This window comes from Bacteriovorax sp. HI3 (assembly GCF_059738875.1).
Genome location: NZ_AP026946.1, coordinates 1,026,411 through 1,080,119, shown reverse-complemented (window position 1 = coordinate 1,080,119; position 53,709 = coordinate 1,026,411). Strand labels below are relative to the sequence as shown.

Below are 53,709 nucleotides of genomic sequence, written 5' to 3'. Positions count from 1 at the left end.
AGAAGCGCCCTTGGTATGTTCCCTTGAGCGATTTTAAAACGGCCCAGTATGACGGGCCGTTAACAATACCTTTTTTTAGAAAAAACGAAATTCACATCAATGTGAAGCACATCCACTAGCGGTTGCCATTGACATCGTCGCGGTTTCCACCGCCCGTTCTTTGCACCTGAGCATTCTTTTGAACAGCGATCTTCATTGTCTCCCCATACTCTCTTCTGAACATCTGCTTAATCGAAGCATCGCTTTGAGCAGTTTGTCTGAATTTATCCAGGATATGCAATTGATCAGCACACTTTAAACAAATCCATTCAGCATCAGTCGTTGGGTTTCTGTGTTTATAGAACTCTACATCAGGGCGAACCTGGTTACAGTTTTCACAAAAGTTTCTTTGAACCTGGTGAGAAACAGATTCTGTAATATCTTTCTTCGCAACCTTCTCGCGGTCGTTTTGTTTTTTTACTGGCTCAGTGGCCTTCATTCCAGCTTTTAATAGTGCATCTTTTAAACTTGCCATAATCCCCTTCTCACAATGAAATTTACGCTATTATCATAGCTATTCCCTAAAAGTTGTTCAAGAGATGAACCAGCTATGCGTTAATTATTTTTGCCACATTACCTGACTAAATTGCCTCAAATGTTCCTTATTTTCCAGTAAAAATCTCCCAATTTATTGGCCTCGGCTTTGCTCTATCTAATGATTGGAGTCTTATGGAGGTCGTCATGAACCAAGAAAAAGTGACTCTCGACATTCCCTTCAGTGAGAAACTTAAAGGCATCCCAGGTTTTTTTGGGATCCGATTAGGTGAAGAGCCTTTCTATGAGGTGGTCTGTACTGAAGGAGACAAAGAAATCAGAAAATACAACTCCTTCATTCTCGCCTCGGTTACGATTAACGGTAACTTCGAAGAGGCCAAGAAGGAGGCTTTCGCATGCCTGGCTTCCTACATTTTTGGCCAAAACAAAGACCATAAGCACCTAAAGATGACCTCCCCAGTGCTTCAAGAAGAAACTAATGACTATATTCCCATGACCTCTCCTATTTATCAGGAGCCTAATTCAAATGGCTGGACCATGTCGTTTGTGCTTCCGCAAAAGTACAACCTGGCGACGGCGCCAACTCCTAAAGACAATAGAATCCTTTTACATAAAAGCCCTGAACGCATGGTGGCTTCGCTGCGCTACTCTGGGGTCAACGATCAGGAAAAGATCAAAAAGTTTTCTGCTGAATTGGTTCAATGGATTAGTAAAAGCGATCTCTTTTTCCCGGTTGGGGATATTCAGATTGCTCAATACGACGGCCCAACCACAATCCCTTTTTTAAGAAGAAATGAAGTCCACGTCGAAGTAAAACAGTTTTTTTAACAGGACTTAGTAAATGACTGATCCATATAAAGTTTTAGGTGTTGAAAAGACCGCGACTCTCGATAACATCAAAAAATCCTACCGCAAGCTCGCCAAAAAATATCATCCAGATTTAAACCCCGGCAATAAAGAGGCTGAAAAAAAGTTTAAAGAAATCTCTCATGCCTTTGATCTGATCGGAACAGAAGAAGCCAAGGCGAAATTTGATCGCGGAGAAACAGACGAACATCGCCAACACGAATATGAACAATACCGCACGAATCGTACAAACAATGGAAATCATCGCTACTCTTCTTCCTATAGTTCTGATTATGACCCGGAAAATCTCTTTGAGAGCCTTTTTGGAAACCGTAGAGGTCACGGGCGATTTACTTCTGAGGGCATGAACTTCGAAGGAGAAGATGTGCTTTATCAAATGGACGTCGACTTTGTAGAAGCGGCCCTGGGAGGAGAGAAAGTCATCACTCTTCCCAATGGTAAAAAACTACAGGTAAAAATCCCGGCAGGAATTGAAGAAGGTAAAAAATTAAAGTTTAAGGGCATGGGCTCTCCTGGAGTTGGCTCAGGTGTGCCCGGAGATGCTTACATTCAAATTTCAATAAAACCACTCGCTGGTTTTACTCGCGTAGAAAATGATATTCACTCCGAAGTTCCTATTAGTTTCTTTGAAGCTATTCATGGCGCGGAAGTTGAAGTCCCGACTATCGATGGAAGCGTCATGCTCAAAGTCCCGGCAGGAGTCTCCAGTGGCTCCAAGCTGAGAATCAAGCACAAAGGCGCCGGCCCCAAAGAAAATCGCGGCAATCAAATTGTCACTTTAAAAATTGTGATTCCGAAACATGTGCCACCGGAACTACAGGAGGCCATCGCTGAGTTAGAAAAAAAATACTCCTATAACCCGAGGACCCACGCATGAAGCTTCCCCTAAGAAGAAATCTCGATGATGTCTCTAGAATTTGTGGACTCGAAACTGATACAATTATCCATTTTATTCAGGAGGAGTGGATTTCCCCCATTGATATCGAACTCAAAATGCTTGATGAAGAAGATATTTGCCGGATTCTTCTCATTCACGACCTGCAGGAGAAGTTTGGAGTCAACGACGAGGCCATTCCTATTATTCTTCACCTGGTCGATCAACTCAATTATATCATTCACAATTCAGAAGGAGACTCCTTATAAAAAACAGGCCTTGAAAATCAAGGCCTGCTATAAGTCACTCACGTTTGAAATGGGTCATTACCCTGAGATGTCGGTAAAAATTGTGCTCCCGTGGAACTCGCCTTCTCTTAAGATGGGGTGAGAATTGATGGCGATGACAGGGTCGCAATGATGTTATCGGCACCTAGATTTTTATCCAAGTTCCAATTATCGTTTTTATCACAATCGTTGGGTCTTAAGAGACCTACGTATGGAGAGCTTGATAAAAATCCTGTTCTTCATTTTTACACTCAAGTTAATTTACTTCTCGATCAATTCAATCTCAAAAGATCGATCAGCACTCGCGCTCTTTACATCTCCTTTTTGAGAGCGAGCTCCCATACTTTATGGAGCATAACTCATGCCATTGTGCTTCCTCGAAAATGCGCTCCCTTAGACACTGTAGCAAAAAGCTTCATGAGGAAATTTGCCACTTAAAAGCACTACAAAAAAGTCGATTTTTAAGTCTTTAGAACGGCACTATTTTTGTAGGAGAAGCGGTAGAAAATAACCCAGGAGAAAAAGATGGAAACAGAAGTTAATGCCATTCCTAAAGGACTAAGAACAGTCACCCCTTATATCATTGTTAACGATCCTCAAAAGGCCTTGGATTTTTATGAAAAAGCACTCGGTGCAAAAGTCATCTCAAAAGTTGAAATCCAAAAAGGGCAAATCGCCCACGCTGAATTTAAAGTTGGTGACTCAATTATCATGATGGCCGGTGATGATCCAGGCATGCATCTTTCGCCGCAAACAGGAGAATACCGTTCAGTCAGTTTTATGGTTTATGTTCCTGATGTCGATGCCGCTGCTGAAAAAGCATTAGGCGCAGGAATGAAGATGGTCAAAGAAGTTCGCGATCAATTTTACGGTGACCGCACAGGTACATTCGAGGACCCATTTGGGCATATGTGGACACTCGGCACGCACATCGAAGATCTTACTCCCGAAGAAATCAAAGAGCGTGCACAAAGAGTTTACTCATAACAAAAGGCCCCCTTAGAGGGGCTTTTTTACAAAAGCGTAAGCTCTCGCCTTCCATCCATTTCTTTCATAAAATTTAATACCGCCAGAATTCTCCAGCACCGCACATAATCTCAGCCCGCCAGGACAATCCAACTCCTTTGCTTTTTCCTCTGCATAAGTCAAAAGCTTAGCTCCATGTCCTTTGGATTTTTCAACCGACACCAGGTCATCAATATAGAGATGCCTTCCGCGCACGAAATCACAAAGCACTCTATAACCCATGAGCCCCATGATCTTTTCATTTTCTACTAAGGCCACCAATTCATATTGATCGCAGGCGTGAGCTTCATGATAAATTTTCAAATACTCGTCAAAACTTAAATGCGGACGAAGCTCTTTAAGTACGGGAAAAAATAATTTTAAATCTTCTTCATTTTTAGCAGTTATAAATTTCATAAATATGAGGCTAACATCAAAAAATAAAAAAAATAAGCCCTAACCTTGACACCTAAAAAACCGCCTCCATCTTTTAGGTGTAACGAGATCCACAAGGAGGATTTATGAGAAATAGAGCATTAATCAATTTGTTACAACCTAACTACTCACCTTTTTTCTTTGACCAAATATTTGATGAGACTACTCAGAGCGCAGCCTACAGGAATTTCCGCGAAAACGAAGAAGCTTACTTTACAACAATTGATATGCCGGGGGTTAACTCGTCCGACATTGCCATTGATATGGAAGAGAATATCATCCGAGTAAGTGCAGAGAGAAAGGATGCTTTTGACAAAGAAACGGTCGTGCGCAAATACGACTACATCATCAACGTTCCTAAAAACGTAGACCGAGACAAAATTTCTGCGCATTATGAGAATGGCGTGTTGAATTTAGCGCTTCATAAAACCGTCCAAGACAAGGCCAAAAAGAAAATCACCATTTCAACTGGTGAAAAGCCAAAATCCTGGAGCGATTTTTTGAACTTCAAAAAACATGAAGCTGTTGACGGTCAAGAAGCAAAGACTGTTAATTAATCCCCCGATTCCAGGCCCTGCATTCGCGGGGCCTTTGTTTAACAATCAATCACCTCTTGCAACCTCGATAACATCTGATAATAATTCATGTCCAGGAAGAGCAACTTCATAAGTCAGTGCTGTCTCCCCGATTGGGTTATAGTTAATCCATAGCGTACAGTGTGCTACTTGATTATTTAATGGATGGCATTCGTTATTGATACGGGCCTTCGATGTAACAGCGTCTTTATAAATTGAAGCGACTGTCTCATATGAGTGAACATCACCCACCAAAGTCGTTCCTTTTGTATTTAAAAGTGCCTGTAGAGCATTCTCATTTAGACTGCCAGCGAAAGCTGAAGACGAAAGACCAAGGGCAAGTGTTAACGCAAAAAGTGTTTTCATAGTGTAAATCTCCATGTGTGAAAGCATTAGTAACACAGAAATGGGTTACCATTCGATAACCTGTAAACTTTACTTAAAGAATCCCGTTTACATTGGAAAATTCCCCTCATAATCTATTAAAACTATGAAATATGTAATCGAAACCCAAGACCTGATGAGGGTCTATAAAACTTACCAGAAGCCTGAAGGTCTGGTGAACTCTATCAAAGGGATCTGGGAGCGAAAGTACGACTCTAAGATCGCTTTAAATAAGACCTCAATTAAAATCGAATCGGGAAAGATCATCGGTCTGGTCGGTGCCAACGGGGCCGGGAAAACCACGCTTTTAAAGATCCTTTCCGGATTGGTTACACCAAGTTCCGGTGAAGCCACAGTTCTAGGGTATAGACCTTGGGAGCGCAAAAACGAATTCCTGAGCCAGATGAGTATTCTCTTAGGACAAAAAAACCAGTTGTGGTGGGATATCTCGCCAGTGGATTCATACGCCCTCTTAGCGCGCATTTACGATCTGGATATTGTTAAAACCAGAAAACGCGTAGATGAGCTGGCGACAATGCTTGATTGCAAGCATGTGTTAACAACTCAGTTAAGAAGACTCTCTCTTGGTGAAAGAATGAAGATGGAAATCATCGGAGCTCTTTTACATGAGCCTAAGATCCTCTTCTTGGATGAACCGACCATTGGTCTGGATATTGTTGCTCAGGAAAACATCAGAAACTTCCTTTCAAACTATGTGAAGGAAAAAGAGCCGACAGTTATTTTAACCAGCCACTACATGGACGATATCGCGACCCTGGCCGATAGCCTGCTTTTAATTTCTAAAGGCAATATCGTTTATCAGGGAACGGTTGAAGAATTTACTAATAATACTAACAGTGAACTCGCACACGACGAGAAGGTCGATTTTGAAGAAGTCATTCGCCGTTTTCTTGAAACGGAATCTCGCATTCGCTAATCTGGCCGTCGTCACCAATTTAGAATACCGTCTAAATTATTTTGTCGATGCGCTTGTTCAGCCCATTTTAACCACAGGGATTGAAATCCTTTTATGGATTGCTGTCTTTAAAGGTGCTCATACAGATATGATCGCCGGGTTTTCCCGCGAAAGTTATTTGAGTTATGCCCTATGGTCTGCCTTTTTTGCCAGAATCGCCACGAGCTGGATGTACGAATTCAGAATGATCGAAGAGATCAGTTCCGGGACGATTAACAGTTTAATTGTCCGCCCCATGAGTTTTTACGAATACTATCTTTCACAGTTGATGGGATATAAAATCGTCACGACCATTATCTCCCTTCTTGTTCCGATTGCCGGTGCTTATATTTTTGGTCTTCCAGCTATTTTATCAAGACTGCCGTTAGCGACATTACTTTGCTTTTATTATTTGATCCTGGTTCACACGATCAGTTTTATTATTTCTACCATGGCCTTCCACTTCACTAAGATTTCTTCAATCACTGTAGCGAAGAACTTATTTTTCTGGATTCTTATGGGAGAGCTCTTCCCACTAGATTTACTTCCTGAGCCTTTTAAAACGACGATTATCAGTCTGCCGTTTGCCAGCGGAGTGTTTGTTCCAGTTGGATACATCACAGGACGCGTAGGCATTGAAACTGTTTATACTGGTTTTATCTCGGTGACGATCGGACTTGTTGTTCTTAACCTGCTTGGTGCTTACCTTTGGAAAAAAGGCATGGACTCTTACGTAGGAACGGGGGCGTAATGTTTCACACTCTAAAAAAATACGCTTCACTTTATAAAGCGATGTTTAAGGCGAGCTTTATCGCCGACCTTGAATACCGCGCGAACTTCTTTACCCGTATCCTGACGGATGTTTTTTGGTATGCCGCTCAGATCTTAACTTTCGAAGTGCTTTATCAGCACACAGAAAAAATTGGAGACTGGGACGTTCACCAGATGCGCGTGTTTTTAGGACTCCTATTTGTGATTGATGCTTTCTACATGATTATCATTCATGAGAATTTAGAAAATATTACGGAGAAAGTAAGAAAGGGAGACCTGGATTTACTGTTGGCAAAACCAGTAAACTCACAGTTTATGCTGACGCTACAAAAGGCCAATACGGCCATCTTTGGAAACTTAATCCTGGGAAGTTCGTGGCTAATCTACTCTCTGTCTCAACTGCCAGACTTTAATTACTTCCGCCTTCTTTGGTTGATTCTTTTAATTCCATGCAGCCTTGCGGTTGTGTATTCGATGCGCTTTATGTTTTCTGCGACAGCAGTTATTTTCACGCGCTCAGAGAATTTACAGTTTTTATGGTGGCAGGTTTACCGCCTGGGGATGAGACCTGATTCAATGTACAACCCGTATATTAAATACGTGATCCTAACACTGATTCCAGTGGGAGTTATCGTCAGTATTCCGGCAAGAGCACTGCTTAATCCGCCTGACTTAAACTACCTTCTTTGGCCGGTGGTTTTAGTGCCCATTCTTATTTATGGGACTCACCGCTTTTGGAATTTCGCACTCAAGTTTTATTCGAGTGCGAGTTCGTAATTTTTTTAATCGTTAAATAAGTAAGTACCAGTTGTGCCATCGCAAGAGACTTCAATCCCTACGTAGCAGTCTGAACCAGCGTAACATGTCCACTTAGCTAAAACGCCAGTGACATACTTGCCTTCGTTTTCAGAAAATTGCATTCCCTGAATGTACTCACGTACTGTTTGGCGTGGAACCCAGAAAGATGATTTGTCTTTAAGTTCTTTGCGAAGAGACTCAAAGTTTGAATTTGCAGCGACAACTGCTTCTTCTTTAGTGATACAACGGAAAAAATCAGCGGCCTGAACGTTTGCTGTCGATACGAGAACTAATGCAGAAAGACCAAGAAATAGTTTCATAAGCACCTCACTTTAGTTGTTCTACTAATCTGTTTCGGCGCTCTTGTACCCTGAAAAAGGGAACTTTCATAGTTAGAATTTTGTTAATTTACTTCAGAATTTTTTTTCGTTTAGCCGTAAAATCCCACCATGGACGGGGTTTTCCCCCCTCCATAAAGTCCACCGCGGCCATTAAGGTGTCACAAACACATGGATCATGCCTTTGCCCCATGAGTTTTTCCAGCTGGCGGTATAAAGCAATAGGGTCTTTTCCTATGAGTTGTTGTGGTTTCGTGATGCCCAATAGGTTCAGGTCTTTGACAAAGGCCTTCCCAATATTCGGGATTTGCTCCAGAGTTATTGCTTCACTTGCTTTTTTTGCTTTCATCAATGCCTCGCTGTAAAAACTTTTCAACTCCCAATGCCTACTCTAAACTAATCACTCAACACTATCATTGGAAAAATGTGTGATCATTGCAAAATCTCTTAAAAAAACTTTCGGTGACTTCACTGCAGTCAACGGCATCGACCTTCACGTTAAAAAAGGCGAATGTTTCGGGCTTTTAGGCCCTAACGGCGCAGGGAAATCGACATTTATTGGCATGACTTATGGGACAGTCAGAAGAACAGGAGGAGAACTTTCTGTTTTTGGTTTTGACCCAAACACCCATTCACGTGAGATTAAAGGACGCTTAGGTGTTGTCACTCAAGACAATGCTCTTGATGAGAGTTTAACTGTTTTTGAAAACATGATGATCTATTGTGCTTTTATCGGTGTTCCAAGTAGTGAGCGCAAAAAGCGCATTAATGATTTACTTGAGTACATGAATCTTGCTCACAAAAGAGATGCTCTTATTCAAACGCTTTCAGGTGGGATGAAAAGACGCCTGGTTTTTGTTCGTGCTCTATTAGGAAAACCAGAACTCTTAATCCTCGATGAGCCAACAACTGGTCTCGATCCGGCCGTGCGCCATTTACTTTGGGGAAAAGTGCGTGAGCTTCACCAAAACGGAACGACTATTGTCCTGACAACTCACTACATGCATGAAGCAGAAGTGCTTTGCAATCGCCTGGTGATTATGAATCAAGGCCATGTCGCTTCAGAGGGCTCACCTCAAAGCATGATCAATCAACACACTCCTGGTTATGTAGGAATTTTTAAACTGGAAGATAAAAAGAAACTTGAAGACATCGCCAGCAAGGCCGGACACCTGGATTATCACGAGGACACTTCCGGGCTTTACTTAAGAACAAAGTCGCTTTCAGACTTAACCGCTTTCCATTCAGACCATGGGCTTTCTCCCCTGCAAATCAGACCTTCTAACCTTGAGGATGTTTTCTTAAAGTTAACTGGTCAGGAGTTATCATCAGATGCTTAGTACACTTCAATTATGTTTTCATATCACGAGAAGAAACTGGATCGTTTATAAAAAAGACCTGGTCGCCAACATTTCACCAACTGTGGCCGATCCTGCTTTAGTTTTAGTTTCACTAGGTCTTGGGCTTGGTTCTTTTATTACGAATGTGGAAGGAATGAGTTATATGCAATTCCTTGCTCCCGGCCTAACTGTCGCCACCGCACTCTTTACATCATTCTTTGAAAGCAGTTATGGATTTTATGTCCGCATGACTTACGAAAATGTTTACAAGGCAATGCTTACAACCCCTATTGGTGTCAAAGAAGTTGTTATCGGTGAAATGGTATGGGTGGGTTTAAAAGGAGCTGTCATGGCCGTTGGTGTAGCCATTGTCCTTGCCCTCTTTGGACTTATGACTAACCCGTGGCTGATCCCTGCTTTGGCCTCTGTTGGTTTTTTAGTGGCACTTCCCTGTGGGGCCATGGGGCTTTTATCTTCAGCAATGGTTAACAACATCAATCAATTTCAAACGTTCTATTCGTTTTTAATTGCTCCCCTTTATTTCCTCTCAGGAATCTTCTTTCCAATTTCGGAAATGCATCAGGCAGTCAGATGGGCAGCTGAGTTTTTCCCACTTATTCATGGAGTGAGACTAGCACAAGCGCTTTTTTGGGAGCGTGGAATTGGAGAGGCGTTTTTATACAGTGGAAGTATTCTGGTTATCCAGAGCGCGATTCTCTGCGCCCTGGCCTACTCACAGATTAAGAAGAAGCTGATTAACTAGTTATTCAACTTTGGTCGTGCGTTTAATGATATCTTTTAGGTCTCTATAACGTACGGCCGGAGCTGCTTTCTCATCAGATTTTTTTACATCTGCAGCTGAGTCTTGTTTTGCAACCTTTTTATCTTTTTCTTTCTTCACGTCAACTTTAAACTCTCCAACTTTTCCCTTAACGACTGTTTTATAAACAGGAGTCCCATCTTCATTAAGAAGAATTTTCCCATCAACGACTTCCGGGATGATTTGTTTAACCATTCCGTTTTCTTCGATATAAAAAGGTTTTCCAGATTCTGCATAAATCAGGTCTTTAATTGTCTGATTCATTTTCGCGTTAGTAACTCCATCCATTTTTGTCAGGACGATAGCATCGCTTCTGTCTCCATCATCAGAGCTGCCACGATTGATTGAAGATGGCCCTCTGCTCACACTTCCACCGCCCTCATCACCTCTTTCTGGTGAAGAATCACGACCGGCAACACTTCTTGAAGCTCCTGAAGATCTTGAAGCTGAAGCAGTCTGCGCTGAGCTTTCTCTTTCTCTATAATTTTCTCGAGATTCATCTGAGTAATATTCATCCTGCTCAGGACGATAATTACCTCCTCCTACGGTCTTTTGAGCTGCAACGGCTTTTGCTTCCTGGTCTTCCACTTTTTTCTTATTCATTTCAACCAGTGCATTGCGGGCGCTCTTTAATTCAGCAATTAAAGAGTTTTCGTTATCACCTGAAGAAGCAGATGCTGTTTCTTTTTTCTCTTCAGGGATTTTTTCCCCTTCTGAAGCACGTTTCTGTGCCTTGGCAAGTCTTTCTTCAAGATCCGAGATCTTTCCGATCATCTGGTTATATTGAGTTTTATTACTGTCCAATTCTTTAGCAGGCTCTGCTAATTTTCCAGAAGAGGCGATAAATCCATTAGGATCATTGATCACTTGTTGTGCCGGAATTTGCGCCCCTTGTGACTTAGCTCCGATCATCATATTAGATTTTTGGGCAAGTGAATAACTATCCATGGCAGATTTCAATGCTTCACTATCAGACGAGTGAGATGATGTGCGAACTCCAGAGTCCACGCTATCAGATTTGCTGGCAGAAGCTTTATGGCTTGAGCCATTTTCGCCATCAATGCCCTTTTTATACACTTCAGGCAAAGCTACATTTCGAGAAAAACTTCTGACTAAAAGAAGGTCATTTCCTTTTTCTTTTTCTCTACTCTCGCTAAAGCCTTTAGAAGAAATCAAATTAAGGTCTTTATCAGATTTTGTGACTGTCCCGTTACTATCGATCACAATAGTCTGTTTCTTATTACTCTTTAAAAGATCCTGCTTAAATGATGCTCCATTGGCATCAGTGAGTAAATCCTGCCCCATTGAAAGATCGATCTCTGTTTGAAGAATCCCTTCTTTAGAAGTGAAAAGATTAAACGTGTTACATCGGGCCACATTATTAGTCAGTTCTTCATAATTAATCAGCGCATTGTTGAAAGATGGTTTGCGAGAGAGCATTTTATCAAATTCTTTTTTCTCAACAGCAACGGTTGTACCAATAGAAATCTCATCTACTGCCTGACAAAGCTTTGCCATGGTGTTAATTTTTCCACACTTTTGCTCAAGAATAGATTTCGCTTCACTCTTTCTTAGGTTTTCCAAGTCCACAAGAATTTGCAGAGAGTTTTTATGCTCATTGTTCTTGATATAGCTTAGAAGACCTTCAGCAATCGGATCCTTACCTAAATTTGCCTTATTAATCACTGAGCGATCATAGTAGTTTCTTAACACCGGATCGGCAGACATATAGTTCGCATAGATATGATCCATAGTAAGAGCAACACGCTTTTCAGGCGTCAATGATGAATCTGCCAGGATCAGAGCAATTTTATTCAGAATGTCGGTGTCTCTAATCATCGTATCGCCAGCTCGCTGATGACTTAAATCGATGATGTAACCTTTTAACTGGCTATTTGATGGGGCCTCACTTCGCGGAGTCTTCTTAACATACTCGAGGTATTCAAAATTACACCCCATCTCCGGGATACGACATGAGTTCTGAGCTAGTGCATACCCTTCATCAATAACCTGGGTATTACATTTTTTGCCGTCTGATTCAGGGATATCCAGGACATCCTGCTTACACGATTCAGGAATAAATTCCGGCCCGTACTTATTAGAAGCATAAATTCTGAGAGTTTCATAATCGATAATCTGATTGATACCACTCTTCGAGGTCAAAGCAATGGCCTCTTTCGCCACTTGCAATCTCGCCTTTTTAAAGGCAAGAGAAGCCTCCCTAGATCTATAATCAATTTTATTTTTTAAACATCCGGCAAGATTAAGACACACATCAGGAGTCAACTCTCTACTTTTTTCTAATTTTGCTATAGCATCACACTGGAATTTTATAAGGGGAGCATTGATGATACCTAAAGAATTATTTTCAAGGCTAGTGGATAATGCATCTCTATTGCATCCAGCTTTCGCATTTCTTAAACCTTCAACAAATTCATCTTCCAGATCTACTTCAATTTTAAAATTTGCAATAGGATCACCTCCACCTATGAAGAGCGGCCCCTTTTTGACAAACTCACTTCCCTTTACGAAAGGTGATAATTTTGTTTCTTTTTTAAAGCCTACTAAAGAAGTCGTTTCTTCAGCATGAAGTGGAATAGTTGCAAAAAATAGTAAAACAAATAGAGTGTTCGTTTTCATACTAAAATTATCGGTGTTATTCTGATTCAACTTTACGTAGACAACTTCCGTTTACAGAGGGAGGACGATAAGGTCCCCCAATGATAAATGTTTCCCTAAGGCAAACGGCACTTATTTCCTCTATCTTTGCCGTCGTACCTATAGAGAACTTTAGGCCAAGAGGGCAAAAGCTAAACAACATTCCATAACTCATTTTTTTCTTAAGATACTTTATAGAATAATTCTATTTATATAAGTGAGCTAAATTCCATGAGACTTATCACTTTTCCATCCCTGCCTTCCACTCTTAATGGCGCCCCAGAGAGCTCTTTTTCACCAATCACCATTGAAGAAAATGGGCGAAGCTTGCTAGCTAAAACGATCCTTTTGGACAGACTGCTTCCCAAGCGATGATCTATCTTTACCCGAACTCCTTTTTCCATTAACTCCCTAGCAATTTCATTTGCTTTAAGGGCCGCTTCTTCAGAAAGCGGAAAGATGAGCAGCTCTATTGGTGAAAGAAAACGTGGAAGCCTTCCATCAAAATACTCCAACAACATAGCAATAAATCTTTCATGGCTACCAAGTGGTGCGCGGTGAATGATCCACGGTCTGTTCATCTTCCCTTCTTTATCAATGTACTCAAGATCAAATCTCTCCTTTTGAGCAGAGATAAAATCTAACTGCACTGACCCCATTGATTCTTCCCTGATTCCTTCATCGCTAAAAAACTTCATCTGCACATCAATCTTTGGGCCATAAAAAGCGGCTTCCCCGATAGCTTCAAAGTAATCCAAATTCAATTCAAGCAAGGCTGAACGTAAGACGTCTTCGGCCTTTATCCACACTTCCCTGTCTCCTAAGAAATCTTTTGAATCGGGGTCATGCTTAGAAAGACGGTAACGATAGCCCTCTAGTCCCAACTCTTTATAACATTCCTCATGTAAACGCAGGACTTTGATAATCTCATCTTTAGAGTCTTCTTCTGAAACATAAATGTGCGCATCGTTTTGGCAAAGGCCCCGGACTCTTGAGATTCCCCTCAGAGAACCGCTAGCTTCGTGGCGATAGACTTGTCCATACTCTGCCAACCGTAGAGGAAGTTCACGGTAGCTGCGAGGCCTGCACGAAAAAATTTTGTGATGATGAGGACAATTCATTGGACGAAGATAGTACTCAAGATTTTCCATTTTTATGGCCGGAAACATATCCGCCTTATAGAAACGCAAGTGACCACTCTTCTCATAAAGTTCTGCTTTGGCCATATGAGGACTGGAAACTCTCTCATAACCCGCAAGAAATTCTTTTCGTTTAATAAATTTCTCTAACTCTTCCTTTATAATGCAACCACTGGGCAGCCACATTGGAAGTCCGGCACCTACCGCCTCTTCAAAAAAATAAAGCTCCATCTCCACCGCCAATTTGCGGTGGTCAAATAAATAAGACATAAAAACTCCACACAGGTTAAACCTGCTTAGACTAAATTAATAAATAAAATAATGAATGCTCTTGTCCCGGAGAAAAATCCGGGTGCAAAAAATGAATGTCCCCTTACGGGGTGGTGATGGTAGAGAAATTGAATGGAAGATAGATTACTTCACTCATGAAAATGATCATAACATAATTTTTTTTTGTCTTCAAGCGACACTAATTTTTTGAAAGTTTGATTAATTGATTGGCCCTGTCTCTTAACGTTTCAATCAAAGTCTCGCGCTGAGAGTCCGTCATCTTATTAAGAATACTAGTAACGAGTGCGATAACTTCTCTGTCTTTTTCATTGGTCAGTTTAGAATAGGCCGGCTCTCTCATAGACTCATAACGAGTAAAAATTCCTTCTACAAATTTCCCTCTGGCATTGAGGTCAGGGAAAGAACGGACAAACTCATGGGCCAGTAGCTGGCGGTTATAAACTTTCTCGTTAACATGTGAAGGTGTATTATGGACATAACTCTCAAGTTCTTTTTTTTGAGCTGATGTTAAACCACCCAACCACGAATCCAAGTGTTTTTTCATTCGTTTGTAGCTCTCTCTTTCACTTGCATCTTCTTTTATATCACGCATTTTTTTATCAAACTCTTTTTGGAAGACATTAACCTGAGAAGGTTCGAGCTTTCCCGAGAAGGCCACTGCTTCCGGAGAAAATATTCTGAGTCCATCATAAAAGAGGTTGCGAACGCGCTCATAACTTAACTGGACGGTAGCGACATCAAAAGATCTTTGGGAATTCACAATGTCTGCGTTTCGTATAAGCTCGGCCGCCAATTGGGGAAAAATGGTCTTTTTAACTTTATCAATGTCGCTCTTTAATGCCTTTTTTAACCATTTCGATTGGTCGCGGGTCAGGTCAAAATATTCATCTGCTTTTTTTTGAACATAGGTATCTGCAAAATAAACAGCTAAATCTATTCGGGAACAAGCGCTGAGACATAAGATGAGAGTAAGGAATAAAATTACTTTCTTCATAGCATACCTCACTATTTAATAAGCAATACTGATGCCTTTTTTAAAATACCTCTTTTATTTGGTTTTGTATTTGCCTGAGAAACTGGACACTTTTTCAAATGAAGAGATGGACTAAGTGCTCATTTATTCCAAAATTAGATTTCCTCTGCGTAGACCATTACACTCGCTCTACGAGGATAGTATGGGGATGGGGTCGCTCTTTAAAATAACACTTATATGTGTCGTTGGCCTGACATGTGTTTCATGTCTCAAGCGTAGCGAATCAATTACACCGATTGCACCGGTGGCGACGATTGCTGAGCTCCAAAAAGAACAATTAATGAAAGTAGCAGAAGAGGCCGGGCAATCTGAACTTTCTCTCGATGCCATTGCCACACTTGAGACTCAAGCTAAAGACCCTTCTATTTTTTATCTCAACATTAAATATAATCTAAAAAATATCGATGTCTTCGAAGCAGCAGGTATGCCCAATACATTTGAGCAGATCGGAAACTCTTTTCTTAAAACAGTCGCAAAGTTATTTCTAGCAGTGGTCGGCTCAAAAAACATCGACATCAATGATATCGATCTCAACATTCCCGATATTTCTATAGATCGCGAAATTATTAAGTCGTTTAAGATAAAACGCATCTTTCTTCAATATAATAAAGAAGTCGACGAACACAGCGACTACCTGGCAAACTTCTCTTTTGTCAACACGCTGGAGCTTTCACGAAAAGTAACAATCCCTAAAATTGGAGAAGTAGAAACACTTTTTTTGAGTTATCGAAAAAGTCGCAACACCTGTTTATACAAGTGCCTGCAGTTTGATATCCTGGAAGACAATATCATTGATATCTTAAAACCAAACACAAATGTGAAGTTAAAACCTTCACTCTCAATTGCCAGCCTTCCCGATGTTAACGACATCAAATTAGATGGGGTCGTAGAAATGCAGATTGGTTTAAAACTCCCGTTTTAAAAAAACATCCTGATTTGAAAATCAGCGCGCTCATATTTAGGAGTATTTTTACCGGCGAAAATAGACTGCACGGCAAGGTTTAAACTTAACGGCAGGAAGAATCTCTTTTGTTTAAAAAGATTTAATGTCGTGTAACCCAGACTAAACCTTCCGGTATGTGAAATGCGCTCAGTTCCCTCTTCCAGGATACTATCGGCCACAGCATTGCTGCTACGGTAATCATCTTTTTCTTTATATTCTAAGGAATAAGTAAGCGATGTACCCCAGTCATCTGAAATGCGATAATTTCCCTGTAAATTAGTCTGGGCCTTATTTCCTAGCTTCACGTGGGCATTGCCTTTTGTGCTTGTGACAGGAAAGGCGCTTGAAGATGGTAATCTCACATCGGTATTATAAGGAAATTGATAAGTAGCACGGTTCCATTGATCAAAACTGAAATCACTCAACTTCCCACTGAAAGTATAACCGACACCAAATTCAAAAAAGGCGTCCCATTGCCCATCTCCAAAAGCAATGTCTTGAAGAATGTCTGGGTTATCTTGCCGTCCAGTTGGAGCAACAAATCCTGTATTAATCAGAGCACCTGCATTTCTCCACTTGCGCAGTTGATACATGGCCCCCATTTCCAGGTCTCCAAAATCAGTGGCCTGCCATCTTCCCAGGGGTTGATACTTATAATAATTTACAAAGAGCGACTGTATCAGTCTCACATCTACATCGGGAAGATTCTCTAACTGAATCGCGGTTCCCACATTATTGCGTCCTTTTTCTGTGCGCTCGATATTTAAATTAACAGTGGCAGAGTAAAATGGAATGAAACCATAGATGGTCACTTTATCAGTGAGTCCATATCCACCACCAAGCCCCTGAACTTTTACTTCTGATGTCGCCGCCCCTTGAAATGTCCCGAAGCTAAAATTTTTATAATCTTCTGCACTCAGTGTCCCAAGGTATGTGTCTACGGCAGCATTAATACCTTTAATAGAGTCCGCATTGATATTTGCGTTGATGTTGTAACCTTGAAGATTGCCAGAGTTAGTATAGCGCCCGGTGATTTCTCCCGTCATCGTATATTGATAAGTGAGATTGCGCACTCCCTTTGGAAGAACGTCATAATAAGCACCAAAAGTTTTGGAGCTAAAAAATAAAAGAATGAAGCTAAAAAATTTCATGTCCCCTTAGGAGTTGTCCCCTAAAAAATCTTAGCACCTCACACATCGTAATAAAAGGGCGGCTATTGCCACCCTTTATACTTTTGTCGGCTTTCAATCGAACGTTTTTTCCAGACCTTGCGTTGCTCGGCCATTAACCATTTGTTGGTTTTTCGCATTTCATGGCCGACTTCTCGCTGAATCTTTTGGTAGCTTTTCCATCTTTCTGGAAGAAGCTCACCTTCATCGAGCGCCTTTAAGACCGCGCAACCTACTTCGCTCTGGTGATGACAGTTATTAAAACGGCACTGACCGATCAACTCTTCGATATCTCCAAATTGGTGAGAAAGCCCTTCCTGATGATCAGAAAATTGCAACTCTCTCATTCCTGGAGTGTCGATAATGAGTCCACCGTAAACACTTTCATACATCGCCCGCGATGTTGTTGTATGCCTTCCCTTATCATCATCACTCCGCACTTCCTGAGTGGCGATAATTTCTTTACCGATAAGAAAATTCACCAATGTTGATTTCCCAACTCCTGATGAACCCACGATCACAGAAGTCTTTCCTGAGCCTAAGTAACGGCGAAGAAAACTGGCCTCTTCAAAATGATCCTTTGCCAGAGCGTGCACCCAAACATTCGGACACCTTGATTCAACACCGAGAATGACGTTGTCGATATCTTCTTCCAAATCGGCCTTGGTTAATAAAATCACCGGCTCAGCTTTGGACTCCCAGGCAAACGTCAGGTAGCGCTCCAGTCTTCCGTAATTCAAATCGCTACTGACCGATGTGGCGATAAAAACATAATCCACATTGCTGGCCAGAATTTGAATTTCAGAAACTTCACCCACTTTTTTTCTTTGGAGAATGTTTTTTCTCTCAAAAATAAAATGGATCACGCCACTTGGGTCACATAAAACCCAATCTCCCACCGCGGGGTAATCCACGCGAGAGATGGCCTCGTACTGCATTTTCCCCGAGATTTTCGCCTGGATAAAATGCTCTTTATCAGTTTGGATTCGATAAAGATTTCTCTCTTCATTGATCACGCGACCAATGACGAGATTGTTTTTTAGAACAGCTGGGCACTGACTTTCAAAAAAGTCATCCCAGCCATAGGAAGTTAAAAACTCCCTTTGGAAACTAGTCATGAATACTCCTTAAGTTAAGTTATAAAAACTAAAACGACTTAAGGACCTTGCTATTTGAATTTGATTAGAAAACGAATGAGCGAAGGCCCTTTTTTGTGATTACATTCAACATACAGACCTCCTCTTGGTGACGGGTTAATCCCGTGGTGATGAGCTTAAGATAGTTTATTTTTAAATTCTGGTCAAGGGCCTAGAAAATCTTCTCTCTAATTTCCCAATAATACTTCTGCTTACGGGCGATGATATACATCGGAAGACGGAAACTTTTTTCCTGTTTGATCACATCGGAAGCATTGTTAATGATAAGTGATTTTTCTGGCAAGCGGTTGTGCATACGTGTGAAATTAAAATAAAAAGCGCGGGCTTCTTCTGGGGTGTTTAAATAAAACATCTCACTTAAAAACTCTCCATCCAGATCGTAATAACGTATTTCTACTCTTTCGTTGCCTTTTTTATCGTACCCTTTGGTGAAGGTCATTGTATCAGGCTTCATGATATGAGCATCTTTTAGAGACATGGCCTCTTTGAGTTTATTGTCGGTATCAACCAATATATGCTGACATTCAGTACAGACTCGGGCGGCAATATCCTGCTCAGAACCACACTGATCACATCTTTTGAAACGAAAGCGGTATCCACACGCTTCGATTTCGCCAGTGACTGGGTCTTCATGAGCGCCTTTACACTTTCGTCCGAAGTGCTCGACGATCTCTTCATGTTCTACAATTCCCCAAAAGTCATTGTGATGGCCACACTGAGGGCAGAGAATATCCACAATCACTGAATTAGATGTCGGTTTATCGTCATCAATTTCCGGAGAAAAAATATCGTGCCCAACTCCCGTGTAATCGAGAATCAAGCAGTCTGTTTTTCCCGGACTCAAACGCAGCCCACGTCCAACAATCTGCTGGTATAAGCTCACCGACTCGGTCGGACGCAAAATGGCAATAACGTCGACATGAGGAGCATCAAAGCCCGTCGTAAGAACTGAAACGTTAACCAGGAATTTTATTTTCTTTAATTTAAAGTCATGGATGATTTCATCGCGCTCACTCGTCTCAGTTTCACCAGTGACCATCGCTGATCCCATCGGGAGAAGTGAGAGGATCTCACGGGCGTGATTGACCGAGCTGGTAAAGATCATGACCCCTTGGCGGTCCTTGGCCATTTCAATAATGTTGGCGATAATGGTAGGAGTGATTCTTTTTTGATCTTTTAAAACGCTTTCAATCTCTTTTGAAGAGTACCTTCCGTCTTTTAGCTCCAGGCTGGAAAAATCATAACAGGCCACCGGAGCATCAATTTTAATTGGCGGAGTCAGGAATTTATTCTTAATCATGTAGCCAATTGAGAGCTCATAAATACATTTTTTAAAGAAGCGCTCTTCTGTCGTTCGCAAGTCTTCTTTAGGTTCATGCAATTGGTAGATCCATCCCAGCCCCAAACGATAAGGTGTCGCTGTAAGCCCTAAGATACAAAGCGCTGGATTTTTTTCTTTTAACTTAGTGATGACCTGAAAATACTGAGTGCTACCTTCCATCGAAACGCGGTGGCACTCGTCAATGATTAGCAGTGAAAAGCTTCCAAAGAATTCTTCTCCTGCATTGGCCACGGACTGGATACTTCCAAAGATGACTTTCTCTTCTATGTCTTTGCGATTAAGTCCGGCAGAAAAAATGCCGGCCGAAAGTTCATAGCTTTCATACTTCGCATGATTTTGTTCAACTAGTTCTTTAACGTGAGCAAGAACCAAAACACGACCACGCGCCACGCGGGCAAGCTCAGCGATCACTAAACTTTTCCCGGCGCCAGTAGGCAGAACAATCACCGCAGGGTGATTGTCTTTTTTAAAGTGAGTGATGGCCGCCGCCACCGCCTCTTCTTGATAGGGTCTTAATTTGTACATTAGTTAAGAAAGATCGCTTTGATAAAATACCCAACAGTCTGACCATTTTCCTTAGTCTGCATTGTTAGTGGAAGTCCAAGACGGTTGTTAGACTCCAGGTTCATATTTCCAATCCCCTGATCTTCTGAAACCGGGAAACTTAAAAACCACCCATCAGGAGTTTTAGTGATTCTATAGACGTTTATTTTCTTACTACCTAAGTAAACATCTTCATATACCAGCCATTCAGTATTGGCACCGTCAAAAACAATCGTTGGTTCTCCAGTGCCTGCAAAAGAAAATTGAGCGTTTTTTAAATAGTCATCAACTGCACTTTGGATGAAGTCTGGGGTCGAAGGAAAATCTGTTTCTGTCTTTTGACAGATTGATTCCTTTTGGCTTTTTCTGATACATGTAAAGCCGGTCTTTTTTAATTCTTTAATGCGTGCTTGTCCCTCTGTGCTGATATGACTTAAGGTTTCAGCTGTGCGCTTCTTGGTAAGAACCACTTCCCTGCTGTATGAGTATGTGCCTGTTGGACGGTAGAGAAGCTCTTCTGCGAAGGCAAAAGTTGAAAGCATTGCAAAGGTCAGTAAAATTATTTTTTTCATTTAAAAAGCGTAACATGACCCTTTTCAAAAAGTCTCGCTCTCAATCATTATTTTGCAAATTGCCCAGCAGGAATGGGAGAATTGCCCCTTCTTCCCCAACCAACATAAAGAGAAACTGGTTCTCAAAAGTCGAAATCATGAAATGATCAACACTTAGTTCTGAATTACTTAAGTCACTTGTCATAACCCCTCCTTGGTTTTCCTCAAATTGCAAGGGGAAGGCCAATGGCATAGCTCATGCATTATATTTTTCTGAAGGAGGTCAAACATGGACATCATTGAGGAAATTAAATGTATCGGTGAAAAACTAGAAACTTGGTATAAAAATATCGGAAGAACACCCGAAGAAAAAAGAAATGCGCAAGATCATACAATGACTGAAGAAGAGATGTTAGATCAAGCAAGTCTGGAAAGCTTTCCGGCCAGTGATCCTCCTGGATACCATTCCAAATCGACTAAAGATAAAAAATCTCACTGCCATTAAATATTATAAGAAATGTAAATGGATGACTTATTCACAGAAGGTTGAGAAATGTTTTTCACCACCTCTGCTGCCAAATAGTCTTCTGAAAATCTAGCAATATCAGAAAGAGAAACAATTCCACAGCAGTTTTCTTTCTCATCCAAGACTGGCAAACGTCGAATCTGATTATCCTGCATGATCTGGCAACAATCTTCAATTGTGGTTGTCTTCTTTACACTGATTGCCGGATAAGACATGCACTCTTCAGCATTCATCGACAAGGGGTTGAGCCCTAAGGCAACTGCGCGGTTACATATATCCCGGTCTGTGATCACTCCCAACATTTTTTTATCTGACAGGCTATAGACTACAGGGATTTCTCCGCAATCAAACTTGCGCATAAGTTGTGCGACTTCCACTAAGCTCATCTCAGGTGTCGCGCACGCTGGATTTTTAGTCATAATCTCTTGAACTAATCTCATATATCCCTCCAATGTGGTTAGAGATGTTCATGAATTATTGAATGCAATGAAAGTGCCGCAGTTGCTAAGTAGGAGGATTCCAGGGAAGTTCGACATAAAAAGTTGAGCCTTCCCCTACAGTACTCTCGGCCCAGATCCTTCCGTTGTGAGCAGCAATAATTTGATTAGCGATGTAGAGACCAAGCCCCAGCCCTTTGGTTTGTTGTTTCTCTGAAGCGCGCTCAAAACGATCAAAAATGCGCTCCATTGATGATTTCTCAATACCAATACCGTGATCTTTTACGCTGAAAATAATTTTATTTCCTTTGCACTCTAAAGCAAGAGCAATAGGCTTTCCTTCACCGTAGCGAATAGCATTGTTGATCAAGTTACTAATGACCTGCTCAATGCGCATACTATCCCATTCCCCGATAACTTGGGTGCAACCTGTGATTTTAAATTCAGGATATTCAAGTCCTGCCACCTTAAAATGTGGGTCCATACGAATGACAACTTCTTTAACAAACTGAGCGAGGTCAAAAGTTTCTTTTTTAATAGTCAATTTACCTGAACGGATGCGGGCCACATCTAACATGTCATCAATCAAACGAGTAAGGCGGGAAACTTGTTTTTCCGTATGATCAGAAAAACGCCTAATGCGAGCTTCTTCGAAAGCTTTAGGATTGCCACTTACAATATCGCGCTTGAGAAGTTGTGATTGGATTTTTAAACTAGTCAGTGGTGTATTGAGTTCGTGAGAAGAAATGGAAAGAAAGTCATCGCGGACAATGATGGCTTCATTAAGTTTTTGTTCCAGTCTTTTACTTTCATTAATATCAATAAAAGAAACGGCAATCCCTTGATTAAAAGGATAGGCCCAGACTTGATACCATCTCCCAAAATCTGGAAAATAACCGATGATTGAAGCGTTTTCTCCCAGATCCATCGCCTTATGATAGGCCTCTTCAAAAACACTTCCGCGCAAACTTGGAAACACTTCCCAAATGGTATAGCCAATGAGTTCTTCAATTTCCATTTTCATCAAGGCCAATGCAGACGGATTGATATAATCAACAACCCAATTTTTATCCATTGATAAAAATGGCATCGGGGCCGCTTCAAGCAAGATCCTGAATTTTTCTTCATTGCGGGATAAGGCCTTTTTATTCAAAACATCACTGGTTGTATCAATAACAGTGTCCAGCACTCCTCCCACTGTTCCGTCGGCATTTCTAATCGGGCAATAAGTAAAATTAAAATAGCGCTGAACCATGCGCCCATTGTAATTGATCGTCATCGGGTGATCATCAAAACGTACATTTTCTCCATTGAACACACTTTCAAACAAAGGAGAGATTTCTTCCCACAATTCAGACCAGGTCACGCTCGGAGTAGAGCCTAGGGCCTTTGGATGTTTATCACCAAGGAGTTCGATATAAGCATCATTATAAAACTGGATAAGGTTTTGTCCCCAAACGATGTACATAGGAAATTTGTTTTCCAACATAATCCCCAAAGCCGTGATCAAATTCGCCGGCCACTTCGATGGGTCCCCCATAGGTGTCGATTGCCAATCAAAAGTCGCAATCCTTTTTCCCATTTCTCCTGCATGGGCCAAATGATTGAGACACTTGTTTTCGCGAATTATGTTCATAGTACGTTTTTATCGCAAAAAAAGGACCTGCACAAATAATGTTTTGGGATAAACACAATGACCTACTCGTGGCATCAATTAACATATGACGGCTTAGTGATTGCATATAAAAAAGCTGGGAAATGCAAAATGAAAAAGGAGCTTTTTATGACCCGTAAAGCAGACACCATTTCTTATAAAGAATTTAATAAATTAACTAATCCCAAAGGCGATCAAGTTACACCTGAAGGCGTATTGTTTGATGACGAAAATATTAATAGCCTGGAAGAAACCTTAATGGGTATGGAATACGACGTCGAGGATCTTGATGAACTTGAAGATGAAGAAGACAATGAAATCATGTTGGAAGCGTTGGGCGAAGAAGATGAAGAAGATGAGGAAGACCTGATTGCTGATCGAAATGATGAAGTAGATGAAAGTGCTTATTACCGGGGCAGGCAATTATAAAAAAGGCCACACCCGTGGCCTTTTTTTTACATTAACATTTTAGTTAGTTTTTCTCTTTCTACAACTCCAGTCACATGGCCATTCATATCCACAACTGGAATAAAGTCCATGTGATTTTGCCTCATCACATTGAGACATTCTTCATAGCTCGAGTTTTCTGCAACAACGGCAGGGATACTTCTCATGCATTCCACCGCACTTGTATCCGAAGGCATCGCTCCATGCTCAATGGCCTCAGAGGCCATATCTTCCAAACTAACCACTCCAATGGGATGGCGGTCTTTTTCTGAGTCTAGTACCAGAAGCTCCTTGTAATCATATTTTTTTAGAAGGTGCTTAATTTCTGCAATTCTTGTCTCCGACGTACAAAACATCGGATCGTTGTTCATAATCTCTGTCACCTGATTCATATAAACTCCTAGACGTTTTTCTTTTTCCAGTTATTGGAATCTTTTTGTGAGGATGGATTTTTAGGATTGTTTCTTAAAGTGTCTTTTCTTTTTAAGTCCCCTCCATACTCCGGCATTTCATTGGATGTCGCATTGGCTTTGCGCTGTTGATCTGGAATCCAATCATCTTGCAGGTTCTTATCAAGCCCTCTTTGACGGTTATTTTCTTTAACTATATTCATACATCCTCCTTGAAGACGACATCGTACATAGTGGATTGCACTATTCATGCCGCAATACTTGAGTTGTTATTTAAAGAGTTTGCTATTATTTAGCTGGGGCGATTTTCCCCTTCTTATTTTTTTAAAAGGATCTTTTCCGTGATGATCCCACATAGATGACCTTGTTTATCAATCACCGGAACTTGCTCTATGTTATTCATGATCATAAGCTTTAAACATTCATCAACTGTTGAATCTTCATCAACAGCGCGGGTGTCTTTTGACATGCAATCAATAACCTTCTCGGCGCTGGCCGCAAGGTCCCCAATGCTTACAACTCCTATGATCTTTTTATCTTCAAGACTATTGACCACGGGAAGCTTGGAGCATTCATATTTCTCCATCATAAGTTTTGAATCTTCGATCTTTGTAATAGGTGTGCAACACACTAAATCTTTAATCATCACTTCGCTTACCTTATCCACATAACCTCCTCTTGTTTGGTAGCCTTGCTATAATTGCAATACGTATACCAAGCAAATTTCGCAGAAGTTTCTCTTTGGCATCCGACATGCAATTTATTTTAACGGGAAGCGAAGTGATGAGGTTGTATTGAGGCCCTTCGCGCAAGAGATGAACTTCCAGATGTTCTGGACAAGGCGGACGTCATAGTCCTACAAAGCGACCGGATCCAGACTAAAAAGGAGACGATAATTTCATAAACTATCGAGACTCAAAAAGTTCATCGACCTTTGTTCCCATTATCAATAGAAGCCGCCCCTTTTGGGGTGGCTTTTTTAATTGAGGTGGTGTTAAATTTATGGATATGAATGACATTAATAATCTCAAAAAAGAACTTGATATCAAGATCCACGCGCTCTTTAAAGACAATCAGGCGTACCTGGATTACTTACTACAAACAAAGAAAAACTTTCTTTACCGTTACCTGGAAACATCGACGGACAAAGATATTAAGATCGTCAGCAGTAATGAAAAAACACTACTGGCCCAAAGTTATGAAAGCAACATGGGAGATGCCTTTAAGATTACCGATGCGGAAGTCAAAGAAGGAATCAAAAACCTCGCTAAGAGTGTTCCGCGTGAACAAAAACCGCAAGTGCAATACTCGCTAAAAACAACTCTTGAAGAACTGCGTGGAGACAATGGCAAGATTGTTATTGAATCAAAAATTAACTGGGGTTTTCCAGAGTTTAACGACAGCAAAGGAAACTTCAAAAAAAAGCAGGTGGTGTTTGAGTACCACGATCCGAATGTCTTTAGAAAAGAGCTCGCTCTAAAATTCGAAGAAGCGTGCGAGCTTTTTAATTAGTCTTTTTCATTAATACAAACACCGCTGAGTAATCACAAAGCGGTGTTGAGTCGTTATCCATAAAAACTTTTGCTTTTAATTGAATTTTTCCAAAACCATTAGTGCCAATTTTCTTTTTAAACTCACTCCACTCGGCTGGAATGATTTCGGCCTTTACTTTAAAATCGCGATCTACCGGCTTCAGATACCTGATTTTGCCTTCGCCAATCACCAGGTCAAAACCCTCCAGTTGATGGGCGATTTGCAATGAATACATAAGTCCATAACAAGCAGATGTGCACACGGAGTACAAGCTTCCACCAAAAACAGTTCCTTTGTGATTGTGATTCGGTGCCAATGGCACTGAGGCAATACAAGAATCTATTTTAAATTCATCAAAGATCACTCCCATTTGTTTTACGATAGGGATTTCCACTTCAATAATTGATTGAATATCTGCTGTCTGCATTTTACGCCTTTTTTAAAGATTCCATATCAATAACAAAACGGTATCTGACGTCGCCTTTTAACATGCGCTCATAAGCTTCATTGATTTGATTCATGTTGATGAGTTCAATATCTGAAGTGATTCCGTGTTTTCCGCAGAAGTCTAACATCTCTTGTGTTTCCTGGATACCTCCAATCAACGATCCGGCAAGAGAACGTCTGCCAAAAATAAGCGCTGGGGCCTGAACTGTTGGCGCTGTGTTTGGAATTCCCAAAAGCACCATTGAGCCGTCACGTTTTAGAAGATTTAAGTATAAGTTCCAATCAAGCTCTACTGAAACTGTATTGATAATTAAATCAAATGTACTTTCTAGCTTGGTAAATGTCTCTGGATTTGAAGTGGCATAAAATGCACTCGCTCCTAGCCTCTTTCCGTCTGCTTCTTTTTTTAGACTCTGGCTTAAAATAGTGACTTCGGCTCCCATAGCGTGGGCCAATTTAACGGCCATGTGCCCGAGGCCTCCGAGTCCAATCACGGCCACCTTTTTTCCAGGCCCTGCTTTCCAGTGTCTTAGTGGTGAATAAGTTGTAATCCCTGCACATAGAAGTGGGGCCACTCCATCCATCGATAAATTATCTGGAATTTTTAAAACGAAAGATTCTTTAACAACGACTGCAGTTGAATAACCTCCGTATGTTCTCGAGCCATCTTTTTCAACCGCATTGTATGTTCCAACAGAGTTATCACAATACTGTTCAAGTCCTTCTTTACAAGATTGACAGTGCTGGCATGAATCCACTAAACACCCAACACCTACGCGATCACCGACCTTGAATTTTTTTACACTACTGCCAACTTTCGTCACGACTCCAACGATCTCATGCCCTGGGACGATTGGGAAAACTGAGCCTCCCCATTCGTTTCTCGCTTGGTGAACATCTGAATGGCAAACTCCACAGTGAGTGATTGAGATCTCAACATCATCTGCGCGTGGATCACGACGATCAATAGAAAAAGGAGCAAGTGGACTATGAGCATCTTGAGCAGCATAAGCTTTGATATTTTTCATGATATTCTCCATGGTATGAGTTGGAAAAAATGATCACCGTATCTCCCGAGCTGGTCAAGCTCTTTAGCGGTAACTCCCTTGATCCTATTAGAAGTTTTTTAGAAACTGACTATTTTTTAGACGATTTGAGGCATTATGGCAGAGCGACTTTTGACCTGTAGCTTTTTACCCCGGTACTTGGGTGGCTTTTTTTCTCATTTTGAACTCTTAAACTTTGGTACTGAATCTGCATTTTAGTCAAACGAGGAAACATCAAGTTAGGAGACTACTTATGCGCCATTCAAATGAAGAAAAAACAGATGTCGTAAGTGTTATTCTCGACGATCGCGAACTTTTAAATACCTTTGTAGACACTCTGGCCGAGAGAAGTGAGCGAACTTATGAAGATATCTCACAGGTTATAAGAGCGGAGTCTATAGGTGGAATTCAGCGAATAAGGTGTTACATCTGGAAGTCACTAAAAGACCTGCTTCACAAAATTGCACAAAAGACTCAAGTGCTGGCTGTGCTAGCGGAGTATCACGCGAAGAAAGAAGTAAAGAAGATCAAAAAGAATACATAAGAAAAACTCTCTAATGCTATGGTTTTAAACTTGCACTTTTTCCTCCTAGGTAGCACGTCTTTTCACAGGAGGAAACCTATGGACACTTTACAAAGATTCCACTCTGACGACCCCAAAGAACAAGCACTCAATATCGCCCAAAGCATTTATGAGCTCAAACGCTACTGTCATGATGAGAGCGTGCATGTGAACGACCCTAAAGCAAAAGCATTGTTTGAAACAACAGCTGAAGTTCTGGCAGGTTTAGAAAAGGCCTTCAGTGACTTTCAGTCAGAAAATGTTGGCGGGTGGGTAAACGATGAAAATCGCCCAACGCCCATGTAAGAGTTCAAATGTAGATTGGTGGTCTTAAGAATGCTTTAATTTTCTATAAACCATGGCTTTTTTTAAGGCATCCACTATAATGTGACCCTATGAATTTAGGTATATGCTCTTTCATTTTTCTCTTAGGTTTCCAGTCAATGGCCCAAGCTTCAACCTGGAAGATAGCGACTCTCGAATTCCCACCACACACTTGCCAAAAAGATTGTGATGGCAACGGCTCTATGAATAAGACGCTCTCAGAAGCTTTAAAAAATGTCGGAGTCAAAACAGAGTTCTACTGGCTGCCTTGGTCGCGTGCCATTAATGAAACTAAAAAAGGAAAATACATAGGCTACTACCCTGCATGGCCGGAAGACTGCCAAAGTGGATTTATGTTTTCTGAAACGATCAGCAGATCTGATCTCGGCATTGCTGAAAGAATTTCACATCCACTTATGTTCAAACAAGCGACAGACCTCGCTCAATACAAAATTGGCACTGTTCAGGATTACGGCAATACCAAAGAGATCAATGAAATGATCCAAAAAGGTATTCTGAAATCAGAAATGGCCGTTAAAGATGAGATGAATATTAAAAAAGTTGCCCTGGGAAGACTTGACGGTGCTCTCGTCGATGTCAGTATGCTCAAGCACTTCCTAATGTATCAACACCCGGAGTATAAAAACCTTATCCAGTTAAATCCAACCATCATCGAGAATAAACGCATGGGGATTTGTATTCGTAAAAGCTTGTGGCAAAGTCTAAACAATACTCTTAAAAAAGCTTTCAAGAAGGTTGATCCCATAAAGACTTCCGCCGAAGCCCTTAAAAAACACTTCGCTTCACGTGCAAAAAAAAGCTGATCATTCTATTCCACTTTTTTAAGTCGTTGACGATTGCTCCGCACACTCGTTAGTGTTGAAGAGACACTTTTTCAAGGAAGAAAAAATGAAAAACCCCCTAGTGGCCATGATCGCCCTATTCTGGTCTTTTACTCTCAATGCTGAAGGTATTTTCCACGCTCCCAAGGCGTTTAAGGTCCCAGAAGGGCAAGTTGTTTTTATCGATATAAAAACAGCGGACTACTCTGTCACATACGATCCTAAAACTAAAAAAGTCACGGCACAATCGACTCTCGTCTTTGAAACGAAAGAGGCCGGCATGGTCGCCTTTGACCTGGTAGAAAACCCAACAAGCATGAGTTTAGATGGAGAAGCTGTTTCTTCAAAAGTCATCAGCTCTCCAGATAAAGACACGTGGTTTAGAATTGCACTTAAGAATACAGCTCCTGGATTACATAAGCTGGAAATCAGCTCACCAATTACTCAAGGTGTGAACTTTGGTGGCGAAGGCGTCTCTTCTGCATTTTGGTTTACTGATTTAGGAGACCGCTCTTACCTAGAAGCTTATTTGCCAGCAAACTTTGAATTCGATCAGTATCAAATCACATTGAACCTTGATTTTAAAAGTATGAATAAACAGAAGATTTATACCAATGGTAAAGTCACGACTCTGGAAAACAACCGCTACAGAATCGAATTTCCTGAGACCTATACATCTTCATCGCTTTACTTTCACACTGCGTGGACAGGTCGTTATAACGAAAAGAGTTTTGTGTTTAAATCTATCGATGGAAGAGAACTTCCGGCCATCGTTTATACAGGGGATAAAAGTTTAAACCTGGATAATATTAAAACTAAAATCACTCAAAGCCTCGATGGTCTGGAAACGAAGTACGGTCCTTTCCTGCACCAAAGTGTCACAGTCTTTATCGCCGGTAGCGGAGGAATGGAATACTGTGGGGCCACGATGACTGATGTGTGGGCACTTAACCATGAACTGACTCATTCATACTTTGCCCGTGGTGGTTTTATGCCGGCCAATGGAAACTCTGGCTGGATTGATGAGGCCATCACCACATGGAGTGATACAGGAGCGGGCACTCTGGAGAACCCAAACAATATTCGCTCGAATATGGCCGGGAATTCTGAGTACCGCCGCTACACTCACATGGACGCTTACACTCAAGGAAAAAACTTCATGGCCTACCTGAACTATAAATATCAGGCAAGCGGAGGTCTTGGCGCTTTTTTAAATCAACTGATATCAAGTGACTCTTTCAGACCAATGACCACAGAAGAATTTGTCGGCAAAATGTCTGACTTTTACAATGAAGACTTGATGCCACTTTTTAAGAAGCACACTTATTCAGGCAAAAGTGTCCAAAACACTCCTGATGAGCATCCTGTTCACATGAAAATGACTATTCAAGAAATGCGAAGCCTTCTTTAAGGCTTCGCAACTTCTAAAATCCTAAGCGTCTTGGTTTTTCCATCGGGAAACATCCAATTAATCTCCTGCCCTACTCGCAGACCGATAAGAGCTGATCCTAAAGGGGCCAGGATAGAAATGCGGCCTTCTTCAAAGTTAGCTTCACTAGGATAAGTCAAAATGATAGTCATGGTTTTATCTTCCTGCACTGTCAGGAAGGTTACCTTAGAGTTCATCATTACAAGATCCGAAGGGATCTCATGCTCACCAATAATTCTGGCGCGTTCAATTTCAATTTCTAAATTTTCATAGTCACCGCTGCTCTTAAAACTTAAGAGATGCCTGATTCTTAAATAGTCGCGTTCTGTGAGTAAAATCACATCGTCGTACATACGAAGTCCTTGGTTGGAAGTTAAATAAATGGGAAAAATGTTATGAATGTAAAGGTGACCGAGGGCAAGACTCCCCAGTCAAAACTATAGTGCGATGGTTTTGCGTGATGAAATAGTGAATGGAAACGATTTCTGTTGAGTCATAGGACCATTTTAACAGAAGATTATTTCTTATGCAATGTCAGGCGAACGGGGCGGTCGGTCTTAAGGGTGACATACCCTTTAACTCCCACTTCTTTCTGCATAGTTGTCATTTTAAAATGCTTGAAAAATTCTAAAGCAAACACCGTGATTTCCATCAACGAAAATCGCGATCCAATACAATTTCTTTTGCCAATGCTAAAAGGCACAAAAGCTCCGCGTGGAAGATTTTTAATAACTTCACTATCTAAAAATCTTTCAGGCATAAAATCATCAGGATTCTTCCACCATCTCGGATCGCGATGAGCGACATACGGACAAACGGCCAGGACGTGTCCTTTTTTAACATTCCACTGCCCTACTGAATTATCCTCAGTAATGTTACGGGCAATAACCCATCCGGCAGGATAAAGTCTCATCGTTTCGTTAATGATGGCCTCAAGAAAAGGATATTTTCCTAACTCATTTGATGTTTCAAATTTATAATCACCGCTCTCGAGCTCTTTGATTAAACGTTCTTGGTACTCTGGTTTTTTGGCCAACAAATAATAAAACCAGCTCATCGTAATCGCCGTCGTTTCATGACCGGCAATTAAAAACGACATGACCTGATCAAAAACTTCTTCACGGCTCAAGTTGAGCTTATCTTCATCTTCTGCGGCAATTAAAAGATCCAGCATATCTTTTGAATCACGGCCCTTATTCTGAATTTTATTATCGTAAAGCTTTTCAATTTCGGTCTTCACTCTTTTTAAAGCACTCTTAAACTCTACGTGCTCTTTTACCGGAAAACTCAGAGGTACATTAATAAGATTAGTCATTCTACGAGAAACAAACCGCATGCAAATGTGCATGTCGTGGGCCATTTGATCCATCTTTTGAGAATCGAGGCTCGAACCAAAAAATGAAGTCACCGCAACCTCTAGGGCAAAATCAAACATCTTTCTCGACCAGTCGAGCTCTTGTTCCACTTCAAGCCTGGCAACAAATTGCTCTGAAGCCTTTTTAATCTGAACTAGTAAAATATCCAGACCATTTTTTCCAAAAATAGGATTGAGCATGCGCCTTTGTTTTTCCCAGTCCTTTCCTTCACTGGTCAAAAGACCGGTCCCCATTAAGTGCCTTAACTGATTGTATTGATCACCCTTGATATAGATATCAGATTTATCCTGAAGAACTTCTTTGATATGGTCGGGATGAAAAAACAAATAAAAGCTCTTCCAGCCAATGCGTGCTGTAATGGCATCACCATAAAGGCGGGCCATGCGAGGGTAAAACTGAACCCCTTCATCTTTCATTTGAAAGAGATTGCCTAGGAAGAGATTTCCACGGGCCTTAGGAGGAGATTTCAATCTTGTTTGATTCATGAATTCAATGTTAAGCTTAGAAAGAACTCTCGTCAATTAAGGGAATACATGACTCAAGTGAAGTTATCTTTTCAAGACACTTTCCTACTCGCTTTTGAAAGAGAGGACCTGCCTTTTAACTCATTCTTTTATTTTGAATCAGAAACCGCTTTCGACTTAAAAAAGATCAGACAAACTTTCATCAAGCAAGTGGAATTAGAGCCACAGTTAAACCTGATCTGTTCTTATGAAACCGGTAAGTGCACATATCGCAAATTTTCAAATAGTGAAATAGCCAATGCCATCACCACACTGATGACTGACAAACATGAAGAGACGTTTCTAGCTTCTCATTTTGATGAAACCTCTCCTCCTGTAAAATTGGGATTGATGAATAAAAATGGAAAACACCTGCTCATCTTCTCTTTCCATCATCCGCTTTTTGATGGTCACGCTCAGATGAATTACTTACAGGATTTTTTTACTATTTATCGCGGTGAAGACTACACTCCACGTTCGCTTTCTGAAATTGTCCATTTTAGAAGTTACTTTCTTAAGACATCACCGCTTTGGTATTTAAAACAACTTTTTGGACTTTTTAAACGCGAAAAAAAAGAACCTATTCAAATCTCGCGCTTTTTTGACCACGAAACAACCTCGCGTGTTATGAGCTACTCACTTTTGGAGTATGATAAAAAAAGTATTGATCAATCAGTTAGAAAAACGAAACTTTCGGCCACGACCTTTTTCTCTTTCTGCGCCCTACGCGCTTTTGACCGAATCCAAAAAGAACGCGGCGATAACCAAAATCCAGTTGTGATCTACATCCCAAAGAGCATGCGTTTTGAAATGAAAAAAATGCGCGCCTTTCAAAACCTGGTTGGCTTTATCTGGATGAAGTTTAAAAGAGAAAAAATCACCAACGAACAGGCCCTGGAACACTTCAGAGACTTTTACAAATACCGCTCTGGCGGTGATGAAATAAGAAAGGTTCTCTTTTTTGCAGGTCTTATTACTAAATTCACTTCTTACCAAAAGCTTCGTTTTCTTCTGGAGAAAAAAGAAAAAAAAGTTCACGACTGCTCTATTCTTATCAGCAGCGGACGCACTCCTAAAGATGTTGTTTTCCCTGATGAATTTAAAAATGCCAAGTTCTATGCCCGCGGAACAATGTATCGTTCGCCCGGTATTGGCATTTTAGTCACAAGCAATGAAACCCACGACTTTGTTTGTGTAGAGTATTTAAAAGGCGCTTTTAAGAAAGAAAGTATCGAGCGTTTTTGCCAGATCCTCGATGAAGAAATTAAGAGTCATAGATCTGATTCATAATCTCTGCCACCTTGTCCTCCAGCTCATCCTGACTCATCTGACTCGTTTTTAATCTTGAATGAAAAGTCATCGTAATTTTTGAAGGAAAAATCACAGTCAATGGTGTGATGGAAAAAACAAAGATGGCCAGTGGGACTATCGCCCACCATGGAAGTGAAAGCAAGGTCATGAGAAAAATAAAAAGCCCACACATAAGAATCTGACCTAAAGAAACTGAAAGCCACTTCAATCCTAAAATCCAGGGAAGCACCAGTATCTTTGAAAGCCACTGACTTTGAAAAAACACTGGATTTACAAAATGGCTGCCTTTAAAAGTAATAGGCACGACATCCACTCCATTTTCTTTGGCGATTTTTGCCCAACCGTGACTGTCTCTAAAAGAATTCTTCTTATAATCAGCTAAACTGCGCAAGGCCTGCTTGTTTCCACCTGGAAAAATAAGAACCGAATCTCCTGCTGCAAAAACTTCTCTAGCCACTTCATAGGTCGCAGGGACAGCTCCTACCCATTCGTAATACTCTTTAATCAACGGCACACGAAAAATAGAAGGATGAGTAAAACCAAAAACGATATGAGAGTGCTTAAACAATCGATCCACTTCAAAGAGGATGCTATGGCTTTCAATGAGAGCCCCAATATTGTGATTGGAAACATAGAGGGTTGGAACTGCCTTGAGTTCTTCTTTTTGGATAACCTCTAGGCGGAAATAGGCCCTAAAAAAGGGATGCAATAGGGTCTTGAGCCCTTTAATCAGTCTTGGCTTACGTTTATTCCATGAGTTAGTCATTGTCTAATTATCACACGGCCCGGGTGTTTTTTACAGGGTTTTCCCAAGGTGCCTAAGGATTAGTCTATGATGAAGCCATGAGACTAAAAAACCGCCTTCCGTTAAATAGCTTAGAAAAGTTCATGCTAGCGCACGAATCGGAGACTATTGCCTATAATAGCCAGATCATCGTTGAATTTGACGGCACTTTAGACCCTCTTTTTTTTAAACAAATCCTTAAACAAGCAATCAATGATATTCCATGGCTTAGAACAAAAACCACTCAAGGTTTTTTTGGCTGGAGCCGCTCAGTTATCAGTGCTGATGATGTTAATTTAAACCTGGCACTTAAAGTCAGCGACCACCCATTATCAGCTTCCGAGATTGATACTTTCTGTTCACAGAAGTTTGACTTAGAAAATGCACATACATTTACTTTTTTAATTTCACCACTTCCGGGAAATCGCCAGCAACTCATTTTTAATGTTCACCATACTCTTTGCGATGCTGCCGGACAATTCTTAATCATGGAAGAAATCTTTAGATTAATGAATAACATGCCCGTTCGCGAGGAAGCTAAAAAAAGAGAGACCTTCCGTTACCGCCAACTATGGACGCTAATGGGAGCAAAATGGTTTATCAGTAAACTTTGGGAAAATAGAAAATCACTTAAAGGCCAGCGCCAATATAAAATGGCCTCTCTTGTGGATCATCCTGAATCATCAGGACGCCAGGTTTCTTCTCTTACTTTCGACTTAAGCGAAGAACAAAGGCAATCTCTGCGCGAACTCTCTAAGAGCGCTCAGGCCAGTCTGACAGAGTATATTGCTTTTAATGCCTTTAGCGCATACGACCTGACTTTACGTGAACGTGGAGACCTGAAGACGCCTATCATGGCCTATCTTCCAAAAACACTTCGCCCCCTATTGCGCATCCGCTACTCATTCCAGAACATTCTTTCAACTGTCGTTGTTGTAGGAAAGCGCGATGAAATTCACCAGCAAAAATTTCTATCTAAAATTAAGCACATTATTCAATCACATAAAATGGATCAGGCCGCGAAGTTTATCTTCAACACTCTTCTTCCATGTGCTTTGATTCCGACTAAAAAATTGCAAACTTTTTTTAAGAAGATCGATAGCGATCCAGAGAACCTGACATGCTCAATGCTTATTAGCGCCGGAAAAGTTCCAAGGTCATACACTTTCCCTCACGAGTGGAAAAACATCAGAATTTGGGCAAGAGGAACGATGCTAAAGTCTCCGGGTGTTGGAATTATTTATACTGGAACAAATGACTGCGAGACCATTACTATTGAATATGTCAAAGGACTGACTGACCTAGCGACAGTAGAATCTTTAAAAAAGAATTTACTTATGATTCTGTCTTCAAAACCTGAAGAAAAAGAAACAAATGACCAGCTTAAAATTCAATTAATTCCTAAAACACAGGAACGTCTGGTTCCACAAGAAGCAATTCTTCAGTAGCCACTTTGCCTTTTTTATAATTTCGTTTAAATTCTCCAGGTGTAACACCGCAGGCTTCTTTAAAGACTTTACTAAAAGCGCTTTCTGACTCATAACCAACACTGTGAGCGACTTCGGCGATACTCATATTATTCTTCTGAAAGAGAAGTCCTGCCTTGTGCACACGCCATCTCGTCAAGTATTCCAATGGAGACGACCCCACGACCAACTTAAAGCGCGAAGCAAATGCGGAACGGGACATACCAGCTTTTTCGGCCATCGTTCCGACCGTCCATTTATAACCTATATCCTGATGGATACCGATCATTACATCTTTTAAATTTTCATCAAGAGAAGCCGCAAGCCAGCCTGAAAGTGAGTCCCTGAAGTCGATAGAATAACTTCTTAGAGCATAGACAAAAAATATCTCACAAAGCCTGTCAACGATGGCCTGGGAGCCGATCAAATGGTTTTCAGACTCCACCATCATCAGTTCAAAAATACTTCGGAAGGCCCGGCAACGAACCCGGCATACTGGTAAGTGCATTTCAGAAGGAAGAATCTTGATAAGCAAATCAAGGTTATAATCTAAATTAAAAAAACCAGTGATGACTAAAGCAGCATCACCGTCTCCGCCATACTTCAGACGATTTCCACCTTGCTCATGCAAACATAAGTTTTTAAACTCCGTCGGCAATCTTTCCTGCTCATCAGAAAGGACGTAATCATCATCGCTAAAGAGCAAAAACATATCGCCACTTGAGAGTTGGATGCCTTCTGGAGATTTTTTTGTACGTATCCAACACCTATTTTCAAATACCAGGATAAACCGAACATCTCCTCTACACCTTGCTTTTATCGACCATGGTGCTTTTACCTCATGAACAAGGTAGGATGCTTTAATTACACGAATGGATTCAAAAACTTCTTCCAGAATGTCCACCAGCTTCTCCCGATTTGGACGAATGAGCATTTTAAAAAGACGAACAAATAGAACGATTATTTAATATAGAATATACAATTATACAAAACTAACTCACCAATCCTAAAAAAATGCCATATTCACTCGAACACATTTCAAAAAGACTTAAGCGTTTTAGAGAGGCCCGTAATCTCACAATGAGAGAAGCCGCGAAACGAATTGGCGTTCCAGAAACGACATATCGTGAATGGGAGTACGGAAGAGCGATAAGGGGTGAACCTTATATAAATATCGCCCGGGCCTTTGAAGTTACATTAGAGGATCTATTGGGAGATCCGGGTATTTCCAATGCTAGTTACGATACAGAATTCGACAACCTAATCGAAGAAATCCTCAAACTTAAAGCTCGTATAAGAAATCTCAAAGCTCCTAAATAAAACCGATATTTCGTTTTTCTTACGAGATTCAGACAATCCTTCAAAACATGGTGTTTGTATGCCGAACGGCATACGTCTCTAAAAACAATATCCAAAAAAAGGGAGCTTCAATGAAAAAATTTAGTCTCAATGCGAAACTCGCTTTTGTTCTGGCCATCTTTATCATCGCCAGTTGTACAATCGCTGTTCTTGGTATTTACAACATGAATGCTATGAACGGCACTATCGTAGGCATCACCGAAACTTTTGTTCCAAGGATGCAGAATTCGTACAGAGTCCAGACAGAATTTCGTCAGCTGGCCATCAGGCAGGCAATGCTGATTATTGAGGAAACAAAAGAAGGCAAAGAAAAAATCAACAAAGAGTTGGATGACAGTCATAAAAACATGATTGGTTTTCTGGAAACTGCTAAAAAAGAATCTTCAAAAGAGAGACTTCCTGAATGGGAAAGAATTGAAGGAGAATTCAAAGCATGGTGGGAAAAATCTCTTATCATTCAAAAAGCGGCCTTATTAAATGACGATAAAACTGCAAGTGCAGTCAATAAAGAAGCACGCCTTATTAGAAGAGAGGCTGAAGCGAGACTTCTTGAACTTGTTGCTGCCAATGAAAAAGTTCTAAGCACTGAAGCGACCAAAGCTGAAGAGAATTTCCATACAGCAAAAAACCTAATGCTTTTCATTAGCATCTTCTCTACCCTCGCCGCAACGGCCATTGCTTTTGTTATTTTAAAGGCCACATCAAAGGCCATTCAAGATGTCATCAGGTCACTTGATGAAGGCTCTATTCAAGTTAGCAGTGCTGCTAACCAGATCGCCTCGTCATCAGAAGAGCTTTCACAAGCAACGACTGAGCAAGCTTCAGCTCTTGAGCAAACGGCTACATCAATTGAAGAGATGAATTCAATGGTCGCTAAAAATTCTGACAATGCTAATTCAACGGCACAGATGACATCTAATTCTCATCAAGCTGCAGTTGAAGGTAAAGCTGTTGTTGAGCAAATGATTAATTCAATGAACTCAATTAATGAAAGCAACAGTAACATCATGAGAGAAGTTAACCGCAGCAACGAAAGCATGATTGGTTTTGTAAAAGTCATTGAAGAAATCGGAAGTAAAACAAAGATCATCAACGATATCGTTTTCCAGACAAAACTGCTTTCATTCAACGCTTCAGTTGAAGCAGCAAGAGCGGGAGAGCATGGCAAAGGCTTCGCAGTTGTTGCCGAAGAAGTTGGTAAACTTGCACAAGTAAGTGGAACAGCGGCTCTCGAAATTAGTACAATGCTGGGAGAGAGTGTCGAAAAGGCAAATCAGGTTGCAGCTGAGACAAAAACAAGTGTTGAGAAATTAATTCAGGAAGGAAAACTTAAAGTTGAAGACGGTGTACTGATTGCACAAAAGTGCGGTGACATGCTGGAAGAAATCGTTAAGAATGTATCAGGTGTCTCTCACATGGCCACTGAAATCGCATCGGCCAGCCAGGAACAGGCCCAAGGTGTGCAAGAAATCACTAAGGCAATGGGACAGCTCGATCAGATGACTCAGGTCAATTCTGCGACTTCTGAAGAATGTGCAAGCGCAGCCGAGGAACTTTCAGCTCAGGCCGACTCTCTTAAAAATGCAGTTTCTCAACTCATTTTGACCATTAACGGAGAAAGCACTGCCGCTCACACTCATACCTACGAGGCCCCTAAAACTGTAGCAAAAGTTCAGAAGAGTAATGTTGTGCCAATGAAAGCCCCTAAAAAAGCAGCTCCCAAAATGGAGTATAAAAAAGCTTCAGGAGATGTGCCTCATTACAACAACCCTGGTTTTGAAGATATTTAGGTAATACAATGTTCACCGATTCTTTATGGACGGCCTTTGGGCCGTCCCCTCTTACTCAAGAAGATTTTGAATACTTTGCCGGGAGAATAAAAAAACTCTCCGGCATCTCAATGAAGCAGGCAAAGTTGGATTTAATCAAAACCAGACTGACTCAAAGACTGCGTGAGCACAGTTATAAAAATTTTTCTGACTATAGAAATTACCTGGAAACACTTCCCGATACGCATGAGGAGTGGCAGGAGTTTATCAACATCCTGACAACCAACAAAACGGATTTTTTCCGCGAGCCGGACCATTTTCATTTTCTTATCCAGCATATTCTTCCCAAGTGGCTCAAAGGAGATAAAACAACTTTTCACATCTGGTCTGCAGCTGCCTCAACAGGTGAAGAAGCGTATACACTCGCGATGGTGCTCAAGCACTATCTTCCGCCGGGACGAGATTTTAAAATCATCGGAACCGATATCGATACAAAGGTTTTAAAAACTGCTGACAATGCTGTTTACCCTCTTTCTAAACTTCACGAGATACCGGACCTTTACCAAGAGGAATGCTTAGATATTGGCGAACGTGAAGCAAAAGGATGGTTTAGAATCAAAGCACACTTAAAAGAAAAAGTGGTTTTCATGCCTCACAATTTAATTGAAGCTTCTTTTGTTGATGATAAAGGATCCCCTAAAACTTTCGATTTAATTTTATGTCGAAATGTTCTTATTTACTTTGATAAAAAAACAACTGAATTAATCTCTCATAAATTATATGAGCACACGATTGATCAGGGCTTTTTATTCATTGGTCACTCTGAATCTTTTCAGGGATGCACTCATTCGTGGCTAAATCACAATTCTTCTATTTACCAAAAAGCTAAGCGCGCTTGAATAGCTGAAAATAAAGCATCATCAAAAAAAGAACCCCGGAAGTTAGCGCCGGGATAATAAATCCCAGATACTCCAGGTGATTAAAAGCGTAACCACCTACAACAGAACCCAGACCAAAAAAGAAAATGATCCCGACTCTCATCATAGTGGCCTTCTTTTCGTTGTCCAAAGGCTCTTGAATCTTTTTATAATTCATTAAGCGCACTAATCCAATTCCCAAGTCGGTTGTAATCCCCGTAAGGTGAGTTGTTCGCACGACTGATTTTGAAACAGTGGTAATAGTTCCATTCTGAACACCACAAATAAAACACAGAAGAATGAGAAGCAAATAATCTCCAAGACTATAAACGCTTTCACCAAACACACCGAGCTTCCCACTCATTCCTCCTAAAAGCACAATGAGAATAAGGAAAAAGATAACACCAAAGGCGATATAGTATTTTGGTTTCTTATGTTGTTTTAATCTAATGTCGACTAACACCCCACTCAACATGGCCCCAAGAAGAAAAAAAAGAGGAACAATCAACATCCCAATGGCATGGCTTGAATCCTCTTTGTTGAGTTCATAACCAAAAAACGTCGCAAACCCCGTGACATGGGAGACGAAACGATGACAGGCCATAAAGCCACCAATATTGAGAACCCCGGCCTGAAAGGCCATAGTCATCCAGATGGATACATTACTTCTTGAATAGTGAGAGATTGATTCATTTCCGTAGATCATTGATCATCCTTTTGTCTTTCAAGTATTTTAATCTATGACGTATTTTTCCGCCAAGCACTCTGTCTTGTGAGAATCAAAAAAAATATTATACTTGGGAAATGGTTGCACTCCTGATGATTTTACTGAGAACTCTCACCTTTTCTTACGCTGAGGATGATCACTGTCGTTATTTTAAATACTGTGGGAGTAGCTCTTCTCCTGGCTCCAGCAAATCCGCACCTTCAGCATCTATCGCCTCATCATTAAACCCAGGGAATATCAGTAAGATTAAAGGACTGGGAGTTGAATTCTCCTATCAACCGAGCAATCCAGTTGGTTATGCCCTAGTGACTGGAAATGGAAAACTAGGCGGGGCCCTTATCGCTTCATCTGGCGACAATACTTTCTTTGGAAACCGTGCGATCGAAATCGATTATGTCTACCTTCAAAGAAGAGTAGATGATAAAAGATATAAAAATAAAAAACTCCATGGGGCCATCGGTCTTTCTTTAATCGATAAATCAAATTTTGGTCTCGACCTGGGACTTTCGGCCAAGCGCCATTCTGAGATTGGAAGAATCAATCCAGGAATCGGAGTCTCTGGAAAAATTTACTTTTTAAATTTTGGATACTACGTCTACAAAGATGATGCGAAAATCGCTTTGAATGATTATACCAATCCCTACAGCGGCATCCCCTATTCTCTTCTTTACGGCTCGGAAACATACGAAGAAAAATACACCGTGACTACTTTCACGCTGGGAACAAAGATTAAGAATTTTGCCTTTGACCTCGCGACCATCAAAACTGATTACAAATTTTATATAGAGCCAACAAACATCAGGATCTACTCAAGCTCATACCTCTTTAAAAGTGTCCTCTTTAACCTTGCTTATCGCCAGGAAGAATCGGATAACTTAAAAGAGAAAGATGGAATGCTTTTAATAGAAAGAAAAAAATCAGATATCTATGGTGGAGCTCAATATATTGTCAGTAAAAACCTAATGCTCGGGGTTGCTTACAACGCTTTTCTTTTAAATGAATTCTCTGCCAACTTAACTCTTTTCCTGTAATCAGGTATAATCAAAATATGAGAAAAGTCCTCGTCTTCCAGCATGTCGCCCACACCATTCTTGGAACCCTTAACCCCACACTCAAGTCCCGTGGTCTCAATATACGCTATGTGAATTTCGAGCGCACCCCTGATGAGCAGCCTTCAGTTCAAAAGTACAATGGGCTTATTGTTCTCGGTGGCCACATGGGTGTTTATGAAGCTGACAAATACCGCCACATAAAAGTCGAAATGCAACTCATTGAAGAGGCCCTAAAAAAAGAAATTCCTATTTTAGGAATCTGTTTGGGGGCCCAACTCCTGGCGCATGTTCTTGGAGCAGAAGTGCGAAAAAGTGCAGAAAAAGAAATTGGTTGGTGCGATGTTAATCTCACAGAAGAAGGTACACAAGACCCGCTTTTTTCTCACTTTAAGAAGACTGAAAAAATCTTTCAACTTCACGGTGACACTTTCGATATTCCCCGCGGGGCCACCCATCTGGCCTCATCAGATATCTGCCCGGGGCAGGCCTTTAAGTATGGCGATAAAGCTTATGGAATACAATTTCACCTGGAAGCTGATCAAGCGATGATTATGCGCTGGCTGGATAATCCAAGAAATCAGGAAGAGATGTTTAAGACACACTCTCCTTTTTCTGCTGAAACGATCAGAACAGAAACAGAAAAATATATTGCTCATTCGACCGATTTAAGTCAGAAAACATTTAATAACTTTATCAATCTTTTCTCTCTTAAAGAGCGCCCTGTTCGCCTGGGGTCGAGGTAAGACTTTTTGCCCCATTTCCCTCTCAAAAAAGTGACTAAATCTTTATTTTTAGAATGACATTTCTTGGCATATTTTATGCTCAATTTACATTGGATAGGGCAATAGACGTGTGTCTTTGTCCGAACTAAAACAGTAGGCCATTTAAGCTCACTGGAGGAGTGTTTATGAAAAATCTAATGACAGACGCTCATTGGGAAAACTGGATCAATTTCTTACTAGGTTTATGGGTTTTACTCATCCCCTTTACCATGGGGGCCGGTTTTAATTCAAACCCGGGAGCAGTAAACGTTGTTTCGTGGAATTTCCTCATGATAGGTGCGATCGTTTCAAGCCTATCAATCATTTCAATTCGACAATTAAAACCTTGGCCTGAATGGCTGATTTTCTTTTTTGGGGCCTGGTTAATTTTCTCACCATGGTTCCTGCTTTATTCACACGATCACATTCTTTTATGGAACTCAATCGTCTTCGGTGTATTGATTTCAGCTTCTTCAGGACTGGCCATTCCGATTGCCGAAAAGAAAATTTATCATAGAGTAATGAGACATCATGGCAACAATTTGTTACTAAAACACTAAGTGTAATTTTCTTGCTGATTTTTGAAGTTTATCAAGTATATTTTTCGCTGTCGCCTGGGAGCATCCGATCCCATGCGACAGTGTTTTTACTTCCTGGACAACAATGACTTTCTTGTCATGAAACTCCGGCATCTTTTCGATTGCTAGGTTAGATCCAACAACTAAGTCAACTCTTTTCATCAAAAGCATATGAACTATTGAATTCAAATTGAACAATAACTCGGCTTCTATATTTTTTTCTTTCAAGATGTCGATAGCAACAGAAGTATTAGTAATAATTTTTACTTTCTTGTTGTAGCTTAAATCTTTTAGGTTCCACCTTCTGATATCATTGCCTCTTTGATAAACCTTAAAAATAGTTTTTACCGGATGGTCATAAATAAACTGAATGTTCATTTTTTCTCGTGCTTTAGTTCTTAACAAAGTAAGATTGCACCCTGGTTTCTTTCCACTGAGAAAAATTTCCAGGCGTGGGATTGAGACGAACTGATAGTGAAACTTGATTCCGGAGTCTTTTGAGAGTTTTTCAAAGCCATCTAACCACTCTCCTTTAACTTCTTTGTTATCATCTTGGTAAATGAGTGGCCTGATCTCAAAAACATAAACGGGCAGAACATCTTCTGCAGACGCTTTCATTGACAAAAGCAATAGTGCCAGAATGAAGCTCCATTTCATGTTTAATCCTCTCTAAGGCCTTATTTTAGTATGTTTCCCTCTGGAATACAGTATTTTTTATAATAAATTTAGTTGTCATTGATTTTCATGCTTTTTAGAATAAAAAGGTAATTCTTATTTGTGGATGGGTATGCGCTCGTATTTATTCTCTCTGACTTTCATTTCTCTTTTCTTTTCTTCAGCCGTTAATGCTGAGCCAATTAAGCTTTGTTACGAAGATGTCGTAGTTTTCCCATGGATTACCGGCGATAAACAAGGGCTCGCACTTAGCGAAATGATATATATTGAAAAGAAATTAAACATTCGTTTTAAGTATGTCAGACTTCCATGGAAGCGTTGTATGCTGGAAGCTCAATCGGGAAAAGTTGATGCCTTAATTGCGGCCAGCTTTACTAGTGAGCGCACAAAATGGGGAGTCTACCCCACCAAGAATAACGGCCAATTAGACACTTCTTTAAAGCTTCACTCTGATAGTTACATTGTTTATGTGAGAAACGACAGCGCGATCCGCTGGGAAGATGGAAAATTCGTTAATCTAGGAAGCAATCAAGTCGGTGTTCAACTTGGCTATAGTGTGGGAAATGACCTGCTGGAGGCCGGATACCCTGTTTATTCAACGAGCTCAACGGCAGCTGAACTTCTTGAAGCCCTTCAAAAAAAAGTCGTCAATGTCGCCGTTTTACAACATATGCCTTCAATTAAAACTCTCAATGAAAAACCAGCTCTGGGTAAAGGTATCACAGCGATGCCACAGCCTTTTAAAGAAATGGATCAGTACCTACTATTCACAAAAACCTTCTATGCACACAATAAAGATCTCACTCACAAGATCTGGAATACAATCCCGCAGGCCCGCGAAAGTGGTGAGTACCAAAAGTTAAAAAAGACACTGCTGGGAAGCCCGAAAATTGATTAGCATACCTAAAGAATTCTTCACTTGGAATGCTCCACCTGATTCGTTAGAATAAACGACATTTATGAAAAAACTTTTTCTCTGCCTTGTGGCCAGCACATTCATTATGCTTCTTCCCTCGCTCGCCCTTGCAGAAAGAGTCGTATTTGTTTCTCCTGAGGAAATACCGCCAAAAATTTTCCGCGAGAACGGAAAACTGCGTGGAACATACGTCGACATTATCAAAGCAGTATGCGCACGTTTAAAAATTAATCCTGTTTTTGAGCAATATCCCTGGCCACGTGCTGTGACAATGGCAAAAAATGGAAAGGCCGATGCGATTTTTCCTCCATTTAAGACACCGGATCGCCTGGAATTCCTTTATTTTCCTTTTGAGCCTGTCAGCTACACTCGCAATGCAGTCTTTGCCAGAAAGGTGAGAAACATCAATGTGCGCAATTTGGAAGATTTAAAAAATCTCGTTGTTGGAATTAACGATCAATATTCTTATGGCCAGCAGTTTGATAATTTTAAAAAGAATCTCACACTTGATCTCAGTCGCAACGAAGAGATGCAAATCAATAAACTAAGCCATGAAGGCAAAGTCCGTATGGATGTGGCGGCAGCTTCTGAAGAGCCTTTTAAATATCTCAGTAAAAAAATGGGATATGCTAAAGAGCTTGAAATGGTTTACGTTATTTCAGAAACTCCTTCCTACGTCGCCTTCTCCAAGGCCAAAGGAGAGAAGGCTAAAAAGCTCGCTGAGAATTTCAGCCGAACTCTCAATCAATTAAAAAAAGAAGGCGTTATTGATGCCATTCACGATTCTTATTTAAAATAAAGGCCCCATAAGGGGCCTCTATTAATGTTTCTTTACATCGGTCTTTGTCGGCTCATTAATTTGAATTCGTCTGCTTCTCACCTGCTCACCTTTTGGAATATGGACAATCAGTACTCCTCCTTCATAAGCAGCTTCAATCTTGTTGGAGTCTACTCCTGTTGGCAGAGTGAAAGTTCGGCGATAGGTTCCAAAAAATCGTTCTCGTCTTCCTTGTTTACGACCGTCTTCAGAATCGTATTTTCTTTCCGCAGAAATAGTCAGTTGATTGCCCGAACAATCAATGGAGATATCTTCTTTTTTAATCCCCGGCAAATCTGCACTCACCAGGAACTCATCTGCAGTTTCATCAACATCAATGGCCGGTGATAAAAAACGATTGTCTGTCGGGAAAACTGATAAATCTGAATTAAGGAAATTATCAAACCAGCGACTAGGTTCCCAGTAGTCATTTGACCATGGTGAAAAGAAACCTGCTCGTCGAGAGGCTGGAAGATGCTCGCGGTCATAATTTGTCATATCTTTTTTCATAAACGACTCCTTGGTCAAAAATATTTAAGGACCTTCTCTATAAGAAGCATAAAACATGCCATTCTTTCATTGCAGTCGTTTACCGTTTTGATTAAATTAGAAGCAATATTATTAGTCACCCTTATCCGAGTAAAACACTGTGAAAAGAAATGCTCTCATCTTCTCATTGATCGCTCTTTTAAGCGCCTGCTCCTCTGAGCCAGTAGCTCCCTCTAAACCAGAAACTCCTGCCATTTCACAAGTCACCACTCCTGTTACAGAAGAAGCACCTGAAATTGTGAATCTCGATGAAAAATTTCAAGAAGACTTAAAACCAATTTGGGACGATTACTTTAAGGAAGACTACACAGACACTCGCGCTATTGATGTTTTTGTTGTCACCAACAGAAAATCAAAAACCGGAAACTTTGGATGCACAAACAATACTTATGGCGTTGCTTTAGATAAAGTAACTAGTTTTGGTATTTGTAAAATTAATGTCCCAAAAAACCACAGCACGGGAGAATTAACATTCACCAAAGACGGGCGCCAATCCTCTCATGACTACTTTAAAATCCTCAACGCCAAATCTCTCTCTGAGACGACAGTGATGGATTATATGAAAAAGACCAAGAGAAACCCACTGGTCTTCGTTCATGGATTTAATGTTCGGTACGAAGAAGCACTCCTTCGTGCAGCTCAAATCACTTATGATTTAAAATACCAAGGCCCGGTCATTCTTTTTTCATGGCCTTCAGGAGCTGGAGACGGATTCTTTGATGAACAGTTCCTTACAAAAACATATGAAAGCAATAATCAAAATGCAAAAGCTTCGATTCAAGCTTTTAGAAATTTAATGACTTCACTGGCAAATAGTAATTTAAAAGTAAACCTGGTTGTGCACTCAATGGGTCATCAGGTCGTTCTTCCCGGTTTAAAAGATTTGCATAAGAGCGTTATCAATGAACTTGTTTTAAATGCTCCTGATTTTGAAGCTGCTGAGTTCTTACGTTTAATTGATAATATCAAGGATACAAGTAAGCGCATTACTCTTTACTGTTCGTACAATGACAAAGCGATGACTGCTTCAAAAACATTCAACAATAATGACCGTATGGGAGCTTGTACTTACTCTGAAAACCTGGACACAATCAATGTAGGCCTTGTCGATAACCAGACTCTAGGTTTAGGTCATGGGTATTATTCTTCTCGTGCAATCCTAAGTGATGTCTTTCAAGTTCTTTTGGGAATTGATGCAGAAAAAAGGCTCTTTATCAGAAAGAGTGAGCCTAACAGCACCGAAAAATTTTATCTAAGAAATTAATTAATGACTTTAGGGACGAGGTAATACAATCGTCCCTTTTGTTTCATGACTCCTGCTTTGTGAGAAGCTTCGTCACCCTGGCCAAAAAACAGATCCACTCTTCCCGCTCCACGAATGGCGCCACCAGTATCCTGATCAAAAACAAGACGAGGTGCTGGTGACCATGAAATCGGTTCCAGGTCTTTAGTGCTGGCAAAAATTGGTTCTTCTACATCCAGGAAGGCCATTGCGCCTTTGGGAAAGAGATGTAAATCAGTGGCAATAGTTCTGCCATCGCTTACTTCCATTCCGGCATAAGTTAAAGCAAGCCCATCGAGTTTTTTAAAGAACACGTAACTTGGATTCTTGTTTAAGATGTCCTGTTTTTCTTTTGCCGAAAGTGTATCAAGATGCTGCTTAATTTTTTGCATACTCATACTTTCAAGCGGGATGACATCTGTTAAAAACTTTCCGATAGGGATATAAGGATGACCATTTTGAGCCGCATAACCCACACGAATCTTTTCTCCATCTTCAAATTCAACAACCCCAGAGCCTTGAATCTGAATGAAAAAAGAATCTACTGGATCCACCCAGGCAAGCTCAAGCTTTTGTCCCTTAAGCTTCATATCGACATCAATATTCTTTCTATCGTAATAGGGAACAAGATTGTTATTTTCCAATCTCCCCTGTAACACACCAAGTTTTTCAGTCTTAGAAAACTTGTGAGCGAATTTTTTCAAATCAACAGTAATCATATCAACAGGAGTGCTGTACATGGCCTGCGAATGAATTTTATTTTTGGCCTTAGAGCCCTTCACCAAAGGTTCATAATAACCAGTGGCCATGACCTCACCCCAGTCATCTTTCCCATAGACTTCCATAAAATCAAAATTATCATAAATATAACTTTGCCAATTATCTTGATGATTAAAAATCTCTTCCAGTGAAGCAATATACTTTTCTTTAGAAATTTTAATCTCTCCAAAGGTCATTGTCGGCATCACTAAACGCGAAGTCTTCATGACATCAATGTGCTTTCTTAAAGCGATAAAAAAACTTTCTTTAGAAAGAGTGTCAGTGAATACAGGTCTGGAAGAAGCTGGGCGCATCGATTCTTCAATGCGAGTGATTGGTGCACGGGCGCACGAAGCTAATAAAAGAGCGATCAATAGGTATTTCACTCAAAAATGATCGCTAATGATTCATTGACTGTCAAAATTAAAACTGATGACTTGGAATTCTCCATCCCGCCGCTGAAGATATCACAGTGTTAACCAGAGAATCGGCAGTATTGCCCAACTTCCCAGCTCCACGATTGACTACAATTTGTTTGATTGTCTCATCAAGTAGTGTTGTTTTTCCCGGCAACTGATCGCCAATGGCCGAAAGCCTTTTGCCAGCTTCAATAAAATGAGCAGTCGCAGCTCCGCCATTATTTCCGGCCATAATAAAAGAAGCAGCAACCTGATAAAGGTCTTGTTTTAATTTTTGCAGGTTGGCCACTTCCAGTGAATTAATCTTTGGATTTAAACTGATATTATCAAAGGCCCATGCTTTTATTTCCGGCATACTTGTCATGTAGGCATAAAAAGGAACCACTTTATCAAAGTCGTATCCCCATGAGACTTTTTTAACCACTACACCCTGGCAAACAACGTTAGTTGCATCATCATCCATCGAGTGAATTGTTACATCTGAGACGGCCATGATCGTTTGCATCTTCCCGTTGGCCTTGCATTGATATGTACATTCAAATTTTACCCTTCTCGGGTAATTGCTATGAAAGTCATTTGTCAGGTATCTTTTAGAGTCAATAATGGGGCTGCAGAAATTATTCTCCGGCAAAACGTCCTTTTTGGATTGAGCAAAGGCCGATGTCACAGTTAGAGAAAGAAACATAAGGAAAAGCGCTGCTTTCATTATTCTACCCTCATTTATTAAGACATTCCTTCCAAGGATAACATGAGGGGCAGACCACCCAGAGAGAGAGGATAAAGAATACATTGGGGTGTCCAAGTTTTAGACAGTCGACGGATATTGAGTGTTTTCTAGAGTCGGTTGCTTAATTAAGCCGACTCTCTTCTTAGTGCCCCATTTTAGACATTCCCTCGCATGAATAAGCGCATTTCGTGCAAGCCTCATAACACTCTTGCATCCAGGCTTCACTTCCATTTTCACATTCCTTAGCACAGGCCCTACAAATTTTTGCACATAATCCGCATGTGTCATAATGATAGTTTGATTCAATCATCATAAATTCTGCAGATGTCATACAAATGCTAGAGCAGGCCTGAAGTAATTTTACATGCTCAGTGTTCACATTAGATGAATCAATAGCTCTACTAACTGCTTCTTCGCATACGCGAAAACAATTTAGACAATTATCAATGCACTCTTTCATATGTGTTTTAGTCGACTGTTCACCATGGACTGATTGAAATTGCATATATCCTCCTTGATATGGTTGCTTAAAATAGAAGCTGCAACCACAATGCCGAAACGAATTGCCCCATTCTTAGTCCACTTTGTTCCCATGCCTTCTTATTTTATGCCCTTAAAATCGGCACAGAGGTTGCTTTTAATACAGCAGGCACTGATGCCAACATTTAACAAGAGGTATTATATGGCAATTCAAAACAATCAGAATCAAAAACAACCTGCTCAGCAACAAGCTGGTCAACAAGGTCAGCAAAGACCACAACAAGCTGGATCACAAGTGAACACAAATAAAACACAGCAAGGTTCACAAGTTAATCAAAAGCCAGCACAACAACAGCAACAACCAGGCAAAGCTGGACAATCTTCACAGCAAAACTGGCAACAAGACAAAGATATGGATAGATAGATAAATTAAGAAAAAGAAGATGAGCTGCCCCCCTATTGGGGGCAGTTTGATTTAGTCATTACATTTGGTTTCGTTAGGATAAACTGCAAGTCTCATTGTTAATGCTACTGGAAGCTTTTGCATATCAACCGACTTCTTAATCACTGATTGGTTGACATTAAAATCAAAATCCTTAAATTCATGCCTGATTGGACCTTCACTGTCACTATCAAGGTCATAATACTGAACTGGCGTCTGGCAGCTGAAATCTAATGCTGAAACATCAATCATACGCTGCAATTTAATCTTGGCCGTCGTTCGGAAATTAATCGTCCTTTGAGTTTGATTATAAATGATTTGCCAACGATTATTCACTGACCCTACGTCTGCTAAAAAAGCAAAAAGAGTTTGAATTTTATTATCGTACTCGTTAATAGATTTAGCATTGTAATTTGAGCGGACAAAACGATCGAGTGATTCTTTTGATCCTTGAACAACTGGTTTCTCTCCACCAAAAGTTACAAAATCTTTTGCGTAATTTTTTGACTCATCATATGTATTATTGGCCAACCCAGAAATGGGAAGAGTATTGCCCTGGCGTGTTTCAATTTTCCCATTAATAAATTCGATCGTCATACATTCTTTGATATCACATGTGAAGTAATGCAATTGCGAACCAACAGGCGCCAGACGAAGATCTTTTAATGCTCCTCTCATTTCACTAATCGTTTGAAAATTATCCAGCACGAACTGAATGAATTGGAGTTCATTGAAAGAAGCTTTAGTATCGACGGGTTGATATACTGAAGACTTTAATTCAAGGGCCTCTACAATAAGTCCTCTTTCGTTCATTCCACCTGTTGGAAACTCTCTTCCAAATTGATTGAATGTCACACTTCCATATTTCGAGGTCCACGTACTTAAGACGTCTGTTGGCAGTATTCTCACACTTGTTTTTGTTACGTTTCTTTTATTGATGTACACCAAACCATGTCCATAGGCCCAGTCAAAAGTTCTTCCCACCCAATGCTCTTCATTTGGGTATAGAGAAAAAATCGTGCAAGGAAAAGCTGATTGAATCATTAATAAACTGAGAATAATGGCCTTCATGAATCCTCTCCATTTAAGTTTTCTATTCGAAAAGTTTAAAGGAGAAGGCCCCTCATTTGCATCTTAATTTTTAACAAACACTCTTGAGGCAAGGAGGTTTTATGCCCTTTACAGCTTGGTCCAACGCACTTAAACCAGGACAAACAGTACCAGATAACTATGTCTTTAATGGCATGGGATGCTCTGGAAAAAACATCTCTCCACCACTTGAGTGGAAGGATGCACCGAAAGGAACGAAGAGTTTTGCCGTAACTGTTTTTGATCCAGATGCACCTCGAGTCGGAGGATGGTGGCACTGGGCCGTCGTCAACATACCACCAGAAGTCACAGTTCTGGCAGAAGGGGCCTCTAACGAAGAAAAACTTCCGGCGGGAGCAGTGGAGATTGAGTCAGATTACGGTGAAAAGCATTATGGCGGACCTTGCCCTCCAACTGGAGACAATCCTCACCACTACGTCTTCACTGTCTACGCGCTAAAAAATAAGGAAGTGCACCTCAGCCCAAATTCAACACCTGGAAGTATTAAGAGTCTTCTCGAGCATGATTGTCTGGCAAAATCGAGCTTTACAGTTGAATACAAAAGATAAAAATTTAGCGGATGACGAGCTTTTTCCCCGGAAAGATAATTCCTCCCCTTGCTGAGGAATTATAGGCGATGATTCTTTTGACACTAGTCTTGTGTTTTTTAGCAATGCTATAAAGAGACTCTCCTCTTTTGACGAGGTGGTAGCGAACTTTATTTTTCTTTGCTCGAGGCTTCTCGAATAAGTCCATATAATAGACGTTAGAAGCGACAACCTTTTCGCCTGGACGAAACGGCAATCTCAAAACATCACCTTTTTTCAAACTGGCATTATGAGGAACTTGATTTAAATGTGCCAGGACATAAGAGTGCTTTATCCTAAATTTTTTTGAAATTTGAGACAAAGACATCTTCTTTGGAACTTTGAATGTCTGAAATTCTGTTGCCTGACAGCAGTCAGTGATAGTTAAACGTGAATTAAGTGGGATTCTTAATTTATAGTCTTTCTTGTCTGGTGGAGTAAACCATCTAAGAAGCTCTGGGTTTAGTCTCTTAATTTCATTTGGATCGACCTGGAGATTTTCTGCAACTTTGTAGATATCCGTCATTGGTGAAACTTGAACCTCTTCATACGTTAGAGGTGCGTGAAAATCCAAATCTTTAAAGCCAAATGCCTTTAAATTTTTTCCAATAATCGCCAGGGCCATTATCTTGGGAACATAGTTTTTGGTCTCACTCTTTAAATACTTTCCTTTAATTAAACGCCAAAAATCATTTGTTTTATATTTCTTGATAGCACGTCCTAATTTCCCCTCACCTGCATTGTAGGCAGCTGTCGCAATTTCCCAGTCACCAAAATCATCGTAGAGTTTATTTAAGTACTGGGCAGCTGCTTTAGTGGCCTTGATAGGATCGCGTCTTTCATCCACATACCAGTTTTGATTTAAACTATAACTCTTACCCGTAGCAGGCATAAACTGCCAGGGCCCAACGGCTCGGGCATGCGAACGTGCATGATTGTTAAATCCACTTTCGGCCATGGCCAAAAAAATCAGGTCGCGGGGAAGCTCGTTTTCTTCTAAGATTTTTCCAATAACCGGTGCGTATCTGCCAGCTCTTTGTATATAAAGCTCAAAATATTTTCTTCCTCTAGTGGTAAAATAGGTCACCCACTTTTCGACTTGTTGATTATAAACAACCGGAAAATCAAAAAAACTTTGATCCAGTGTTCTTTTGCCTGCATCCTTTAAGACATAAGTCTTAGCTTCTTTTTCAGCATAGTACTCGGGAATTGCCACACCTTCTAAAAACAACTCTTCGTTGTTTTCTTCAACTTCTGCACTGTCCTCAGCGGCCATCAACATTTCATGGTCTTCGTAGTCATCATCAGGAGAAGGTATTGGAAGATGAATGTCAGTAGAGGCAAGGGCCGACACATCATTGCGGTAGGTTTTGACAGGAACTTTTGTGGTGCAAGAAATAGAAAAAAGAAAAATGACAATTAAACAAAGAGAAGATCGCTTCATATCACTGAGTCCTGATTTTTTAGTCTGGTATTTTTATCCATTGGCTCACTGGCAATATGGCGCCCATTTTCTTCGATTAACTTGCCGGCCATCTTTTGCTCGATAACCATTGGCAAAGTAAATAAAATGAGAGCAAAAAGAAAAAGTGAAGCGAAAAACCATTTCCAGGATATAAACTCTCTGCGGCGGTAAAACAAAGGCAGATGAGATCTGAGGATCATTAAATGTCCACTCACCGATTTTTTTCTATTTTTATTTGCTGTTAAATGAGGAGTCTCCTCCATAAGTCTTAACGACTCATGAAAAGATATGTCCAGAGCACTCGAAATGCTTCTTAAAAAACCTACGACATAAGGTTTACTAGGCAGACTTCGAAGTTCATTATTTTCGATTTTTAAAAGCAGTGTTTTATGAATTTTCGTGTGCGATGAGAGTTCATTGATATCCATATTCC

65 protein-coding genes (2 of these 65 running past the window's edge) are annotated in these 53,709 nt (G+C 40.6%); 32 read left to right on the top strand and 33 right to left on the bottom strand.

Annotated features, from left to right (window positions below; genetic code table 11):
* Nucleotides 1-119 carry the 3' portion of an SOUL family heme-binding protein gene (locus AC6JA8_RS05370; RefSeq protein WP_497976115.1) on the top strand. It extends 484 nt beyond the left edge of the window, so the window shows 119 of its 603 coding nt (coding positions 485-603); its start codon lies off the left edge, out of view; the stop codon is at nt 117-119.
* On the opposite strand, the gene AC6JA8_RS05365 is transcribed toward AC6JA8_RS05370, so the two are convergent.
* Nucleotides 116-514, bottom strand: a complete 399-nt coding sequence (locus AC6JA8_RS05365) for a hypothetical protein (RefSeq protein WP_497976114.1) — start codon at nt 512-514, stop codon at nt 116-118. The genes AC6JA8_RS05370 and AC6JA8_RS05365 overlap by 4 nt on opposite strands.
* A gap of 206 nt (nt 515-720) precedes the next feature.
* Here AC6JA8_RS05365 and AC6JA8_RS05360 point away from each other — a divergent pair, with 206 nt between their 5' ends.
* From AC6JA8_RS05360 to AC6JA8_RS05345, 4 genes are all read left to right on the top strand, one after another.
* On the top strand, nt 721-1,362 hold the full coding sequence (locus AC6JA8_RS05360) for an SOUL family heme-binding protein (RefSeq protein ID WP_185903028.1): 642 nt from the start codon (nt 721-723) through the stop codon (nt 1,360-1,362).
* 13 nt (nt 1,363-1,375) lie between these two features.
* The gene (locus AC6JA8_RS05355) at nt 1,376-2,278 is read left to right on the top strand and encodes a DnaJ C-terminal domain-containing protein (protein WP_497976113.1); all 903 of its coding nucleotides are present in this window, start codon (nt 1,376-1,378) and stop codon (nt 2,276-2,278) included.
* Nucleotides 2,275-2,544: a chaperone modulator CbpM gene (locus AC6JA8_RS05350; protein ID WP_497976112.1), complete on the top strand. Its 270-nt coding sequence runs from the start codon at nt 2,275-2,277 to the stop codon at nt 2,542-2,544. The genes AC6JA8_RS05355 and AC6JA8_RS05350 overlap by 4 nt, the downstream gene beginning before the upstream one ends.
* 543 nt (nt 2,545-3,087) lie before the next feature.
* Entirely contained in the window at nt 3,088-3,549 is a 462-nt protein-coding gene (locus AC6JA8_RS05345; protein ID WP_497976111.1) for a VOC family protein, read from the top strand.
* Nucleotides 3,550-3,561: 12 nt separating this feature from the next.
* On the opposite strand, the gene AC6JA8_RS05340 is transcribed toward AC6JA8_RS05345, so the two are convergent.
* On the bottom strand, nt 3,562-3,984 hold the full coding sequence (locus AC6JA8_RS05340) for a GNAT family N-acetyltransferase (protein WP_497976110.1): 423 nt from the start codon (nt 3,982-3,984) through the stop codon (nt 3,562-3,564).
* Between the two features lie 104 nt (nt 3,985-4,088).
* On the opposite strand from AC6JA8_RS05340, the gene AC6JA8_RS05335 reads away from it, so the two are divergent.
* Nucleotides 4,089-4,559, top strand: coding sequence for an Hsp20/alpha crystallin family protein (locus tag AC6JA8_RS05335; protein ID WP_142409883.1), 471 nt, complete (start codon nt 4,089-4,091; stop codon nt 4,557-4,559).
* Nucleotides 4,560-4,604: 45 nt separating this feature from the next.
* Here the strand turns inward: AC6JA8_RS05335 and AC6JA8_RS05330 are convergent, their stop codons facing one another.
* Complete coding sequence (locus AC6JA8_RS05330; RefSeq protein WP_497976109.1) at nt 4,605-4,943, bottom strand: hypothetical protein; 339 nt, start codon at nt 4,941-4,943, stop codon at nt 4,605-4,607.
* 124 nt (nt 4,944-5,067) lie between these two features.
* On the opposite strand from AC6JA8_RS05330, the gene AC6JA8_RS05325 reads away from it, so the two are divergent.
* The 3 genes from AC6JA8_RS05325 to AC6JA8_RS05315 are packed head-to-tail and all read left to right on the top strand — an operon-like array spanning nt 5,068 to nt 7,464.
* A complete protein-coding gene (locus AC6JA8_RS05325; protein WP_142409885.1) occupies nt 5,068-5,898 on the top strand; it encodes an ATP-binding cassette domain-containing protein in 831 nt (276 codons plus the stop codon).
* On the top strand, nt 5,873-6,667 hold the full coding sequence (locus AC6JA8_RS05320) for an ABC transporter permease (RefSeq protein WP_497976108.1): 795 nt from the start codon (nt 5,873-5,875) through the stop codon (nt 6,665-6,667). The genes AC6JA8_RS05325 and AC6JA8_RS05320 overlap by 26 nt, the downstream gene beginning before the upstream one ends.
* Nucleotides 6,667-7,464: an ABC transporter permease gene (locus AC6JA8_RS05315; protein ID WP_497976107.1), complete on the top strand. Its 798-nt coding sequence runs from the start codon at nt 6,667-6,669 to the stop codon at nt 7,462-7,464. Before AC6JA8_RS05320 ends, AC6JA8_RS05315 begins: the two co-directional genes overlap by 1 nt.
* Nucleotides 7,465-7,469: 5 nt before the next feature.
* On the opposite strand, the gene AC6JA8_RS05310 is transcribed toward AC6JA8_RS05315, so the two are convergent.
* Both AC6JA8_RS05310 and AC6JA8_RS05305 read right to left on the bottom strand, forming a co-directional pair.
* A complete protein-coding gene (locus tag AC6JA8_RS05310; protein ID WP_497976106.1) occupies nt 7,470-7,805 on the bottom strand; it encodes a hypothetical protein in 336 nt (111 codons plus the stop codon).
* A gap of 88 nt (nt 7,806-7,893) precedes the next feature.
* Nucleotides 7,894-8,172 (bottom strand): helix-hairpin-helix domain-containing protein, encoded by a 279-nt coding sequence (locus AC6JA8_RS05305; RefSeq protein WP_497976105.1) that lies wholly within the window; start codon nt 8,170-8,172, stop codon nt 7,894-7,896.
* 79 nt (nt 8,173-8,251) lie between these two features.
* Here AC6JA8_RS05305 and AC6JA8_RS05300 point away from each other — a divergent pair, with 79 nt between their 5' ends.
* Both AC6JA8_RS05300 and AC6JA8_RS05295 read left to right on the top strand, forming a co-directional pair.
* Nucleotides 8,252-9,163, top strand: coding sequence for an ABC transporter ATP-binding protein (locus AC6JA8_RS05300; protein ID WP_142409889.1), 912 nt, complete (start codon nt 8,252-8,254; stop codon nt 9,161-9,163).
* The gene (locus tag AC6JA8_RS05295) at nt 9,156-9,926 is read left to right on the top strand and encodes an ABC transporter permease (RefSeq protein ID WP_497976104.1); all 771 of its coding nucleotides are present in this window, start codon (nt 9,156-9,158) and stop codon (nt 9,924-9,926) included. The genes AC6JA8_RS05300 and AC6JA8_RS05295 overlap by 8 nt, the downstream gene beginning before the upstream one ends.
* Here AC6JA8_RS05295 and AC6JA8_RS05290 read toward each other — a convergent pair whose 3' ends face one another.
* The 3 genes from AC6JA8_RS05290 to AC6JA8_RS05280 form a co-directional block, all read right to left on the bottom strand.
* Nucleotides 9,927-12,623, bottom strand: coding sequence for a hypothetical protein (locus AC6JA8_RS05290; RefSeq protein ID WP_497976103.1), 2,697 nt, complete (start codon nt 12,621-12,623; stop codon nt 9,927-9,929).
* 227 nt (nt 12,624-12,850) lie between these two features.
* Nucleotides 12,851-14,050, bottom strand: coding sequence for a threonine--tRNA ligase (gene thrS, locus AC6JA8_RS05285; RefSeq protein WP_497976102.1), 1,200 nt, complete (start codon nt 14,048-14,050; stop codon nt 12,851-12,853).
* Nucleotides 14,051-14,249: 199 nt separating this feature from the next.
* On the bottom strand, nt 14,250-15,065 hold the full coding sequence (locus tag AC6JA8_RS05280) for a DUF6279 family lipoprotein (RefSeq protein ID WP_497976101.1): 816 nt from the start codon (nt 15,063-15,065) through the stop codon (nt 14,250-14,252).
* 187 nt (nt 15,066-15,252) lie between these two features.
* Here AC6JA8_RS05280 and AC6JA8_RS05275 point away from each other — a divergent pair, with 187 nt between their 5' ends.
* The gene (locus tag AC6JA8_RS05275; protein WP_497976100.1) at nt 15,253-16,026 is read left to right on the top strand and encodes a hypothetical protein; all 774 of its coding nucleotides are present in this window, start codon (nt 15,253-15,255) and stop codon (nt 16,024-16,026) included.
* Here AC6JA8_RS05275 and AC6JA8_RS05270 read toward each other — a convergent pair.
* The 5 genes from AC6JA8_RS05270 to AC6JA8_RS05250 all read right to left on the bottom strand — a co-directional run bounded on the left by AC6JA8_RS05270 (nt 16,023) and on the right by AC6JA8_RS05250 (nt 21,014).
* A complete protein-coding gene (locus tag AC6JA8_RS05270) occupies nt 16,023-17,198 on the bottom strand; it encodes a hypothetical protein (protein WP_497976099.1) in 1,176 nt (391 codons plus the stop codon). The two genes, AC6JA8_RS05275 and AC6JA8_RS05270, sit on opposite strands and share 4 nt — an antisense overlap.
* A gap of 62 nt (nt 17,199-17,260) precedes the next feature.
* On the bottom strand, nt 17,261-18,334 hold the full coding sequence (rsgA, locus tag AC6JA8_RS05265) for a ribosome small subunit-dependent GTPase A (protein ID WP_497976098.1): 1,074 nt from the start codon (nt 18,332-18,334) through the stop codon (nt 17,261-17,263).
* Nucleotides 18,335-18,524: 190 nt separating this feature from the next.
* Nucleotides 18,525-20,240 (bottom strand): DNA repair helicase RadD, encoded by a 1,716-nt coding sequence (gene radD / locus AC6JA8_RS05260; protein WP_142409897.1) that lies wholly within the window; start codon nt 20,238-20,240, stop codon nt 18,525-18,527.
* Nucleotides 20,240-20,830 (bottom strand): hypothetical protein, encoded by a 591-nt coding sequence (locus tag AC6JA8_RS05255; protein WP_497976097.1) that lies wholly within the window; start codon nt 20,828-20,830, stop codon nt 20,240-20,242. Before AC6JA8_RS05255 ends, radD begins: the two co-directional genes overlap by 1 nt.
* A 40-nt stretch (nt 20,831-20,870) precedes the next feature.
* Nucleotides 20,871-21,014 (bottom strand): hypothetical protein, encoded by a 144-nt coding sequence (locus tag AC6JA8_RS05250; protein ID WP_185903029.1) that lies wholly within the window; start codon nt 21,012-21,014, stop codon nt 20,871-20,873.
* An 84-nt stretch (nt 21,015-21,098) separates the two neighbouring features.
* On the opposite strand from AC6JA8_RS05250, the gene AC6JA8_RS05245 reads away from it, so the two are divergent.
* Nucleotides 21,099-21,314, top strand: a complete 216-nt coding sequence (locus tag AC6JA8_RS05245) for a hypothetical protein (protein ID WP_142409899.1) — start codon at nt 21,099-21,101, stop codon at nt 21,312-21,314.
* On the opposite strand, the gene AC6JA8_RS05240 is transcribed toward AC6JA8_RS05245, so the two are convergent.
* Nucleotides 21,311-21,775: a CBS domain-containing protein gene (locus AC6JA8_RS05240; protein WP_142409900.1), complete on the bottom strand. Its 465-nt coding sequence runs from the start codon at nt 21,773-21,775 to the stop codon at nt 21,311-21,313. The two genes, AC6JA8_RS05245 and AC6JA8_RS05240, sit on opposite strands and share 4 nt — an antisense overlap.
* 64 nt (nt 21,776-21,839) lie before the next feature.
* On the bottom strand, nt 21,840-23,408 hold the full coding sequence (locus AC6JA8_RS05235; protein ID WP_497976096.1) for a PAS domain-containing sensor histidine kinase: 1,569 nt from the start codon (nt 23,406-23,408) through the stop codon (nt 21,840-21,842).
* A gap of 129 nt (nt 23,409-23,537) precedes the next feature.
* Here AC6JA8_RS05235 and AC6JA8_RS05230 point away from each other — a divergent pair, with 129 nt between their 5' ends.
* Nucleotides 23,538-23,855, top strand: a complete 318-nt coding sequence (locus AC6JA8_RS05230) for a hypothetical protein (RefSeq protein WP_497976095.1) — start codon at nt 23,538-23,540, stop codon at nt 23,853-23,855.
* Nucleotides 23,856-23,881: 26 nt separating this feature from the next.
* On the opposite strand, the gene AC6JA8_RS05225 is transcribed toward AC6JA8_RS05230, so the two are convergent.
* The 3 genes from AC6JA8_RS05225 to AC6JA8_RS05215 form a co-directional block, all read right to left on the bottom strand.
* Nucleotides 23,882-24,265 carry a CBS domain-containing protein gene (locus AC6JA8_RS05225; protein ID WP_102242743.1) on the bottom strand — a complete coding sequence of 128 codons (384 nt, stop codon included), beginning with the start codon at nt 24,263-24,265 and terminating at the stop codon, nt 23,882-23,884.
* An 8-nt stretch (nt 24,266-24,273) separates the two neighbouring features.
* Complete coding sequence (locus AC6JA8_RS05220; RefSeq protein WP_497976094.1) at nt 24,274-24,486, bottom strand: hypothetical protein; 213 nt, start codon at nt 24,484-24,486, stop codon at nt 24,274-24,276.
* Nucleotides 24,487-24,599: 113 nt separating this feature from the next.
* Nucleotides 24,600-24,950, bottom strand: a complete 351-nt coding sequence (locus AC6JA8_RS05215; RefSeq protein WP_497976093.1) for a CBS domain-containing protein — start codon at nt 24,948-24,950, stop codon at nt 24,600-24,602.
* 335 nt (nt 24,951-25,285) lie between these two features.
* Here AC6JA8_RS05215 and AC6JA8_RS05210 point away from each other — a divergent pair, with 335 nt between their 5' ends.
* Nucleotides 25,286-25,795, top strand: a complete 510-nt coding sequence (locus AC6JA8_RS05210) for a hypothetical protein (RefSeq protein WP_497976092.1) — start codon at nt 25,286-25,288, stop codon at nt 25,793-25,795.
* Here the strand turns inward: AC6JA8_RS05210 and AC6JA8_RS05205 are convergent.
* Together AC6JA8_RS05205 and AC6JA8_RS05200 are read right to left on the bottom strand one after the other, a co-directional pair.
* Nucleotides 25,788-26,243 carry a YiiD C-terminal domain-containing protein gene (locus tag AC6JA8_RS05205; protein WP_497976091.1) on the bottom strand — a complete coding sequence of 152 codons (456 nt, stop codon included), beginning with the start codon at nt 26,241-26,243 and terminating at the stop codon, nt 25,788-25,790. The genes AC6JA8_RS05210 and AC6JA8_RS05205 overlap by 8 nt on opposite strands.
* A 1-nt stretch (nt 26,244) precedes the next feature.
* Nucleotides 26,245-27,291: an NAD(P)-dependent alcohol dehydrogenase gene (locus tag AC6JA8_RS05200; protein ID WP_497976090.1), complete on the bottom strand. Its 1,047-nt coding sequence runs from the start codon at nt 27,289-27,291 to the stop codon at nt 26,245-26,247.
* Nucleotides 27,292-27,562: 271 nt separating this feature from the next.
* Here AC6JA8_RS05200 and AC6JA8_RS05195 point away from each other — a divergent pair, with 271 nt between their 5' ends.
* From AC6JA8_RS05195 to AC6JA8_RS05180, 4 genes are all read left to right on the top strand, one after another.
* Entirely contained in the window at nt 27,563-27,853 is a 291-nt protein-coding gene (locus AC6JA8_RS05195) for a hypothetical protein (RefSeq protein WP_497976089.1), read from the top strand.
* 78 nt (nt 27,854-27,931) lie between these two features.
* Nucleotides 27,932-28,177 carry a hypothetical protein gene (locus AC6JA8_RS05190; RefSeq protein WP_497976088.1) on the top strand — a complete coding sequence of 82 codons (246 nt, stop codon included), beginning with the start codon at nt 27,932-27,934 and terminating at the stop codon, nt 28,175-28,177.
* A gap of 89 nt (nt 28,178-28,266) precedes the next feature.
* Entirely contained in the window at nt 28,267-29,019 is a 753-nt protein-coding gene (locus tag AC6JA8_RS05185; RefSeq protein WP_497976087.1) for a substrate-binding periplasmic protein, read from the top strand.
* Between the two features lie 85 nt (nt 29,020-29,104).
* Nucleotides 29,105-30,448 (top strand): hypothetical protein, encoded by a 1,344-nt coding sequence (locus tag AC6JA8_RS05180; RefSeq protein ID WP_497976086.1) that lies wholly within the window; start codon nt 29,105-29,107, stop codon nt 30,446-30,448.
* Here the strand turns inward: AC6JA8_RS05180 and rnk are convergent.
* Entirely contained in the window at nt 30,445-30,819 is a 375-nt protein-coding gene (rnk, locus tag AC6JA8_RS05175) for a nucleoside diphosphate kinase regulator (protein WP_497976085.1), read from the bottom strand. The two genes, AC6JA8_RS05180 and rnk, sit on opposite strands and share 4 nt — an antisense overlap.
* Before the next feature lie 164 nt (nt 30,820-30,983).
* Entirely contained in the window at nt 30,984-32,327 is a 1,344-nt protein-coding gene (locus AC6JA8_RS05170; RefSeq protein ID WP_497976084.1) for a cytochrome P450, read from the bottom strand.
* 48 nt (nt 32,328-32,375) lie between these two features.
* Here AC6JA8_RS05170 and AC6JA8_RS05165 point away from each other — a divergent pair, with 48 nt between their 5' ends.
* Entirely contained in the window at nt 32,376-33,635 is a 1,260-nt protein-coding gene (locus AC6JA8_RS05165; RefSeq protein ID WP_497976083.1) for a hypothetical protein, read from the top strand.
* On the opposite strand, the gene AC6JA8_RS05160 is transcribed toward AC6JA8_RS05165, so the two are convergent.
* The gene (locus AC6JA8_RS05160) at nt 33,610-34,422 is read right to left on the bottom strand and encodes a lysophospholipid acyltransferase family protein (protein ID WP_497976082.1); all 813 of its coding nucleotides are present in this window, start codon (nt 34,420-34,422) and stop codon (nt 33,610-33,612) included. The two genes, AC6JA8_RS05165 and AC6JA8_RS05160, sit on opposite strands and share 26 nt — an antisense overlap.
* A 77-nt stretch (nt 34,423-34,499) precedes the next feature.
* Here AC6JA8_RS05160 and AC6JA8_RS05155 point away from each other — a divergent pair, with 77 nt between their 5' ends.
* Nucleotides 34,500-35,888: a condensation domain-containing protein gene (locus AC6JA8_RS05155; protein WP_497976081.1), complete on the top strand. Its 1,389-nt coding sequence runs from the start codon at nt 34,500-34,502 to the stop codon at nt 35,886-35,888.
* On the opposite strand, the gene AC6JA8_RS05150 is transcribed toward AC6JA8_RS05155, so the two are convergent.
* Complete coding sequence (locus AC6JA8_RS05150; protein WP_497976080.1) at nt 35,842-36,810, bottom strand: AraC family transcriptional regulator; 969 nt, start codon at nt 36,808-36,810, stop codon at nt 35,842-35,844. The two genes, AC6JA8_RS05155 and AC6JA8_RS05150, sit on opposite strands and share 47 nt — an antisense overlap.
* A gap of 110 nt (nt 36,811-36,920) precedes the next feature.
* Here AC6JA8_RS05150 and AC6JA8_RS05145 point away from each other — a divergent pair, with 110 nt between their 5' ends.
* The 3 genes from AC6JA8_RS05145 (at nt 36,921) to AC6JA8_RS05135 (ending at nt 39,933) form a co-directional block, all read left to right on the top strand.
* A complete protein-coding gene (locus tag AC6JA8_RS05145) occupies nt 36,921-37,226 on the top strand; it encodes a helix-turn-helix domain-containing protein (protein WP_497976079.1) in 306 nt (101 codons plus the stop codon).
* A 110-nt stretch (nt 37,227-37,336) separates the two neighbouring features.
* Nucleotides 37,337-39,055, top strand: coding sequence for a HAMP domain-containing methyl-accepting chemotaxis protein (locus AC6JA8_RS05140; RefSeq protein WP_497976078.1), 1,719 nt, complete (start codon nt 37,337-37,339; stop codon nt 39,053-39,055).
* Between the two features lie 8 nt (nt 39,056-39,063).
* Nucleotides 39,064-39,933, top strand: coding sequence for a CheR family methyltransferase (locus tag AC6JA8_RS05135; RefSeq protein WP_497976077.1), 870 nt, complete (start codon nt 39,064-39,066; stop codon nt 39,931-39,933).
* On the opposite strand, the gene AC6JA8_RS05130 is transcribed toward AC6JA8_RS05135, so the two are convergent.
* Nucleotides 39,920-40,657: a YoaK family protein gene (locus AC6JA8_RS05130; protein ID WP_497976076.1), complete on the bottom strand. Its 738-nt coding sequence runs from the start codon at nt 40,655-40,657 to the stop codon at nt 39,920-39,922. The genes AC6JA8_RS05135 and AC6JA8_RS05130 overlap by 14 nt on opposite strands.
* Before the next feature lie 98 nt (nt 40,658-40,755).
* On the opposite strand from AC6JA8_RS05130, the gene AC6JA8_RS05125 reads away from it, so the two are divergent.
* The 3 genes from AC6JA8_RS05125 to AC6JA8_RS05115 all read left to right on the top strand — a co-directional run bounded on the left by AC6JA8_RS05125 (nt 40,756) and on the right by AC6JA8_RS05115 (nt 43,051).
* Nucleotides 40,756-41,709 carry a hypothetical protein gene (locus tag AC6JA8_RS05125; RefSeq protein ID WP_497976075.1) on the top strand — a complete coding sequence of 318 codons (954 nt, stop codon included), beginning with the start codon at nt 40,756-40,758 and terminating at the stop codon, nt 41,707-41,709.
* 17 nt (nt 41,710-41,726) lie between these two features.
* A complete protein-coding gene (locus AC6JA8_RS05120; RefSeq protein ID WP_497976074.1) occupies nt 41,727-42,473 on the top strand; it encodes a type 1 glutamine amidotransferase in 747 nt (248 codons plus the stop codon).
* A gap of 164 nt (nt 42,474-42,637) precedes the next feature.
* Nucleotides 42,638-43,051, top strand: a complete 414-nt coding sequence (locus tag AC6JA8_RS05115) for an SPW repeat protein (RefSeq protein ID WP_497976073.1) — start codon at nt 42,638-42,640, stop codon at nt 43,049-43,051.
* Here the strand turns inward: AC6JA8_RS05115 and AC6JA8_RS05110 are convergent.
* Entirely contained in the window at nt 43,040-43,726 is a 687-nt protein-coding gene (locus AC6JA8_RS05110; RefSeq protein ID WP_497976072.1) for a transporter substrate-binding domain-containing protein, read from the bottom strand. The two genes, AC6JA8_RS05115 and AC6JA8_RS05110, sit on opposite strands and share 12 nt — an antisense overlap.
* A 130-nt stretch (nt 43,727-43,856) precedes the next feature.
* Between AC6JA8_RS05110 and AC6JA8_RS05105 the strand changes: the two genes are divergently transcribed.
* Together AC6JA8_RS05105 and AC6JA8_RS05100 are read left to right on the top strand one after the other, a co-directional pair.
* The gene (locus AC6JA8_RS05105; protein WP_497976071.1) at nt 43,857-44,642 is read left to right on the top strand and encodes a substrate-binding periplasmic protein; all 786 of its coding nucleotides are present in this window, start codon (nt 43,857-43,859) and stop codon (nt 44,640-44,642) included.
* Between the two features lie 61 nt (nt 44,643-44,703).
* Nucleotides 44,704-45,459: a substrate-binding periplasmic protein gene (locus AC6JA8_RS05100; RefSeq protein WP_497976070.1), complete on the top strand. Its 756-nt coding sequence runs from the start codon at nt 44,704-44,706 to the stop codon at nt 45,457-45,459.
* A gap of 21 nt (nt 45,460-45,480) precedes the next feature.
* On the opposite strand, the gene AC6JA8_RS05095 is transcribed toward AC6JA8_RS05100, so the two are convergent.
* On the bottom strand, nt 45,481-45,987 hold the full coding sequence (locus tag AC6JA8_RS05095) for an Hsp20/alpha crystallin family protein (protein ID WP_497976069.1): 507 nt from the start codon (nt 45,985-45,987) through the stop codon (nt 45,481-45,483).
* A 139-nt stretch (nt 45,988-46,126) separates the two neighbouring features.
* Here AC6JA8_RS05095 and AC6JA8_RS05090 point away from each other — a divergent pair, with 139 nt between their 5' ends.
* Complete coding sequence (locus AC6JA8_RS05090; RefSeq protein WP_497976068.1) at nt 46,127-47,290, top strand: alpha/beta hydrolase; 1,164 nt, start codon at nt 46,127-46,129, stop codon at nt 47,288-47,290.
* On the opposite strand, the gene mltA is transcribed toward AC6JA8_RS05090, so the two are convergent.
* From mltA to AC6JA8_RS05075, 3 genes are all read right to left on the bottom strand, one after another.
* The gene (gene mltA / locus AC6JA8_RS05085; RefSeq protein WP_497976067.1) at nt 47,287-48,453 is read right to left on the bottom strand and encodes a murein transglycosylase A; all 1,167 of its coding nucleotides are present in this window, start codon (nt 48,451-48,453) and stop codon (nt 47,287-47,289) included. The genes AC6JA8_RS05090 and mltA overlap by 4 nt on opposite strands.
* A 37-nt stretch (nt 48,454-48,490) precedes the next feature.
* Nucleotides 48,491-49,192: a hypothetical protein gene (locus AC6JA8_RS05080; protein ID WP_497976066.1), complete on the bottom strand. Its 702-nt coding sequence runs from the start codon at nt 49,190-49,192 to the stop codon at nt 48,491-48,493.
* A 163-nt stretch (nt 49,193-49,355) separates the two neighbouring features.
* A complete protein-coding gene (locus AC6JA8_RS05075) occupies nt 49,356-49,673 on the bottom strand; it encodes a four-helix bundle copper-binding protein (protein ID WP_497976873.1) in 318 nt (105 codons plus the stop codon).
* A gap of 222 nt (nt 49,674-49,895) precedes the next feature.
* On the opposite strand from AC6JA8_RS05075, the gene AC6JA8_RS05070 reads away from it, so the two are divergent.
* On the top strand, nt 49,896-50,117 hold the full coding sequence (locus tag AC6JA8_RS05070; protein ID WP_497976065.1) for a hypothetical protein: 222 nt from the start codon (nt 49,896-49,898) through the stop codon (nt 50,115-50,117).
* A 51-nt stretch (nt 50,118-50,168) separates the two neighbouring features.
* On the opposite strand, the gene AC6JA8_RS05065 is transcribed toward AC6JA8_RS05070, so the two are convergent.
* Nucleotides 50,169-51,206 (bottom strand): linear amide C-N hydrolase, encoded by a 1,038-nt coding sequence (locus AC6JA8_RS05065; protein ID WP_497976064.1) that lies wholly within the window; start codon nt 51,204-51,206, stop codon nt 50,169-50,171.
* A 101-nt stretch (nt 51,207-51,307) separates the two neighbouring features.
* Between AC6JA8_RS05065 and AC6JA8_RS05060 the strand changes: the two genes are divergently transcribed.
* Entirely contained in the window at nt 51,308-51,793 is a 486-nt protein-coding gene (locus AC6JA8_RS05060; protein ID WP_497976063.1) for a YbhB/YbcL family Raf kinase inhibitor-like protein, read from the top strand.
* 4 nt (nt 51,794-51,797) lie between these two features.
* On the opposite strand, the gene AC6JA8_RS05055 is transcribed toward AC6JA8_RS05060, so the two are convergent.
* Both AC6JA8_RS05055 and AC6JA8_RS05050 read right to left on the bottom strand, forming a co-directional pair.
* Nucleotides 51,798-53,255, bottom strand: a complete 1,458-nt coding sequence (locus tag AC6JA8_RS05055) for a lytic transglycosylase domain-containing protein (protein ID WP_497976062.1) — start codon at nt 53,253-53,255, stop codon at nt 51,798-51,800.
* Nucleotides 53,252-53,709: the 3' portion of a helix-turn-helix domain-containing protein gene (locus AC6JA8_RS05050; protein ID WP_497976061.1), read on the bottom strand. The gene runs 76 nt beyond the window's last position; 458 of the gene's 534 nt are visible here — the last part of the coding sequence; the start codon falls outside the window, past its right edge — the gene reads right to left on this strand; its stop codon occupies nt 53,252-53,254. Before AC6JA8_RS05050 ends, AC6JA8_RS05055 begins: the two co-directional genes overlap by 4 nt.

Excerpts from the sequence above, each read along its gene's own strand:
- AC6JA8_RS05365 (WP_497976114.1), bottom strand. The coding sequence starts at position 514 with ATGGCAAGTTTAAAAGATGCACTATTAAAAGCTGGAATGAAGGCCACT.
- AC6JA8_RS05360 (WP_185903028.1), top strand. The coding sequence starts at position 721 with ATGAACCAAGAAAAAGTGACTCTCGACATTCCCTTCAGTGAGAAACTT.
- AC6JA8_RS05355 (WP_497976113.1), top strand. The coding sequence starts at position 1,376 with ATGACTGATCCATATAAAGTTTTAGGTGTTGAAAAGACCGCGACTCTC.
- AC6JA8_RS05350 (WP_497976112.1), top strand. The coding sequence starts at position 2,275 with ATGAAGCTTCCCCTAAGAAGAAATCTCGATGATGTCTCTAGAATTTGT.
- AC6JA8_RS05345 (WP_497976111.1), top strand. The coding sequence starts at position 3,088 with ATGGAAACAGAAGTTAATGCCATTCCTAAAGGACTAAGAACAGTCACC.
- AC6JA8_RS05340 (WP_497976110.1), bottom strand. The coding sequence starts at position 3,984 with ATGAAATTTATAACTGCTAAAAATGAAGAAGATTTAAAATTATTTTTT.
- AC6JA8_RS05335 (WP_142409883.1), top strand. The coding sequence starts at position 4,089 with ATGAGAAATAGAGCATTAATCAATTTGTTACAACCTAACTACTCACCT.
- AC6JA8_RS05330 (WP_497976109.1), bottom strand. The coding sequence starts at position 4,943 with ATGAAAACACTTTTTGCGTTAACACTTGCCCTTGGTCTTTCGTCTTCA.
- AC6JA8_RS05325 (WP_142409885.1), top strand. The coding sequence starts at position 5,068 with ATGAAATATGTAATCGAAACCCAAGACCTGATGAGGGTCTATAAAACT.
- AC6JA8_RS05315 (WP_497976107.1), top strand. The coding sequence starts at position 6,667 with ATGTTTCACACTCTAAAAAAATACGCTTCACTTTATAAAGCGATGTTT.
- AC6JA8_RS05310 (WP_497976106.1), bottom strand. The coding sequence starts at position 7,805 with ATGAAACTATTTCTTGGTCTTTCTGCATTAGTTCTCGTATCGACAGCA.
- AC6JA8_RS05305 (WP_497976105.1), bottom strand. The coding sequence starts at position 8,172 with ATGAAAGCAAAAAAAGCAAGTGAAGCAATAACTCTGGAGCAAATCCCG.
- AC6JA8_RS05295 (WP_497976104.1), top strand. The coding sequence starts at position 9,156 with ATGCTTAGTACACTTCAATTATGTTTTCATATCACGAGAAGAAACTGG.
- AC6JA8_RS05290 (WP_497976103.1), bottom strand. The coding sequence starts at position 12,623 with ATGAAAACGAACACTCTATTTGTTTTACTATTTTTTGCAACTATTCCA.
- thrS (WP_497976102.1), bottom strand. The coding sequence starts at position 14,050 with ATGTCTTATTTATTTGACCACCGCAAATTGGCGGTGGAGATGGAGCTT.
- AC6JA8_RS05280 (WP_497976101.1), bottom strand. The coding sequence starts at position 15,065 with ATGAAGAAAGTAATTTTATTCCTTACTCTCATCTTATGTCTCAGCGCT.
- AC6JA8_RS05275 (WP_497976100.1), top strand. The coding sequence starts at position 15,253 with ATGGGGTCGCTCTTTAAAATAACACTTATATGTGTCGTTGGCCTGACA.
- AC6JA8_RS05270 (WP_497976099.1), bottom strand. The coding sequence starts at position 17,198 with ATGAAATTTTTTAGCTTCATTCTTTTATTTTTTAGCTCCAAAACTTTT.
- rsgA (WP_497976098.1), bottom strand. The coding sequence starts at position 18,334 with ATGACTAGTTTCCAAAGGGAGTTTTTAACTTCCTATGGCTGGGATGAC.
- radD (WP_142409897.1), bottom strand. The coding sequence starts at position 20,240 with ATGTACAAATTAAGACCCTATCAAGAAGAGGCGGTGGCGGCGGCCATC.
- AC6JA8_RS05255 (WP_497976097.1), bottom strand. The coding sequence starts at position 20,830 with ATGAAAAAAATAATTTTACTGACCTTTGCAATGCTTTCAACTTTTGCC.
- AC6JA8_RS05250 (WP_185903029.1), bottom strand. The coding sequence starts at position 21,014 with ATGACAAGTGACTTAAGTAATTCAGAACTAAGTGTTGATCATTTCATG.
- AC6JA8_RS05245 (WP_142409899.1), top strand. The coding sequence starts at position 21,099 with ATGGACATCATTGAGGAAATTAAATGTATCGGTGAAAAACTAGAAACT.
- AC6JA8_RS05240 (WP_142409900.1), bottom strand. The coding sequence starts at position 21,775 with ATGAGATTAGTTCAAGAGATTATGACTAAAAATCCAGCGTGCGCGACA.
- AC6JA8_RS05235 (WP_497976096.1), bottom strand. The coding sequence starts at position 23,408 with ATGAACATAATTCGCGAAAACAAGTGTCTCAATCATTTGGCCCATGCA.
- AC6JA8_RS05230 (WP_497976095.1), top strand. The coding sequence starts at position 23,538 with ATGAAAAAGGAGCTTTTTATGACCCGTAAAGCAGACACCATTTCTTAT.
- AC6JA8_RS05225 (WP_102242743.1), bottom strand. The coding sequence starts at position 24,265 with ATGAATCAGGTGACAGAGATTATGAACAACGATCCGATGTTTTGTACG.
- AC6JA8_RS05220 (WP_497976094.1), bottom strand. The coding sequence starts at position 24,486 with ATGAATATAGTTAAAGAAAATAACCGTCAAAGAGGGCTTGATAAGAAC.
- AC6JA8_RS05210 (WP_497976092.1), top strand. The coding sequence starts at position 25,286 with ATGGATATGAATGACATTAATAATCTCAAAAAAGAACTTGATATCAAG.
- AC6JA8_RS05205 (WP_497976091.1), bottom strand. The coding sequence starts at position 26,243 with ATGCAGACAGCAGATATTCAATCAATTATTGAAGTGGAAATCCCTATC.
- AC6JA8_RS05200 (WP_497976090.1), bottom strand. The coding sequence starts at position 27,291 with ATGAAAAATATCAAAGCTTATGCTGCTCAAGATGCTCATAGTCCACTT.
- AC6JA8_RS05195 (WP_497976089.1), top strand. The coding sequence starts at position 27,563 with ATGCGCCATTCAAATGAAGAAAAAACAGATGTCGTAAGTGTTATTCTC.
- AC6JA8_RS05190 (WP_497976088.1), top strand. The coding sequence starts at position 27,932 with ATGGACACTTTACAAAGATTCCACTCTGACGACCCCAAAGAACAAGCA.
- AC6JA8_RS05185 (WP_497976087.1), top strand. The coding sequence starts at position 28,267 with ATGAATTTAGGTATATGCTCTTTCATTTTTCTCTTAGGTTTCCAGTCA.
- AC6JA8_RS05180 (WP_497976086.1), top strand. The coding sequence starts at position 29,105 with ATGAAAAACCCCCTAGTGGCCATGATCGCCCTATTCTGGTCTTTTACT.
- rnk (WP_497976085.1), bottom strand. The coding sequence starts at position 30,819 with ATGTACGACGATGTGATTTTACTCACAGAACGCGACTATTTAAGAATC.
- AC6JA8_RS05170 (WP_497976084.1), bottom strand. The coding sequence starts at position 32,327 with ATGAATCAAACAAGATTGAAATCTCCTCCTAAGGCCCGTGGAAATCTC.
- AC6JA8_RS05165 (WP_497976083.1), top strand. The coding sequence starts at position 32,376 with ATGACTCAAGTGAAGTTATCTTTTCAAGACACTTTCCTACTCGCTTTT.
- AC6JA8_RS05160 (WP_497976082.1), bottom strand. The coding sequence starts at position 34,422 with ATGACTAACTCATGGAATAAACGTAAGCCAAGACTGATTAAAGGGCTC.
- AC6JA8_RS05155 (WP_497976081.1), top strand. The coding sequence starts at position 34,500 with ATGAGACTAAAAAACCGCCTTCCGTTAAATAGCTTAGAAAAGTTCATG.
- AC6JA8_RS05145 (WP_497976079.1), top strand. The coding sequence starts at position 36,921 with ATGCCATATTCACTCGAACACATTTCAAAAAGACTTAAGCGTTTTAGA.
- AC6JA8_RS05140 (WP_497976078.1), top strand. The coding sequence starts at position 37,337 with ATGAAAAAATTTAGTCTCAATGCGAAACTCGCTTTTGTTCTGGCCATC.
- AC6JA8_RS05135 (WP_497976077.1), top strand. The coding sequence starts at position 39,064 with ATGTTCACCGATTCTTTATGGACGGCCTTTGGGCCGTCCCCTCTTACT.
- AC6JA8_RS05130 (WP_497976076.1), bottom strand. The coding sequence starts at position 40,657 with ATGATCTACGGAAATGAATCAATCTCTCACTATTCAAGAAGTAATGTA.
- AC6JA8_RS05125 (WP_497976075.1), top strand. The coding sequence starts at position 40,756 with ATGGTTGCACTCCTGATGATTTTACTGAGAACTCTCACCTTTTCTTAC.
- AC6JA8_RS05120 (WP_497976074.1), top strand. The coding sequence starts at position 41,727 with ATGAGAAAAGTCCTCGTCTTCCAGCATGTCGCCCACACCATTCTTGGA.
- AC6JA8_RS05115 (WP_497976073.1), top strand. The coding sequence starts at position 42,638 with ATGAAAAATCTAATGACAGACGCTCATTGGGAAAACTGGATCAATTTC.
- AC6JA8_RS05110 (WP_497976072.1), bottom strand. The coding sequence starts at position 43,726 with ATGAAATGGAGCTTCATTCTGGCACTATTGCTTTTGTCAATGAAAGCG.
- AC6JA8_RS05105 (WP_497976071.1), top strand. The coding sequence starts at position 43,857 with ATGCGCTCGTATTTATTCTCTCTGACTTTCATTTCTCTTTTCTTTTCT.
- AC6JA8_RS05100 (WP_497976070.1), top strand. The coding sequence starts at position 44,704 with ATGAAAAAACTTTTTCTCTGCCTTGTGGCCAGCACATTCATTATGCTT.
- AC6JA8_RS05095 (WP_497976069.1), bottom strand. The coding sequence starts at position 45,987 with ATGAAAAAAGATATGACAAATTATGACCGCGAGCATCTTCCAGCCTCT.
- AC6JA8_RS05080 (WP_497976066.1), bottom strand. The coding sequence starts at position 49,192 with ATGAAAGCAGCGCTTTTCCTTATGTTTCTTTCTCTAACTGTGACATCG.
- AC6JA8_RS05075 (WP_497976873.1), bottom strand. The coding sequence starts at position 49,673 with ATGAAAGAGTGCATTGATAATTGTCTAAATTGTTTTCGCGTATGCGAA.
- AC6JA8_RS05070 (WP_497976065.1), top strand. The coding sequence starts at position 49,896 with ATGGCAATTCAAAACAATCAGAATCAAAAACAACCTGCTCAGCAACAA.
- AC6JA8_RS05065 (WP_497976064.1), bottom strand. The coding sequence starts at position 51,206 with ATGAAGGCCATTATTCTCAGTTTATTAATGATTCAATCAGCTTTTCCT.
- AC6JA8_RS05060 (WP_497976063.1), top strand. The coding sequence starts at position 51,308 with ATGCCCTTTACAGCTTGGTCCAACGCACTTAAACCAGGACAAACAGTA.
- AC6JA8_RS05055 (WP_497976062.1), bottom strand. The coding sequence starts at position 53,255 with ATGAAGCGATCTTCTCTTTGTTTAATTGTCATTTTTCTTTTTTCTATT.